43 protein-coding genes (2 of these 43 cut by a window edge) are annotated in these 57671 nt (G+C 60.0%); 17 read left to right on the top strand and 26 right to left on the bottom strand.

Annotation, left to right across the window (positions count from 1 at the left end):
- Positions 1-905 carry the 3' portion of a C17 cyclopropane fatty acid synthase CfaB gene (cfaB, locus tag BM132_RS19035; RefSeq protein ID WP_092399559.1) on the top strand. The gene continues 283 nt to the left of window position 1, outside the view, so the window shows 905 of its 1188 coding nt (coding positions 284-1188); the start codon falls outside the window, past its left edge; it ends in the stop codon at positions 903-905.
- 15 nt (positions 906-920) lie between these two features.
- On the opposite strand, the gene cls is transcribed toward cfaB, so the two are convergent.
- Positions 921-2360, bottom strand: coding sequence for a cardiolipin synthase (gene cls / locus BM132_RS19030; RefSeq protein WP_092457806.1), 1440 nt, complete (start codon positions 2358-2360; stop codon positions 921-923).
- Between the two features lie 141 nt (positions 2361-2501).
- On the opposite strand from cls, the gene BM132_RS19025 reads away from it, so the two are divergent.
- Positions 2502-3023 carry a DUF3617 domain-containing protein gene (locus tag BM132_RS19025; protein ID WP_092457803.1) on the top strand — a complete coding sequence of 174 codons (522 nt, stop codon included), beginning with the start codon at positions 2502-2504 and terminating at the stop codon, positions 3021-3023.
- A gap of 105 nt (positions 3024-3128) precedes the next feature.
- On the opposite strand, the gene BM132_RS19020 is transcribed toward BM132_RS19025, so the two are convergent.
- From BM132_RS19020 to BM132_RS19000, 5 genes are all read right to left on the bottom strand, one after another.
- Positions 3129-4004, bottom strand: coding sequence for a metal ABC transporter substrate-binding protein (locus tag BM132_RS19020; RefSeq protein ID WP_092457800.1), 876 nt, complete (start codon positions 4002-4004; stop codon positions 3129-3131).
- An 11-nt stretch (positions 4005-4015) separates the two neighbouring features.
- Positions 4016-4882, bottom strand: a complete 867-nt coding sequence (locus BM132_RS19015; RefSeq protein WP_092457797.1) for a metal ABC transporter permease — start codon at positions 4880-4882, stop codon at positions 4016-4018.
- A complete protein-coding gene (locus tag BM132_RS19010) occupies positions 4882-5550 on the bottom strand; it encodes a metal ABC transporter ATP-binding protein (RefSeq protein WP_092399549.1) in 669 nt (222 codons plus the stop codon). Before BM132_RS19010 ends, BM132_RS19015 begins: the two co-directional genes overlap by 1 nt.
- Entirely contained in the window at positions 5547-6443 is an 897-nt protein-coding gene (gene folE2, locus BM132_RS19005) for a GTP cyclohydrolase FolE2 (RefSeq protein ID WP_092457794.1), read from the bottom strand. The genes BM132_RS19010 and folE2 overlap by 4 nt, the downstream gene beginning before the upstream one ends.
- Positions 6444-6568: 125 nt before the next feature.
- On the bottom strand, positions 6569-6961 hold the full coding sequence (locus BM132_RS19000; protein WP_092457791.1) for a glutamine synthetase: 393 nt from the start codon (positions 6959-6961) through the stop codon (positions 6569-6571).
- Between the two features lie 160 nt (positions 6962-7121).
- Between BM132_RS19000 and zigA the strand changes: the two genes are divergently transcribed.
- Positions 7122-8330, top strand: coding sequence for a zinc metallochaperone GTPase ZigA (gene zigA, locus BM132_RS18995; protein WP_092457788.1), 1209 nt, complete (start codon positions 7122-7124; stop codon positions 8328-8330).
- Positions 8330-8980 carry a DUF1826 domain-containing protein gene (locus tag BM132_RS18990; protein ID WP_092457785.1) on the top strand — a complete coding sequence of 217 codons (651 nt, stop codon included), beginning with the start codon at positions 8330-8332 and terminating at the stop codon, positions 8978-8980. Before zigA ends, BM132_RS18990 begins: the two co-directional genes overlap by 1 nt.
- Here BM132_RS18990 and BM132_RS18985 read toward each other — a convergent pair.
- Positions 8977-9330 (bottom strand): NADH:ubiquinone oxidoreductase, encoded by a 354-nt coding sequence (locus BM132_RS18985; RefSeq protein WP_092399539.1) that lies wholly within the window; start codon positions 9328-9330, stop codon positions 8977-8979. The genes BM132_RS18990 and BM132_RS18985 overlap by 4 nt on opposite strands.
- A gap of 27 nt (positions 9331-9357) precedes the next feature.
- Between BM132_RS18985 and BM132_RS18980 the strand changes: the two genes are divergently transcribed.
- Positions 9358-10323, top strand: coding sequence for a CobW family GTP-binding protein (locus BM132_RS18980; RefSeq protein ID WP_092457782.1), 966 nt, complete (start codon positions 9358-9360; stop codon positions 10321-10323).
- A 12-nt stretch (positions 10324-10335) separates the two neighbouring features.
- Here the strand turns inward: BM132_RS18980 and BM132_RS18975 are convergent, their stop codons facing one another.
- Positions 10336-10758 (bottom strand): DUF3301 domain-containing protein, encoded by a 423-nt coding sequence (locus tag BM132_RS18975; RefSeq protein ID WP_047226690.1) that lies wholly within the window; start codon positions 10756-10758, stop codon positions 10336-10338.
- 119 nt (positions 10759-10877) lie between these two features.
- On the opposite strand from BM132_RS18975, the gene pdxY reads away from it, so the two are divergent.
- On the top strand, positions 10878-11750 hold the full coding sequence (gene pdxY, locus BM132_RS18970; protein WP_092399535.1) for a pyridoxal kinase PdxY: 873 nt from the start codon (positions 10878-10880) through the stop codon (positions 11748-11750).
- Between the two features lie 39 nt (positions 11751-11789).
- On the opposite strand, the gene BM132_RS18965 is transcribed toward pdxY, so the two are convergent.
- The gene (locus tag BM132_RS18965) at positions 11790-12275 is read right to left on the bottom strand and encodes an acyl-CoA thioesterase (protein WP_047226692.1); all 486 of its coding nucleotides are present in this window, start codon (positions 12273-12275) and stop codon (positions 11790-11792) included.
- A gap of 255 nt (positions 12276-12530) precedes the next feature.
- On the opposite strand from BM132_RS18965, the gene BM132_RS18960 reads away from it, so the two are divergent.
- Entirely contained in the window at positions 12531-14294 is a 1764-nt protein-coding gene (locus BM132_RS18960) for a cation:proton antiporter (protein WP_092457779.1), read from the top strand.
- A 22-nt stretch (positions 14295-14316) separates the two neighbouring features.
- On the opposite strand, the gene BM132_RS18955 is transcribed toward BM132_RS18960, so the two are convergent.
- From BM132_RS18955 to uvrD, 3 genes are all read right to left on the bottom strand, one after another.
- Entirely contained in the window at positions 14317-14724 is a 408-nt protein-coding gene (locus BM132_RS18955) for an SMI1/KNR4 family protein (RefSeq protein ID WP_092457776.1), read from the bottom strand.
- Positions 14725-14862: 138 nt separating this feature from the next.
- Entirely contained in the window at positions 14863-15738 is an 876-nt protein-coding gene (locus BM132_RS18950; protein ID WP_092457773.1) for a Tim44 domain-containing protein, read from the bottom strand.
- Between the two features lie 311 nt (positions 15739-16049).
- Complete coding sequence (gene uvrD, locus BM132_RS18945) at positions 16050-18233, bottom strand: DNA helicase II (RefSeq protein ID WP_092399529.1); 2184 nt, start codon at positions 18231-18233, stop codon at positions 16050-16052.
- A 261-nt stretch (positions 18234-18494) separates the two neighbouring features.
- Between uvrD and BM132_RS18940 the strand changes: the two genes are divergently transcribed.
- The 3 genes from BM132_RS18940 to BM132_RS18930 all read left to right on the top strand — a co-directional run bounded on the left by BM132_RS18940 (position 18495) and on the right by BM132_RS18930 (position 22816).
- Positions 18495-21368 carry a putative bifunctional diguanylate cyclase/phosphodiesterase gene (locus BM132_RS18940; protein WP_092457770.1) on the top strand — a complete coding sequence of 958 codons (2874 nt, stop codon included), beginning with the start codon at positions 18495-18497 and terminating at the stop codon, positions 21366-21368.
- 140 nt (positions 21369-21508) lie between these two features.
- Positions 21509-22375 (top strand): transcriptional regulator HexR, encoded by an 867-nt coding sequence (gene hexR, locus BM132_RS18935; RefSeq protein WP_003187110.1) that lies wholly within the window; start codon positions 21509-21511, stop codon positions 22373-22375.
- A 231-nt stretch (positions 22376-22606) separates the two neighbouring features.
- Positions 22607-22816, top strand: a complete 210-nt coding sequence (locus BM132_RS18930) for a PA3496 family putative envelope integrity protein (RefSeq protein ID WP_092457767.1) — start codon at positions 22607-22609, stop codon at positions 22814-22816.
- On the opposite strand, the gene BM132_RS18925 is transcribed toward BM132_RS18930, so the two are convergent.
- The gene (locus tag BM132_RS18925; protein ID WP_092399523.1) at positions 22758-23720 is read right to left on the bottom strand and encodes a LysR family transcriptional regulator; all 963 of its coding nucleotides are present in this window, start codon (positions 23718-23720) and stop codon (positions 22758-22760) included. The two genes, BM132_RS18930 and BM132_RS18925, sit on opposite strands and share 59 nt — an antisense overlap.
- Positions 23721-23908: 188 nt before the next feature.
- Here BM132_RS18925 and BM132_RS18920 point away from each other — a divergent pair, with 188 nt between their 5' ends.
- Both BM132_RS18920 and oadA read left to right on the top strand, forming a co-directional pair.
- On the top strand, positions 23909-25324 hold the full coding sequence (locus tag BM132_RS18920) for an acetyl-CoA carboxylase biotin carboxylase subunit (protein WP_092399521.1): 1416 nt from the start codon (positions 23909-23911) through the stop codon (positions 25322-25324).
- 12 nt (positions 25325-25336) lie between these two features.
- The gene (oadA, locus tag BM132_RS18915; RefSeq protein ID WP_092399519.1) at positions 25337-27145 is read left to right on the top strand and encodes a sodium-extruding oxaloacetate decarboxylase subunit alpha; all 1809 of its coding nucleotides are present in this window, start codon (positions 25337-25339) and stop codon (positions 27143-27145) included.
- 63 nt (positions 27146-27208) lie between these two features.
- Here the strand turns inward: oadA and BM132_RS18910 are convergent, their stop codons facing one another.
- The 3 genes from BM132_RS18910 to BM132_RS18900 form a co-directional block, all read right to left on the bottom strand.
- Positions 27209-29050: an autotransporter outer membrane beta-barrel domain-containing protein gene (locus BM132_RS18910; RefSeq protein ID WP_256244283.1), complete on the bottom strand. Its 1842-nt coding sequence runs from the start codon at positions 29048-29050 to the stop codon at positions 27209-27211.
- A gap of 528 nt (positions 29051-29578) precedes the next feature.
- Positions 29579-30415, bottom strand: a complete 837-nt coding sequence (locus BM132_RS18905) for an amino acid ABC transporter permease (protein ID WP_092457761.1) — start codon at positions 30413-30415, stop codon at positions 29579-29581.
- A complete protein-coding gene (locus tag BM132_RS18900) occupies positions 30412-31233 on the bottom strand; it encodes an ABC transporter substrate-binding protein (protein WP_092457758.1) in 822 nt (273 codons plus the stop codon). The genes BM132_RS18905 and BM132_RS18900 overlap by 4 nt, the downstream gene beginning before the upstream one ends.
- A gap of 113 nt (positions 31234-31346) precedes the next feature.
- On the opposite strand from BM132_RS18900, the gene BM132_RS18895 reads away from it, so the two are divergent.
- Both BM132_RS18895 and BM132_RS18890 read left to right on the top strand, forming a co-directional pair.
- Positions 31347-32246, top strand: coding sequence for a homocysteine S-methyltransferase family protein (locus tag BM132_RS18895; RefSeq protein ID WP_092457755.1), 900 nt, complete (start codon positions 31347-31349; stop codon positions 32244-32246).
- Between the two features lie 391 nt (positions 32247-32637).
- Complete coding sequence (locus BM132_RS18890; RefSeq protein ID WP_256244281.1) at positions 32638-37674, top strand: OTU domain-containing protein; 5037 nt, start codon at positions 32638-32640, stop codon at positions 37672-37674.
- 196 nt (positions 37675-37870) lie between these two features.
- Here BM132_RS18890 and BM132_RS18885 read toward each other — a convergent pair whose 3' ends face one another.
- Genes BM132_RS18885 through BM132_RS18875 form a run of 3 tightly spaced genes read right to left on the bottom strand, consistent with a single transcriptional unit; the run spans position 37871 to position 39643 of the window.
- Complete coding sequence (locus tag BM132_RS18885) at positions 37871-38542, bottom strand: GNAT family N-acetyltransferase (RefSeq protein ID WP_092457752.1); 672 nt, start codon at positions 38540-38542, stop codon at positions 37871-37873.
- A gap of 10 nt (positions 38543-38552) precedes the next feature.
- Positions 38553-38999 (bottom strand): GNAT family N-acetyltransferase, encoded by a 447-nt coding sequence (locus tag BM132_RS18880; RefSeq protein ID WP_092457749.1) that lies wholly within the window; start codon positions 38997-38999, stop codon positions 38553-38555.
- Positions 39000-39001: 2 nt separating this feature from the next.
- On the bottom strand, positions 39002-39643 hold the full coding sequence (locus BM132_RS18875) for an FMN-binding negative transcriptional regulator (protein WP_092457746.1): 642 nt from the start codon (positions 39641-39643) through the stop codon (positions 39002-39004).
- 99 nt (positions 39644-39742) lie between these two features.
- On the opposite strand from BM132_RS18875, the gene BM132_RS18870 reads away from it, so the two are divergent.
- On the top strand, positions 39743-41290 hold the full coding sequence (locus tag BM132_RS18870; RefSeq protein WP_092457742.1) for a MocR-like pyridoxine biosynthesis transcription factor PdxR: 1548 nt from the start codon (positions 39743-39745) through the stop codon (positions 41288-41290).
- A 34-nt stretch (positions 41291-41324) separates the two neighbouring features.
- On the opposite strand, the gene BM132_RS18865 is transcribed toward BM132_RS18870, so the two are convergent.
- The 3 genes from BM132_RS18865 to BM132_RS18855 all read right to left on the bottom strand — a co-directional run bounded on the left by BM132_RS18865 (position 41325) and on the right by BM132_RS18855 (position 48242).
- Positions 41325-45926 (bottom strand): dermonecrotic toxin domain-containing protein, encoded by a 4602-nt coding sequence (locus tag BM132_RS18865; protein ID WP_092457739.1) that lies wholly within the window; start codon positions 45924-45926, stop codon positions 41325-41327.
- Positions 45927-46098: 172 nt separating this feature from the next.
- The gene (locus BM132_RS18860; RefSeq protein WP_092457736.1) at positions 46099-47199 is read right to left on the bottom strand and encodes a polyamine ABC transporter substrate-binding protein; all 1101 of its coding nucleotides are present in this window, start codon (positions 47197-47199) and stop codon (positions 46099-46101) included.
- Between the two features lie 11 nt (positions 47200-47210).
- A complete protein-coding gene (locus tag BM132_RS18855; RefSeq protein ID WP_092457733.1) occupies positions 47211-48242 on the bottom strand; it encodes a histone deacetylase family protein in 1032 nt (343 codons plus the stop codon).
- 308 nt (positions 48243-48550) lie between these two features.
- Between BM132_RS18855 and BM132_RS18850 the strand changes: the two genes are divergently transcribed.
- On the top strand, positions 48551-49069 hold the full coding sequence (locus BM132_RS18850) for an RICIN domain-containing protein (RefSeq protein WP_177218191.1): 519 nt from the start codon (positions 48551-48553) through the stop codon (positions 49067-49069).
- Positions 49070-49603: 534 nt separating this feature from the next.
- Here the strand turns inward: BM132_RS18850 and BM132_RS18845 are convergent.
- Positions 49604-50596, bottom strand: a complete 993-nt coding sequence (locus tag BM132_RS18845; RefSeq protein ID WP_092457727.1) for an AraC family transcriptional regulator — start codon at positions 50594-50596, stop codon at positions 49604-49606.
- A 176-nt stretch (positions 50597-50772) separates the two neighbouring features.
- Here BM132_RS18845 and BM132_RS18840 point away from each other — a divergent pair, with 176 nt between their 5' ends.
- Positions 50773-54198 (top strand): dermonecrotic toxin domain-containing protein, encoded by a 3426-nt coding sequence (locus tag BM132_RS18840; protein ID WP_143092371.1) that lies wholly within the window; start codon positions 50773-50775, stop codon positions 54196-54198.
- Positions 54199-54243: 45 nt separating this feature from the next.
- Here BM132_RS18840 and BM132_RS18835 read toward each other — a convergent pair whose 3' ends face one another.
- The 3 genes from BM132_RS18835 to aspA all read right to left on the bottom strand — a co-directional run.
- On the bottom strand, positions 54244-55248 hold the full coding sequence (locus BM132_RS18835; protein ID WP_092457720.1) for an asparaginase: 1005 nt from the start codon (positions 55246-55248) through the stop codon (positions 54244-54246).
- A gap of 134 nt (positions 55249-55382) precedes the next feature.
- On the bottom strand, positions 55383-56834 hold the full coding sequence (locus BM132_RS18830; RefSeq protein ID WP_092399481.1) for an alanine/glycine:cation symporter family protein: 1452 nt from the start codon (positions 56832-56834) through the stop codon (positions 55383-55385).
- 521 nt (positions 56835-57355) lie between these two features.
- Positions 57356-57671: the 3' end of an aspartate ammonia-lyase gene (aspA, locus tag BM132_RS18825; RefSeq protein ID WP_025216214.1), read on the bottom strand. 1109 nt of this gene lie beyond the right edge of the window; only the last 316 of its 1425 coding nucleotides appear in the window; its start codon lies beyond the right edge, outside the window — the gene reads right to left on this strand; the stop codon is at positions 57356-57358.

Below are 57671 nucleotides of genomic sequence, written 5' to 3'. Positions count from 1 at the left end.
GCTCGGTTCATGACAAGGAAGCCGACGCCAAGGCGATTTCCTACCACTATGACCTTTCCAACGCCTTCTATCAGCTCTGGCTCGATAGCGACATGGCCTATTCCTGTGCTTACTTTGAGACCGGTAGCGAAACCCTTGAGCAGGCTCAACAAGCCAAATTCCGCCATTTGTGCCGCAAGCTGCGCCTGCAACCGGGAGATTACCTGCTGGATGTGGGCTGCGGCTGGGGCGGGTTGGCGCGTTACGCGGCGCGGGAGTTCGGCGCTAGGGTCTTTGGCATTACCCTGAGCAAGGCGCAACTGGCCCTGGCTCGGGAGCGGGTCACGGCTGACGGCCTGGATGGTCAGGTGGAGTTGCAGTTGCTCGACTACCGGGACTTGCCCCAGGACGGTCGCTTCGACAAAGTGGTGAGCGTCGGCATGTTCGAGCACGTTGGCCATGCCAATCTCCAGCAGTACTGCAAAACCCTTTTCGGCGCGGTTCGCGAGGGTGGCTTGGTGATGAACCATGGCATCACCGCCAAGCACACGGACGGTCGCCCGGTCGGACGTGGTGCGGGTGAATTCATTGAGAAGTATGTGTTCCCCAATGGCGAGTTGCCGCACCTGTCGATGATTTCCGCCCAGATCAGCGAAGCGGGGTTGGAGATTGTCGATGTGGAAAGCCTGCGCATGCATTACGCCCGCACGCTCGATCATTGGAGTGAGCGGCTGGAAGACAACCTCGCGGCCGCCGCCAAAGAAGTGCCGGAGCAAGCGCTGCGGATCTGGCGCCTTTATCTGGCCGGATGCGCCTACGCATTCGCCAAGGGCTGGATCAACCTGCACCAGATCCTGGCGGTGAAGACGCACGCCGATGGCAGCCATGAGTTGCCCTGGACTCGCGACGACATCTATACCCCTTGATCAGATGGGTGCCACTTAGAGTATCGGGGAAATAAGCCGGGCGATCCGCATGCCGATCTTCTGCAGGCGGTGGGTCTCCCGGCCTTCCTGTTTGTCTATTTCCAGCGCTTGGGCGAAGTCGTCCTCGAGCATCTGCTCGACCTGAGTGGCGAACGAAATATCCACGGTCAGTAGCATCACCTCGAAGTTGAGCCGGAACGAGCGATTGTCCAGATTGGCACTGCCGATGGCGCTGATTTCACGGTCAATCAGCACGACTTTCTGGTGCAGGAAACCCGGCTCATAACGAAATACCCTCACGCCGGCCCGTACTGCTTCGAACGCGTACAGGCTCGACGCCGCGTAGACGACCTTATGGTCCGGGCGTGATGGCAGCAAGATGCGCACGTCTACCCCGCGCAGTGCCGCCAGGCGCAACGCAGCGAATACCGCTTCATCAGGAATGAAGTACGGCGTGGTGATCCAGACACGCTCGCTAGCCGCATGGATCGCTTCGACAAAAAACAGTGAACAGGTTTCGTAAGCGTCGGCTGGGCCGCTGGCCAGCAATTGGCAGAGCACGCCGTCATCCGGGTATGCGTCCGGCAGGATGAGCGGTGGCAATGAGCGGGACGCCCAGAACCAGTCTTCGGCAAACGACTCTTGCATGCTCGCCACGACGGGCCCGCGTACTTCGACGTGGGTATCGCGCCATGGCGCCAAGGGCGGCTTTTCCCCCATGTACTCATCGCCCACGTTATGTCCGCCGACGAAGCCCAGGACGCCGTCCACCGCGACGATCTTGCGATGGTTGCGAAAATTGACCTGGAATCGGTTGAGCCAGCCGCTACGGGTGGCGAAAGCTTTGACATGGACACCGCCGTCGCGCAACGCCTGGACGTAGCGGTGGGGCAGGGAATGGCTGCCAATGCGGTCATACAGGAGATACACCGCAACGCCTTCGGCGGCTTTCTTCAAGAGCAGCGTTTTCAGACGTTGGCCGAGGCGGTCGTCGTGGATGATGAAAAACTGAATCAGCACCGCTTCTCGGGCTCCCTCAATGGCCTCGAAAATTGCCTCGAATGTGGCGAAGCCATTGATGAGCAAGCGCACCTGGTTGTTCGCCAGGCACGGCGTGCGCCCCAGCTTGGGCATCGCCCGTAATGCGGCGTAGGCTTGAGAGGCGCGGGCGGTGAGAGCTTCTTCGACCCATGGCCGCCAGTTCAGCTCGGAGACGGCTTTGCGCATTTCTTCGTTGGCTTGCCGGCGCGCCTTGATATACCCATCGAACGTGCTCCGGCCGAAAACCAGATAGGGAATCAACGTCAAATAGGGGATAAATACCAACGACAGGGCCCAGGCGATGGAACCCTGAGCGGTGCGTACCGTCAGCACCGCGTGAACGGCGGCGATAGAACCCAAAGTGTGAAGCAATGCGATCAGGTAACCGAAAACATGCGGGCCGAAATAATCCATGGGGCAGCCTTGCTCCTGAAGTCTCAATGCTTAACAGACCATGTTCCACGGCGGATGTCGCTATTTAATTCACGTCTGCCGAGCCTGAACCGAAGCCTGTGGGAGACGTCTAACGGCCACCTGTCCTCTGGAGTGCTTGTGATGAAAGTTTGTCTGCTGGGTTTGGCCCTGACGGTTGGTTTGTCGGTTTCTGTGGCGGCTCAGGCGCAGATGCTTCAACCAGGTTTGTGGGAACTGACTACAAGCAATATGAAGGTCGACAACCAGAATCTGCCAGACCTGCAACTGATTCTTGGCCAACTGCAAAACCAGATAACCCCGGAGCAACGGGCGATGCTGGAAAAGCAGGGCATCACCATGGGCGGAAAGGGCATTCGCGTATGCCTGACCCCGGAACAGGTCCAGACCAATGACATTCCGCTGCAAGACCCGCAATCAGGGTGCAAGCAGCAGATCACCGAGCGGACCGGCAATCAGTGGAAGTTTCGTTTCAGTTGTCCGAAAGCCCAAGGCAATGGGGTCGCGACATTCCAGAGCGATCGGGAATTCACGACGACGGTGAACGGCACGTTCAATGCCACCGGCATCCAGCAGAACGGCAGCCTGGATACCCGCGCCGTATGGTTGGGGCAGGATTGCGGGACGGTCAAGCCGAGGGCTTGAATCCTGCTCTGGCGTACATGATCTGGTTGATCTGTGGCAGCAAGGCGCGTGCGCATCGCGAGCAAGCGCTGCTCCCACAGAAGTTCTTTCAAGAGCGCTTGCAAATCATGGCCGGCTCAACGCTTCGTACAATGTATTGAGGTTGTACTCGAACAACCCGATGAAGGTACTGGCCGGTCCGCTGGCCGCCAGCGCATCGGAGTACAGCGTGCCGCCGATGTGCGCACCGCTTTCAGCCGCTATCTGCTTGAGCAGGCGCGCGTCTTTGATGTTCTCCATGAACACGGCTTTTACTTTCGCTTTGCGTATCTGGGTTATCAGCGCCGCGATATCGGCGGCCGAGGGATCCCGTTCAGTGGACAGCCCCTGTGGCGCGATAAACTCGATGCCATAGGCCTGTCCCATATAGCCGAAGGCATCGTGGGACGTCACGATCCTGTGATTGCCCGGTGGCAAGGCGCCAAGCTTGGCCTTGGCATCGGCGAGCAGCGCGTAGATCTTTTTCAGATAAGCCTGGCTGTTACGTTCGTAGTCGGCCTTATGGGCCGGATCGGCGGTTTCCAGCGCCTTGGTGATGTTCCTGATGTACAGCTCGGCGTTTGCCAGGTTATGCCAGGCATGCGGGTCGGGAACGGTCTCGCCGTCTTCATCCAGTGAACGAGGAATAACGCCGCGGCTGGCGCTGATCACCGCTGCGCTGGTTTCGGTACTGGTGATCAGGCGATCCAGCCAGGGTTCAAAACCCAGGCCATTCTTGATGATCAGTTTGGCCCTGAGCAACGCCTTGGCGTCGTCTGGCGTAGGTTCGTAGGTGTGTGCATCTGCGTCCGGCCCCACCAGGTTGGTGATCTGGATATGCTCGCCGCCGACCTCTTGGGTCATGTCGGCAAGGATGCTGAAGCTGGTCACCACTTGGAGCTTTTCGGCGGCAGACGTCGACAAGGACAGCATCAGACTGAACAGCACGAGCAGAACGCGCATCGGGAAACACCTCATTGGGATGTGAGTAAAGGCGGGCGACGCAGCAAACCGTGCACCGGACCGAACACTACGGACAGCAGATACAGCGCGCCCGCCACCAGTACGATGGCCGGCCCGCTGGGTAGCGAGAAGTGGAATGACAACAGCAGCCCGAGCCACACCGACAGACATCCAAACAGCGCCGCGATTCCCATCAGAACCGGCAAACGGCGGCTCCAGAATCGTGAAGCGGCAGCAGGCAACATCATCAGGCCGACCACCATCAGTGCGCCGATGGCCTGGAAGCCGATGACCAGGTTCAACACGACCAAGGTCAGAAACACGCCATGGGCCAGAGGGCCCAGACGGCTGACGGTTTGCAGGAAAAGAGGGTCCAGGGTGTCCAGCAACAGCGGTCGGTAAATCAGCGCCATGGCGAGCAGGCTGATCCCCGAAACCCAGAGCATGCCGGTAAGTGTCGGGCCATCTACCGCCAGCGCGGAGCCGAACAACAGGTGCAGCAAGTCCAGGCGTTTGCCGGCCATACCGAGAATCAACACACCGGCGGCCAGGGAAATGGGATAAATCGCCGCAAGGCTGGCGTCTTCCCGCAGACCGGTGCGACGGGTAATCCAGGCCGCCAGCCCGGCCATGCTCAAGCCTGCACCGAGTCCACCCAGCGTCAGGGCTGGCAGGCTCAGCCCAGCGAACCAGAAACCCAGTGCTGCTCCGGGCAAGATGCCGTGAGCGACGGCATCGCCTATCAAGCTCATGCGTCGCAGAATCAAAAACACGCCAAGCGGTGCCGTGCTGCACGCCAATACCAGGCCACCCAGCAGTGCCCGGCGCATGAAGACAAATTCCTGAAAGGGTTGCCAGAGATGGGTGGCCGCGAGCATCAGGCCACCTGCGTGAAGGGTTGTTGGGTAATCAAATCGACACTGCGGCCCAGCGTGCAGCCGGCCTGGCTGACCCGTAATGTGTGAGGAATATGTTGGCGCACCGCGGCGAGATCATGACACACCACCACCAGGGTACGGCCTTCGGCATGCCAGCCGTGAATGTGCTTCCACAATAGCGCCTGGCCTTGTTCGTCGAGGGCGGCGTGGGGTTCGTCGAGCAACAGCAGAGGCGCTTCGGCCAGACTCAAACGGGCGAGAAGGGCGCGTTGCAGCTCGCCTCCCGACAACGCCATCAACGAGCGATGCTCCAGGCCATCCAAAGCCCAGTCTTGCAGTACGGCTTTCAATCGATGGCGGCGCATCGCCGGCGTGTGTCTGCTACCCCAGGATCCCGCCGCCACCAGCTCTTGCAAGTTGATTGGAAATTGCCGGTCCAGATGTTGCTGTTGCGCCAGAAACGAGACGCTGCCGCGACGTGGAACATCCAGTTCGACTTTCCCGGATAGAGGTTTTTGCAGGCCCGCCAGCACTTTCAGCAGGCTGCTTTTGCCCGCACCGTTGGCACCGACGATGGCCGTCAGGCTTCCCGCCGGCCGTTCTATGTTCAGCGGTGGTGTGAGGGGGTGGCCCGGGGCGCCCCAGCGCAATGACTGGCAACGAATCACAGTGCCTCCCTGACCCAACGGCTTTGTGCCACAGCGTCATGGGCATGCAGACTTTCGGCGTGCACCACTCGCACATTGAGGCTGGCGATATCGGGGGATCGCCGCAACGCCATGCTCAGCCGCCGCGCGGCGTCTTCACAGAACATCAAGTTTTGACCGTTGGCGAGCGCGAAGGCTTGCTCATCGGCCCGTTTCACTGCGGTTTGTACAGCCGTGCCGAGGGCCGCTTCAGCTTCGTTAATGATGGACAGCAGCGGCAGCTCGTCGACGCCCGGGTTCAGCCGCAGATTCAAGGTGGCCGTGCTGCGCTGACTGTGCGGCGTGGCGACGATGCCTTTTGATGAGCCAAGCCAAGCCAGGACGCTGGCGTGCTCGAGTGCCTTATTGGCAAAGTCGTCTACAAATTGCTGCTGGATTAACTGACGAGCGAGCGCGGCCGAGCAAGGGCAGGTGGACGAATAGGCAATCTGAATGTTCAGTTCCACGTGGAACACATCATTTTTCAGGTGGGCTTCGATGTTGATCGGATAGCGCTTCCAGCCAGCCAGTGGGCTGACGAGCGCTGGGCGCTTGAACAGTAGATCGGTGCGAACGCTCAGCGAGGCGGCGGCGGATAGGCCTGTGTGACTGTCGAGGAATTGCTGGAGGATTTGGCGTAACAGCATGGGAGACAGCGCCGCGTCTTCGAGCAGCTCGAGCGCCAGATACAATCGTGACATATGGATGCCACGGGCTTCACCGTCGTCAAGGCTGACACCGGCATCAGCGATCGCGTTGAGATGTTGACCGTCGATCAATACGGGTACCGCGATGCCGCACATGCCTACCCAATCGAGGGGCAGGGACTGGCGCGAAGCCTGCGCAGCAATGTCCGGCAGAGTTAACGCATTCATATTCAACGTCCGTCATAGGCACACAATAGATGTTATACTATAACAATGTACGCGACGAACACTATTCATGAACGCAGTTTCATTTTACTCAGCGGGATGGCTCACGAACCGTTCCACGTGAAACATCAGCGGGGTGCGTCCTGGCAACCGCTTATGCGTCCGCATAGGAATTTCCCAGTGCTTCCACCCGAGCTCGAGAAACGATTGATTGTCGTCCAGCCTACGCGCCGGCTGTATCCCACCCAGCTCTCTCCGTCAGAAGCTATTCCGGTAAAGAACGTCAGTTGGCCGTAACGGCTAGTGGTTTGGGCCCAATAGCGCCGGCCAGTCACTTCAAATCCGCGCAGATAAAGGGTGTTTCCGGCCGTCATGACACTGTAGGCATTGCCTTGCCCATCCACACAGGCCAGTAAATTCGCGCTGCGAGTGCAGTTTGCCAACACAGGACTTTGGGCTGAGACATCCAGCGCCAACAGCAGCATCGGGCTTGCGAATACGAATTTCAGAAAATTGCGCATGTTTTTACTTCAGATCGGTTGAACAGCGATGCTGGTTAAATGTTGTTGTTATACTATAACATTAAAAAAGCTTAGACCTTGAACCGAACCCAAGCCTGAAGAAAGAGCCGCGACATGCGTTCAAGCGCGTCAGCGCGGCCCGCCCGATGAGGATATACCTGTGCCCAATCGTCTTCCCGTCACCGTGCTGTCCGGATTTCTCGGCGCCGGTAAAAGCACACTGCTCAATTACGTCCTGCGCAATCGCGACAACCTGCGCGTCGCTGTGATCGTCAACGATATGAGCGAGATCAACATCGATGGCAGCGAAGTCCAGCGAGATGTCACCCTAAGCCGGTCTGAAGAGAAACTGGTGGAGATGAGTAACGGCTGCATTTGCTGCACGTTGCGTGAAGACCTGCTGGAAGAAGTCGGCCAGCTCGCCAGGGAAGGCCGCTTCGACTATCTGCTGATCGAGTCCACGGGGATTTCCGAACCCTTGCCGGTGGCGGAAACCTTTACTTTTCGCGATGAACAGGGCCGCAGCCTGGCCGATGTGGCACGGCTCGACACGATGGTGACGGTGGTCGATGGCGTAAATTTCCTGCTGGATTTCCACGCTGCCGAAAGCCTCGCTTCACGAGGCGAAACCCTGGGGGAGGAGGACGAGCGTTCCATTACTGATCTGTTGATTGAGCAGATCGAGTTCGCCGATGTGATTCTGATCAGCAAAATCGACTTGATCGGCCGTCACGAACGGGAGGAGTTGATCGCGATTCTGGAACGGCTCAACGCCCAGGCGCAGATCATTCCCATGGTCATGGGCCAAGTACCGCTGGAAAAGATCCTCGACACAGGCCTTTTCGACTTCGAGCGCGCGGCCCAAGCACCGGGCTGGCTACAGGAACTGCGCGGTGAGCACGTGCCCGAAACCGAAGAATACGGTATCGCTTCGGCAGCTTACCGGGCGCGCCGGCCATTTCATCCCCAGCGTTTTTTCAGCTTTATCGACCGTTCGTGGACCAATGGCAAGCTTCTGCGCTCCAAGGGCTTCTTCTGGTTGGCCAGCAAACATGAGGAAGCGGGCAGTTGGTCCCAGGCCGGCGGCTTGATGCGACATGGATTCGCCGGGCGCTGGTGGCGGTTCGTGCCGAAAAGCCAATGGCCGCAAGATGAGGAAAGTACCGCTGCCATCCTGAAAAACTGGCTTCCCGCCACCGGTGATTGCCGGCAGGAGCTGGTATTCATCGGCCAGAATATCGACTTCACGCAACTGACTGCCGAGCTGGACGCTTGCCTGCTCAGTGACGCGGAAATGGCCCTGGGTGTCGACAGTTGGCGCTTGCTGCCGGACCCGTTCGGCCCCTGGCATGACGAGGCCGCAGCGTGATGCTGGCGCCCAGTGCGAAGCGGGAAGTGCAGGTACGCCAGGTTCAGGGCGACACCCCGCGGATCCTGACGCAAATTCTGGACGACGATGCCAACCTGGCGGTCTGGCAACGTCAACTGCCGGTGCACATCAGCGATTTTGCGGCCATGGTGCTTTCCATGGGTCAGCCTTTGGCCGAATCGCGGGTGCTCGACCTGCCGCAGGAGGACGCGCAACCGGCACTGGATGGTCTCGCCGCAGGCTTTGGCGATCTGCAGGGCTATGAAGGCTTCATCAGCGATGTCTCCTGGCTGATCAGTGCGTTTACCTGCCTGCTGGGCGCCAGACGTGTCGGCCTGCGCCTGCGAACGCTGGACAAGGCCATGTGCCCGCGTTTTCACGTCGACCATGTGCCGGTACGGCTGATCACCACGTACGCCGGCGTGGGTAGCCAGTGGCTAAAGGAGGGTGTGATGGATCGTCGATGTCTGGGGCAATCTGAAGCTGAACCGGTTGACCCGCATGCGGTTCAGCAGCTTGCCTGTGGCGATGTGGCGCTGCTCAAAGGCGAGAAGTGGCATGGAAACGAGGGCATGGGCCTGATCCATCGCTCGCCGCAGCTGGCGCCGGGGGAGCGTCGATTGATCCTTACTCTGGACTGGCTCGCTTAAGGTTTGAGCCAGTTGCCCTGACTCTGTCCTTCACAGAACGGCTGCAGATAGGCCGCATCGCTGGCCACGCCGTAATAGTGAATATCCTGGCGGTAGGGCATATTGGCGACCTGGGCATTGCTGCAGATGCCAAACGCGCCGCCAGGGCATTGATCGACGTACTGCACCTCGACTTTTTGTCCGGCAAGGTTTGGCTGGCAGAAGCCGTCGGCGAACAGTTTCTGTGGAATATTGCGGTTCTGCTGGCAGACTTTCACATCGAGCCGTTCTGCCTGGCTATGCACGACACAAGCCTGGGCCAGCGCCTGGCTCGACGTCAGCGCCAATAAAAAACAGCCGATCAACCGCATGTTCACCTCCATCGAAAGCCGCCGATTATGTTGCAGAACATTCCCACCCACGTCATCGCAGGCCCTTTGGGTGCTGGCAAGACCAGCCTGATCAAGCAATTGCTGGCGCAGCGCCCGGCGAATGAGCGCTGGGCGGTGCTGATCAACGAGTTTGGTCAAATCGGCCTGGACGCGGCGTTGCTGACCCAGACTGCCGATGGTATCGCACTGGGCGAAGTGGCCGGGGGCTGTTTGTGTTGCGTCAACGGCGCGCCATTTCAGATCGGCCTCGCTCGTTTACTGCGCAAGGCGCGCCCGGATCGACTGTTTATCGAGCCCTCCGGCCTGGGCCATCCGGCGCAGTTGATGCGGCAACTGAACGAAGCGCCATGGCTCGGCGTGCTGGCGGTTCAGCCTTGCGTGTTGGTGCTTGATGCCCGAGCGATGGCGGATGGCACGCCGTTGCTCGACGCCCAACGGCAAACTCTGGCCGATGCAGGGTTGGTGGTGCTGAACAAATCCGAGCACCTGAGCGAAACCGAACGCCTGGGCATCACTGCGCAACTGCCGGAGATTGCCTTGTACTGGACCCGACAGGCAGCCTTGCCGATCGAGCGACTGCCAGGTCTTGCAGCTCGGGGAAGTGGGGCTGTGGATGACGTGAGTCTGCCCAAGGAGGTGGGACAGATGCCGGCCGTCTGGACCGACCCGACATCGCCCATCTGCCTGTATCAGCAACAGGAAGGCGGCTGGAGTATTGGCTGGCGTTGGCATCCGAGTCAGCGACTGGACACGGCGACGCTGACGCGCTGGCTGCAAGGTTGCGGCTGGAAACGGGCGAAGATGGTTATCCACAGCGCCGATGGCTGGGTTTCAGCCAATGCGCTGGAGGGCGCGACGCTGCGGTGGCAGGCGAGCGAGTGGCGCCAGGACTCACGAATCGAATTGATTTTTGATGGACCTCAAGACGCGGCGGCGCTGCAAGCCGGTCTGGCGAACTGTCGGTGCCCGTGAGTCAGCCTTGCTTCAAGGCTTCCACTTGTTGTGTTCCTGGCGCCACTGACTCAACTCGATGACTTCGGCCCTGGGTCTGGTCTGGACCGGTTCGATCGGTGTCGGCGCTGACTCTTCGAACGGCATTGGGTAGGGCGCCAGCTCGATTTGCGCGCTGTGGGCCCCGAACTGGGTAATAGTGCCCGAATGGCGCGATTCACCCGTGACGGTGAATTCGAAGTTATAGATACGGGCCAGGCGCCGGCGTCCGCTGGCGTCTTTGACGAACCCAATCTTTTTCAGCGCCACGTTGCCATCCAGCAGCTCGATCTTGAGGTTGGCGCAATGTTGCATGACCCTCGCCAACGCTCGTTCGCGCAAACCATGGTTGTGCCACAGCCAGGCGCCGGCGGTAGCCAGCAGCATCAGCACGAAAATATTTCCAAGGGTCAGCATGAACGAAGTGCTCCTACAAGTTGCTGTCAGCTTAACTGTGTCCCCGGTCTGTCGTACAGGCTGCGTTTAGTCGCATACTGCGCGGCTTGAATTTCATTCGTTTTACGGAAACATCCCGCATGAAACGTACCCCTCATCTGCTTGCCATCCAGTCTCACGTGGTCTTCGGCCACGCCGGTAACAGCGCTTCAGTCTTTCCTATGCAGCGGGTTGGGGTGAATGTCTGGCCGCTCAACACCGTGCAATTTTCCAATCACACTCAGTACGGACAGTGGACCGGCGACGTGCTTGCCTCTGATCAGATACCGGCATTGGTAGAGGGGATCGCGGCGATCGGCGAGCTAGGCAATTGTGACGCGGTGTTGTCCGGTTACCTGGGCAGCGCCGCCCAAGGACAGGCGATTCTGGCGGGCGTGACCCGAATCAAGGCGTGCAATCCCAAGGTAATTTATTTGTGTGATCCGGTCATGGGGCATCCGGAGAAGGGTTGCATCGTGGCGCCCGAGGTGAGCGATTTTCTTCTGGAACAAGCTGCCAGTGTGGCGGACATCATGTGCCCGAACCAGCTGGAGCTGGACAGCTTTTCGGGACGCAAGGCGCAGTCGCTGCTGGACTGCGTGGCCATGGCTCGCGTGCTCCTGGCCCGCGGACCCAAAGCGATACTCGTCAAACATCTGGCCTATCCGGGTAAGCCCGAGGACAGCTTCGAAATGTTGCTCGTGACCGCTGATGGAAGCTGGCATCTGCGCCGTCCTTTGTTGGCTTTCCCTCGCCAGCCGGTGGGGGTGGGTGACTTGACCTCGGGACTGTTCCTGGCGCGGGTGTTGCTGGGTGACAGCCTGGTGGCGGCGCTTGAATTTACGGCCGCAGCCGTGCACGAAGTCCTGCTGGAAACCCAGGCGTGCGCCAGTTACGAGTTGGAACTGGTACGCGCCCAGGACCGGATCACCCATCCGAGGGTAAGGTTCGAAGCTGTACCAATCAGCCTCTGATCAACGCCAATCCCTGTGGGCGCGAGCCGGGCGGATCTGTTAAGGCCCGTCGGCCTTGATTTCCTGATACCGCCTCTCCAGCTCCTGGCGAATCTGCCGACGCTGCTGGGCTTGTTCGTAACGGCGTTTTTCTTCGCTGTTCTGCGGTTGCAATGGCGGGACAGCGGCGGGTTTGCGCTGGTCGTCCACCGCGACCATGGTGAAGAAGCAGCTGTTGGTGTGGCGCACCGAGCGTTCACGAATGTTCTCGGTCACGACTTTGATGCCCACTTCCATCGAGGTGTTCCCGGTGTAATTCACCGACGCCAGAAACGTCACCAATTCACCGACATGAATCGGCTCGCGGAAAATCACCTGGTCAACCGACAGCGTCACTACATAGCGCCCGGCGTAGCGGCTGGCACAGGCGTAGGCGACTTCGTCGAGGTACTTGAGCAGGGTGCCGCCATGGACATTGCCAGAGAAGTTGGCCATATCGGGGGTCATCAGCACCGTCATCGACAGCTGGGCGTTTCCGGGTTCCATAACGTACTCACGGTTCAAGGCAGCAATTTCGGGAGTGCACCTCTGCGGGTGCTGGAAGGTTTTCAAACTACCAGTATCGGGACGCTGCGCCTGTGGCAGCCGTCACGCCCCGGTGGATCTGTTTCCATATATTGCACTGTCTTTTTGTCGGAAGTCGCGGTGGTACCCTTCAAAAGCCCCTTGCGAGGGTATTTCCTACAATGGAAACGGGCTTATCCAGCTCTGTGATAGGTCATTTGAACAGGGAGCCCCACCATGCATGCCATCAGTTTTATTCAAGACCTGGCGATCATCATGATGGCAGCGGGGCTGGTCACAGTACTCTTTCATCGTTTCAAACAACCGGTGGTGCTGGGTTACATCGTTGCTGGCTTCATCATTGGTCCGCATACCCCGCCTTTCGGTTTTATCCACGACGAAGAGACGATCAAGACCCTGGCCGAGTTGGGGGTCATCTTCCTCATGTTTTATCTGGGCCTGGAGTTCAGCCTGCGCAAGCTGTTCAAGGTGGGTGCCACGGCGTTCATCGCGGCGTTCCTCGAAATTGTGTTGATGATCTGGATCGGCTACGAAATCGGCCGCTGGTTCGATTGGAACACCATGGACTCGTTGTTCCTCGGGGCAATCCTGGCCATCTCTTCGACCACCATCATCGTCAAAGCCCTCAATGACCTGAAGATGAAGAACGAGCGCTTTGCGCAGTTGATCTTCGGGGTCCTGATCGTCGAAGACATCCTGGGCATCGGCATTATCGCCTTGCTGTCGAGCATCGCTGTCAGCGGGACGGTCAGCTCCGGCGAAGTGTTCTCCACGGTCGGCAAATTGTCGTTATTCATGATTGTCGCCCTGGTGATCGGCATTTTGCTGGTGCCCAGGCTGCTGGCTTACGTGGCGAAGTTCGACAGCGACGAGATGTTGCTGATCACCGTGCTGGGCCTGTGTTTCGGCTTTTGTCTACTGGTGGTAAAGCTGGAATACAGCATGGTGCTGGGAGCGTTTCTGATCGGCGCGATCATGGCCGAGTCGCGGCAGTTGCTGAAAATCGAGCGGCTGGTGGAGCCGGTGCGCGACCTGTTCAGCGCGATTTTCTTCGTCGCCATCGGGCTGATGCTCGATCCGGTCATATTGCTCCAATACGCTTGGCCGATTGCCGTGATTACCGCCGCAGTGGTGCTGGGCAAGGTGCTGTCCTGCGGCCTCGGTGCTTTTATTGCCGGCAACGACGGGCGGACCTCGCTGCGAGTCGGGATGGGCCTTTCGCAGATTGGCGAATTTTCCTTCATCATCGCATCGCTGGGAATGACCTTGCAGGTCACCAGCGATTTCCTTTATCCGGTCGCGGTGGCGGTTTCGGTACTGACCACTCTGCTGACCCCTTACCTGATCCGGGCCGCCGACCCTTTATCGGTCAGGCTGGCTGCCGTTATGCCACAACGGCTGTCGAGGGTACTGGGAATGTATGGCGAGTGGCTTCGCAGCATTCAACCCCAAGGGGAAGGGGCGCTGTTGGCCGCCATGATCCGGCGGATTTTGCTGCAGGTGGGCATCAACCTGGCGCTGGTCATCGCGATTTTCCTCGCCGGTGGCTACTTTGCCGAACAGATGTCGGCCTATCTGCAAGCCTGGATCAGCGACCCGAGTTGGCAGAAGGCGCTGATCTGGGGCGGGGCGTTGTTGTTGTCGCTGCCATTTTTGATCGCCGCGTATCGCAAGCTCAAGGCGTTGTCGATGCTGCTGGCGGAAATGGGCGTGAAGCCGGAGATGGCCGGCCGTCACACCCAGCGCGTGCGTCGAGTGATCGCAGAAGTGATCCCGATCCTCTCGCTGCTGATGATTTTCCTGCTCTTGGCAGCCTTGTCGGCCAGTATTCTACCGACCAACAAGTTGCTGGTACTGATCGCGGTGGTGGCCACGGCCGTGGCGGCATTGCTCTGGCGCTGGTTCGTCCGTCTGCATACGCGGATGCAGGTGGCCTTGCTGGAGACCCTGGACAATCACAAGGAATCGTCCGGGCATTGACCGACGGCGGGCGTGCGGCGGATCAGCTTTCCAGCCAGACGTCCCGGGCCCAGTGCCAGACGGATTCCCAGGTTTCTTCGGCAATCAGCTCTTCTTCGGCCTGCCACAGCACCACGGTCCCGTCTTCTTCGACGCAGTAATAGTCGTCGCCGTCCTGGCAGATCGGGATCAGGCTACGGTCGACACCGGCATCCCAGGCATTGGCGGCCACATCTGGCAGATAGGTATGGGACTGCGGATCGGTGACGGTCACCGGTTCCAGGCTGCCGTAGACAACATCGCTGACCGTCAGCAAAAATTCTCTGAATACGAAGGGAATATCGATGAACAGCTGCTCTTCGATCTCCACCAGCAAGTCATCGTCAGGCAGCTCCAGTGGAACCGGCACGGGTTCGTTGGCTTCACGCAATTGTTCGATGATTTCTTCCACGTCCGGGATCCTCTTTCTCGATGGCGCGGTTTATATGGAGCGGTTTATACAGTAGCCCGCTATAGATGCAACCGCGAAATAGAAAACCCCGGCCTGAGCCGGGGTTCTTTTATTTCAACATGCAAAACGCGCAGAGGTTCAACCGTTCTGGCGGATACCGGCCACCAGCCAAGGCTGGTCATCGCCCAGGGCACGTTCCATGTTCCAGCTTTCGCTGAACGCTTCGCCCTTGTCGAAGCGCGAGTCCTTCGACACACCGCTGAAGGTCAGGGTGGCGATGGTCTTGTCGGCGCGATCATCAACACCGTCCAGCTGTACTTGCAGATTGTCGATGTAGGTCGACTGGAAGCCATCGCCCAGTTCGGTCCGCTCGCGCTTGAGGAATTCCAGCAGTTGCGGGGTCACGAACTCAGAGATCTTGTCCATTTCGTTCGCATCCCAATGTTGCTGCAGGGACATGAAATGGTTGCGCGCAGCTTCGATGAAGCGCTCTTCGTTGAACCAGGCTGGCGCGTTGATCACCGGACGAGCAGCCACGGGTGCTGCCGAACCACCGAAGATCGAACCACTGGCCGGTTGCTGGTTGAACACCTCACGTTGCATCGGCGCATGACCGGCCGGAGCCAGTTGCTCCTGCTGCTTGCGACGACGGGCCGCAATGAAGCGGAAGACCAGGAAGGCGATGACCGCCATGATCAGGATGTCGAAGATCTGCATGCCCTGGAAGCCGTCGCCCATGAACATGGAGGCGAGCAGGCCACCGGCGGCGATGCCGGCCAGGGGGCCGAGCCAGCGCGAAGCACCGCTGGCCTTGGTGGCGGCGCCAGCCGCACCGGCCGCGCCCGCAGTAGCTGCGGTAGAGCCGGCCGCAGAGGACGGCGCCATCTGGCTGGTCTGGTGGGTCGGGGCAGCGCCCGAGCTTTTACCACCGCCAAAGCGCTTGGCGGCATTGGCGTCGATGGCCATCGTCAGGCCGATGCACAACGCCATGGCGATGCTAAGAAAACGTTTCATATAAGGGCATTCCCATTTGTGGATAGCACGCGCGCCATGTTGCACAGGTGAACTGTTGCTGGCTAGCGGCAGAGTGTTTCGGGCTTTTGCGTGACAGGTGAGGTTCAGCTTCAGTCGCGCAAGAGGGTCTGTTCGCTTTGGGCTGTAGGAAAAGGAAATAAGTTCGGTCGGAAGCTAATGTGGGATGGGGAGAGATACCTGTGTGAGCAAGGCTTGCCTGCGATAGCGATCGGTCTGACGCATCTGTTCGAATGTGCCACCGCCTCGCGGGCAAGCCTTGCTCCCACAGCAAGGTGCTTCTTACGAAATCTCTAGATCGCTTCCAACTTGGCATACCCCAGCATCAGCCACTTGCTGCCTTCGCTGAAGTTCACCTGAACCCGGGCCTGGGCGCCGGCGCCTTCGAAGTTGAGGATCACGCCATCGCCGAACACCGAATGACGCACGGTCTGGCCGAGACTGAAGCCGGTTTCCGGGATGTCGCTGCCGCCAAAAAGACTGCTGGTGCTTTGCTGCTGGCCGCCGCCGAACGGACGGCTGACGCTGTTGGACAGCCGCACCTCCTGAATCAGGCCTTTGGGCACTTCACGTACGAAGCGCGACACCTTGTTGTAGGTTTCGCTGCCGTACAGGCGCCGGGTCTCGGCGTACGTCAGCACCAGGTTCTGCATGGCGCGGGTGATGCCAACGTAGGCCAGGCGCCGCTCTTCTTCCAGGCGTCCCGGCTCTTCCAGGCTCATCTTGTGCGGGAACAGGCCCTCTTCCATTCCCACCAGGAAAACGTAGGGGAATTCCAGGCCCTTGGCACTGTGCAGGGTCATCAACTGGATGCTGTCTTCATGCTCGTCGGCCTGGGTGTCGCCGGCCTCCAGAGAAGCGTGGCCCAGGAAGGCAGACAGTGGCGATAGCTCCTCGTCCTCCTCGGTGTTCTCGAAGTTTCGGGCGGCGCTGACCAGTTCCTCGAGGTTTTCCACCCGGGCCTGGCCTTTCTCGCCCTTTTCCGCTTCGTGGTAGGCGATCAGGCCGGACTGCTCGATAACGGTCTGGGTCATCAAATGCAGCGGCATGTCCGTGCACTTGGTGGCCAGATCTTCGATCAGGTCCATGAACGCCTTCAGCGCACCGGCGGCGCGGCCGGTCATGCCTTTGTTGGTAACCAGCTGGCGCATGGCTTCCCACATGGACACATGGCTGTGGCGCGCGTGGTCGCGAATCGCTTCGACGGTTTTCTCGCCAATGCCCCGGGTCGGGACGTTGATCACCCGCTCCAGGGCCGCGTCATTGCCGCGTCCTTCGAGCAGGCGCAGATAGGCCATGGCGTTCTTGATTTCGGCGCGCTCGAAGAAGCGCTGGCCGCCATAGATGCGGTACGGGATACGTTCGCGCAACAGGGCTTCTTCCAATACCCGGGACTGGGCGTTGGAGCGATACAGGATGGCGATGTCGCTGCGGGCCAGGCCGGTTTTCAGCGCGCTCTCGATGGTTTCCACCACGTAGCGGGCTTCATCGTGTTCGTTGAAGGCGGCATAGAGGTTGATCGCTTCGCCTTCGCCGCCGTCGGTCCACAGCTCTTTACCCAGGCGCCCGGTATTGTTGGCGATCAGGGCGTTGGCGGCCTTGAGGATGCCGGCGGTGGAGCGGTAGTTCTGTTCCAGGCGGATCACTTGGGCGTCAGGAAAGTCCGCCGAGTATTGATGAATATTCTCGATTTTGGCGCCGCGCCAGCCGTAGATCGACTGATCGTCATCACCCACCACCATCAGGCTGTCGCCGCCCTTGGCCAGCAGGCGCAACCACGCGTACTGCACGGCGTTGGTGTCCTGGAACTCGTCCACCAGCACATGCCGGAAGCGCTTCTGATAGTGCGCCAGCAGGCCTGGATGATCGCGCCACAGGTCCAGTGCGCGCAGAAGCAGTTCGGAGAAGTCGATCACACCAGCGCGCTGGCACGCCGCCTCGTAGGCTTCATAGATGCTGCGCATGGTCGCCAGGAACAGATCGCCGCTGGCCTGGATGTGTTGCGGGCGCAGGCCTTCGTCTTTCTGGCCGTTGATGAACCACTGGGCCTGACGAGCCGGCCAGCGCTGTTCATCCAGGCCCAGCTCACGGATCACCCGCTTGACCAGCCGCTGCTGGTCGTCGCTGTCGAGAATCTGGAACGTCTGGCTCAGGCCGGCTTCCTGCCAATGCGCCCGCAACAAGCGGTGCGCCAGGCCGTGGAAGGTGCCGACCCACATGCCGGCCGGGTTGATGCCCATCAGTTGCTCGATGCGATGGCGCATCTCGGCAGCGGCCTTGTTGGTGAACGTCACCGACAGGATCGAATGGGGCGAGGCGTTCTCGACCTGGATCAACCAGGCGATACGGTGCACCAGCACCCGGGTTTTACCGGAGCCGGCACCGGCCAGGACTAACTGACGACCTACGGAGGCCGCTACGGCCTGGCGTTGGGCATCGTTGAGGGAGTTCAGCAGAAGGGAGAGATCATCGCGCATCGGGGCATTCTAGGGTGCGGCGGCAGCCCGGGCAAACCGAGCTTTGCGCCAGCCGATAAAAGACCGGTCGGTGATGACCGGTTGGTCATGGGCCACAAGCATTGGCGGGACTCGCTTGAAGGGCCCGCGACCCAATGAAATAGCGACTTTTTCAGCATTTTTATGAGCTTGGACAGTGTGGGATGGCCGCTGCCTTGTGTATGCTCGCTGAATGTTTCGGGTTCTCCATGCTCCGCTGAATAAGAACAAGAACAAGTGCCTATGACCCTAAATTCCGATCTGGCGGGCCCCTGTGTGGAACCACGGATCATCTGCAAGCAGTACGCCACGGAAATGGCGGTCGAACGCACAAGGCTGTTGTATCAGGGTTCGCTGCTGCCCACGCTGTTCATGCTGGTCAACGGTCTGGTTTGCGCCGCGTTGATGTGGGGGCCTTCGCGTCATTTTCAGGTCAGCGTCTGGCTGGTCTGGTTGCTCTCGCTGGTAGCGCTGCGGGTCATTCAGGTGGCGGCCTTCGATTCGGCGATACCCAGCCGCCAAGCACACCCGGTCTGGTTGCGAATGTTTTTGCTCGGCTCGGCAATGACCGGGCTGACATTGGCCGGAGCGGGTATTGCACTGGTACCGGCCGACAGCTTCCAGCAACAAGCCTGGGTATTCGGCCTGATAGGCGCAGCTACCCTGTCGGCCAGCGTTGCCTATGCCGTGAGCCTTCCGGCATTTTTGTCCTTTACCTTGCCGTGCCTATTGCCGGCCATCGGCTATCTATTTTGGGGCGGTGATGAACAGCAGCGCGGATGGGGCTGGCTCGGGCTGGTCGTGCTGGTCTCGCTCAGCGTGGTCGCCTGGCAGGTCAACCGGTTGATACAAAGTGGCATGCTGCGAAGGTTCCAGAATCAGGCGCTGATCGAGCATTTGCAGCAGGCGCAAGCCCGTAGCGCACAGCTCAACGAGGCGCTTGGACGGGAAGTCGAACAACGCCGTTGCGCCGAGGAAAAACTGCGGTCGGCTCAGGTAGGACTGGAGGCGCGCGTGGTACAGCGCAGTCTCGAGCTGGAGGCGACCAGCCAGGCCCTGAGCAAGAGCGAAGCGCGTCTTGACCTGGCGCTCAAAGCCAGTGAGTTGGGGCTGTGGGACTGGAACCTGCAAACCGACGAAGTCCATCACACCCAGCTCAAGGAGCTGTTCGGTCTGGAGCCCGAGTACATCACAGCGATGCTCAGCCACCTGACCCCGCGCCTGCATCCTCAAGACGTGCCTGCCCTCAAACGCGCCCTCATTGAGCACCTCAAAGGCCGTAGCGAGGACTACCAGATCGAATACCGCGTACGTCACGGCGACGGCCATTGGGTCTGGATCGAAGACCGCGGTCGGGCCGTGGAGCGCAGCCCGAGTGGCCGAGTGCTGCGCATGGTCGGCACCCGGCGAGACATCAGCACCCGTAAAGAGCTCGAGCAACAGCGCCAGTTGGCGGCCACGGTTTTCGAGGCCGCCAGCGAAGGCATTGTGATTTTTGACCCGCATTACGCGCTGCTGGCCGCCAACCAGGCCTTCACGCGGGTCACAGGTTTTAATATCGATGACATGCTCGGGCGCAATGTGGTCGATCTGCCATGCAGTCGTGATGCCCGTCGGCACTACCCGGTCATTCGCCAGGCGCTCAAGCAGCACGGCACCTGGCAAGGTGAGCTGGTGGAGGCCCGGGCCAATGGCGAACTGTATCCGCAGTGGCTGCAACTGAACGTGGTGCGCGATGCTCGGGGAAATGTCAGCCATATCGTGGGCTTCTTCGCCGATCTTTCAGCCAGGCGTGAGTCCGAAGAGCGAATGCGCTACCTGACCCATTACGACGAACTCACTGGGCTGGCGAACCGCTCGCTGTTTCGCGAGCGCCTGCACGAAGCCCACCAACGGGTGCGCCAGGGCGGACGACGCAGCCTGGCATTGCTGCATATCGACCTGGACCGTTTCAAGCTCCTCAACGATAGCCTCGGCCATGATGTTGCTGACCAGCTGTTGCAGAAGATGGCCCGCCGCCTGATCAATGCATTGCCCGAAGCGGACACCATCGCCCGCTTATCCGGCGATGAGTTCGGGGTGCTGTTCGATGCCTACGGCAACCTTTCCAGCCTGGCGCGGGTGGCGACTCGCCTGTCCGCCAAGCTGCGTCTGCCGCTGACCATCGAGGGCCATGAACTGGTGGTCAGTGCCTCGATCGGCATCAGCATGTTGCCCGACAACGCGCGGGAGATTTCCACGCTGGTCAGTCAGGCGAACATGGCCATGCAACATGCCAAGCATTTGGGCGGCAACAATTTCCAGTTCTATACCGACAGCCTTCAGGCCAGCACGCTGGAGCGGCTGCAACTGGAGAACCAGCTGCGTAAAGCCCTGGAAGAGCAGCAGTTGAAGGTTTTTTATCAACCCAAATTGTGCCTGGCGACAGGCCGCCTGAACGCCGCCGAGGCATTGGTGCGCTGGGATCATCCGCTCATGGGCCGAGTCCCGCCGGGAGACTTCATCAGCCTGGCCGAAGAGACCGGGCTGATCGGGCCGATCGGCGAGTTCGTGTTGCGCCAGGCCTGTTGGCAGGCGTGCCAATGGCAGCGTGAGGGCCTGGCGCCGATCAGGGTGTCGGTCAACCTGTCGGTGCATCAGTTGCGCCAGGGCAAGCTGGTCAGCCTGGTTCGGCAAGTGCTGGAGGAAACCGGTCTGGCGCCGCAATACCTGGAACTGGAGCTGACTGAAAGCCAATTGCTCGACAGCGTTGAGCACATCATCGCGACGTTCCAGCAACTGCGCGACCTCGGCGTCAAGCTGGCGATCGATGACTTTGGTACCGGCTATTCGTCTCTGAGTTATCTCAAACGCATCCCTGTGGATTACGTGAAAATCGATCAGGCGTTCATTCGTGGGCTGACGGAGGGTAGCGAAGACGCGGCCATTACCCGGGCAATCATTGCAATGGCCCATGGGTTGTCGCTCAAAGTGGTGGCCGAAGGCGTCGAGCGGCCAGAGCAACTCGAATTTCTGAAAGCCGAACAGTGTGATGAGGTTCAGGGCTATCTCATCAGCCGGCCGGTTGAAGCCCAAGGGCTGGCCGCGCTGTTATGGGCCAACCGGGATGATTGCTAGCCCGCCGCTGCTACATGGCGCGCATGCGGCATGAAACCGGGAGATTGAGTTACGGATTGGGCGGGCAAAAAGCCGATTCTTGTAGTATAACTACAAGCTTGCTACATCCCGGCTTCTGCCAATAACAAGAGTCCAGTCCCTTGAACCTGTTGCAACACATCGCCCAGTCACGCCATCTGCTGCGCAAGTCGGAGCTGAAAGTCGCCGATCACGTATTGCTTGATCCTGCGGCCGTGATGCACAGCTCCATGGCTGATCTTGCCCATAGCGTCGGCATCAGCGAACCGACCATTGTGCGTTTCTGCCGAGCCATCGGTTGTTCGGGTTTTCAGGACCTGAAACTCAAGCTGGCGCAAAGCCTGGCCGCGGGTGCGAGCTTCGGCCAGTTTGCGATCCATGAGGACGACTCGGTCGCGGACTACAGCCTGAAAATCTTCGACACGACCCTGCATACGCTGATGGAGGTTCGCGAGAAGCTTGACCCGGTGGCGTTGCAAAAAGCCGTCACGGCCATGTCCCAGGCCCAGCGTGTCGAGTTTTATGGTTTCGGTGCTTCGGGTGCGGTGGCGGCCGATGCCCAGCACAAGTTCTTCCGGCTACTGCTGACGGCAGCGGCTTATTCCGACCCGCACATGCAGGCGATGTCGGCGGTCACGTTGAAACCCACCGATGTGGCGATCTGCATTTCCCAGTCGGGGCGCTCCAAAGACTTGTTGATCACTGCCAACCTGGTGCGCGAAAGCGGCGCCTCGCTGATCACTTTGTGCCCGAGCCAGACGCCACTGGCCGAGCTCTCGACGGTGAACCTGGCCATCGACGTGCATGAAGACACCGAGATCTACACGCCGTTGACCTCGCGCATTGCCCACCTGGTGGTGATCGACGTATTGGCGATGGGTGTCGCCATGGCGCGCGGCCCGAGCCTGGTCAACCATCTCAAGAGCGTGAAGCGCAGCCTTCGCAGCCTGCGGCTGTCGCCCAAGTCGGTGAAGGCGCTGGATGACTAATTGGGTCTCTCCGATTCTTTGTCGAGGAGGCTTTTGTGGCGAGGGGATTTATCCCCGCTGGGGCGCGCAGCGGCCCCGTTTTTTGCGGTTGCTGCGCAACCGATCGGGGATAAATCCCCTCGCCACAAAACGGCATTTGCCCGAATTCATCGTTCTGTAACGCTCGCGCCGCCAAACCGTCATCCCGCGCCTTCATCGTAAAGCTCCCGTATACGTCTTGGGAGTCTCGACATGACCCAGTCCTACGAAGAACGCAGCGCCGTCAAAACCCGTCGTCAGCAGGAAGACCAGCGCCGCATGGCGTTCCGTCGTGCCATCGAAGACCGCTGTGAGCAGCGCCAGCTGCTGGCCGAAATCAGCGAGTTTCCGGACGCTGTAGAATTCAACTATTGGCAGGCAACACCGGCGGTTTCCCGTCGAAACGACCAACCAGGCCAATGATCTGGGCGCGCTCGCCGCGAACGAACGCCAGGAAGGCGTGAGCCACCGGTGACAGGCGCTTAGCCCTGGCCTGCACCAGGCACCAGCTGCGGTAAAGCGGCAATTCCTCCACCGGCAACTCGATGAGTGCGCCGGACACCAGCTCCCGGCTTACGGCGTGGCGCGTCAGCAGCGCCACGCCCAGCCCCGCCAGTACGCATTCGCGTTGGGCCTCCGCCGACGCCACTTCCAGTGTCTGGGTGAAATGCACCCGTTTCTCCTTGAAATATTCCTCGCAGGCCAACCGCGTGCCTGACCCCGGCTCGCGCAACAACAGCGTGTAAGGCTCAAGGTCTTGCAGGCGCAACGGGCCCATGTGGCACAGCGGATGGTCGGGGGGCGCCACAGCGACGATTGGGTTGTTGAGAAATGGCAGGAATTCCAGGCCCATGTCCTGAGGCACCATGGACATGATCACCAGATCGTCCCGGTTGTCCGAGAGCCTGCGGATCACTTGGCCGCGGTTGACCACCGTGAGGTTGAGGTTGACCTCCGGGTGCTGGCGCTTGAAAGCGGCGAACAGGTGCGGCACGAAGTACTTGGCACTGGATTCCACCGCCAGCTTCAGTTGGCCTTGCAGCGAGCCCTGCATGTCCGACAGCTGCATGTCGAGGTTTTCCAGGCGCCCGAAGATGTCCCGGCTGGCGCGTTGAAGGGCTTCGGCGGCTTCGGTCATGTAGAGTTTTTTGCCAACGTACTCGAACAGCGGCTGGCCGATCAGCTCCTCAAGTGATCGAATCTGTAGGCTAACGGCCGGTTGTGTGAGAGACATTTCGTCGGCTGCGCGGCTGTAGGACCTCAGGTCGCACACCTCGTTGAAAATCTGCAGTTGACGCAATGTCATACGCATCAATGACTTACGCATTTTCTATAGGCTCTGCGCCGGGGCGGATGAATCAACTATAAGTCTTTGCTTATGCACGACCCAATAAATATTCATTTTTGTTAATCAACAGCCAGGACTAGTGTGGTGCTGCGACCGATTGTTACATCTGGTCACGCGTCGACCTGAAGCTCCAGGTCGTGGTACCACCGGCTCAAGGGAACCTCCAATTGATAACAAAGATCCTGATCGCCAACCGTGGTGAGATTGCCGTCCGCATCGTGCGCGCTTGCGCCGAGATGGGCATTCGCTCGGTCGCGGTCTATTCCGACGCGGACCGCCATGCGTTGCATGTCAAACGTGCGGACGAGGCCCACAGCATCGGCGCCGATCCGCTGGCCGGCTATCTCAACCCGCGCAAACTGGTGAACCTGGCCGTGGAAACCGGTTGCGATGCGTTGCACCCCGGTTACGGCTTTCTCTCGGAAAACGCCGAGCTGGCGGACATCTGCGCCGAGCGCGGGATCAAATTCATCGGCCCGTCGGCTGAAGTCATTCGCCGCATGGGCGACAAGACCGAAGCGCGTCGCAGCATGATCAAGGCCGGCGTACCGGTCACGCCGGGCACCGAAGGCAACGTAGCGGGCATCGAAGAGGCCCTGACCGAAGGCGACCGCATTGGTTACCCGGTAATGCTCAAGGCTACGTCCGGCGGTGGCGGTCGGGGTATCCGTCGCTGCAACAGCCGCGAAGAACTCGAACAGGCTTTCCCTCGGGTCATTTCCGAAGCGACCAAGGCCTTCGGTTCGGCGGAAGTGTTCCTGGAAAAATGCATCGTTAATCCCAAGCACATCGAAGCGCAGATCCTGGGTGACAGCTTTGGCAACGTGGTGCATCTGTTCGAGCGTGATTGCTCGATCCAGCGCCGCAACCAGAAACTGATCGAGATCGCCCCCAGCCCGCAACTGACGCCTGAGCAGCGCGCCTACATTGGTGACCTGTCGGTGCGCGCCGCCAAGGCCGTGGGCTACGAAAATGCCGGCACCGTGGAGTTCCTGCTCGCCGAGGGCGAGGTGTACTTCATGGAGATGAACACCCGGGTGCAGGTGGAACACACCATCACCGAAGAAATCACCGGCATCGACATTGTTCGCGAACAGATCCGCATCGCCTCCGGGCTTCCGTTGTCGGTCAAGCAGGAAGACATTCATCACCGTGGCTTCGCGCTGCAGTTCCGGATCAACGCCGAAGACCCGAAAAACAACTTCCTGCCCAGTTTCGGCAAGATCACCCGCTACTACGCCCCCGGCGGCCCGGGCGTGCGCACCGATACAGCGATCTATACCGGCTACACCATTCCGCCTTTCTACGATTCGATGTGCCTGAAGCTGGTGGTCTGGGCGCTGACCTGGGAAGAAGCCATGGACCGTGGCCTGCGGGCCTTGGACGACATGCGCCTGCAGGGGGTCAAGACCACCGCGGCGTATTACCAGGAAATCCTGCGCAATCCGGAATTCCGTAGTGGCCAGTTCAATACCAGCTTCGTTGAAAGCCATCCTGAGCTGACCAACTACTCGATCAAGCGCAAACCCGAAGAGCTGGCCTTGGCCATCGCCGCCGCCATTGCCGCCCACGCAGGCCTGTAAGGAAGTATGACCATGTCCAAGAAGATCTTTGTTACCGACACAATCCTGCGCGACGCCCACCAATCGCTGCTTGCTACGCGCATGCGCACCGAAGACATGCTGCCGATCTGCGACAAGCTCGACAAAGTCGGCTATTGGTCGCTGGAAGTCTGGGGCGGCGCAACATTCGACGCTTGCGTGCGTTTCCTGAAGGAAGACCCGTGGGAGCGCTTGCGCCAACTGCGCGCGGCGCTGCCCAACACTCGTTTGCAAATGCTGTTGCGCGGCCAGAATTTGCTGGGCTATCGCCATTACAGCGATGACGTGGTCAAGGCGTTCGTCGCCAAGGCTGCGGTCAACGGCATCGATGTGTTCCGTATTTTCGATGCGATGAACGACGTGCGTAACCTGCGGGTCGCCATCGAGGCGGTGAAGGCCTCTGGCAAGCACGCCCAGGGCACCATCGCCTATACCACTAGCCCGGTGCACACCATTGAGGCGTTCGTCGCCCAGGCCAAGCAAATGGAAGCCATGGGTTGCGACTCGGTGGCGATCAAGGACATGGCCGGTTTGCTGACCCCGTACGCCACTGGTGAGCTGGTGAAGGCATTGAAGACCGAGCAGTCGTTGCCGGTATTCATCCATTCCCATGACACCGCTGGCCTGGCCGCGATGTGCCAGCTCAAGGCGATCGAAAACGGCGCCGATCACATCGACACCGCGATCTCCAGCTTCGCCTGGGGCACCAGCCATCCAGGCACCGAGTCGATGGTCGCGGCCCTTAAGGGCAGCGAGTTCGACACCGGCCTGAACCTGGAATTGCTGCAGGAAATCGGCCTGTATTTCTATGCGGTGCGCAAAAAATACCACCAGTTCGAAAGCGAGTTCACGGCGGTGGACACCCGCGTCCAAGTCAATCAGGTACCGGGCGGGATGATTTCCAACCTGGCCAACCAGCTCAAAGAGCAGGGCGCGTTGAACCGCATGAACGAGGTGCTGGCAGAGATCCCGCGAGTGCGCGAAGACCTTGGCTTCCCGCCCCTGGTGACCCCGACCTCGCAGATCGTCGGCACCCAGGCGTTTTTCAACGTGCTGGCCGGTGAGCGCTACAAGACCATCACCAACGAAGTGAAGCTCTATTTGCAGGGTGGCTACGGCAAGGCTCCGGGTTCGGTGAATGAGAAGCTGCGCCGCCAGGCCATCGGCAGCGAAGACGTGATCGATGTGCGTCCGGCCGACCTGCTCAAGCCGGAAATGACCAAGCTGCGTGGCGAAATCGGCGCACTGGCCAAATCCGAAGAAGACGTACTGACTTACGCCATGTTCCCGGACATCGGGCGCAAGTTCCTCGAAGAACGCGAAGCCGGCACCCTGACCCCGGAAGTGCTGTTGCCAATTCCTGAGGCCGGCAGTGTGAGCTCGGCGGGCGGGGAAGGCGTGCCGACCGAGTTCGTCATCGACGTTCACGGCGAAACCTACCGCGTCGACATCACCGGAGTGGGCGTCAAGGCTGAAGGCAAGCGTCACTTCTACCTGTCCATCGACGGCATGCCCGAAGAGGTCGTGTTCGAGCCGCTCAATGAGTTTGTCAGCGGCGGCAGCAGCAAGCGCAAACAAGCCACTGCGCCGGGCCATGTCAGCACCACCATGCCAGGCAACATCGTCGATGTGCTGGTCAAGGAGGGCGATGTGGTGAAGGCCGGCCAAGCGGTGCTGATCACCGAAGCCATGAAAATGGAGACCGAAGTACAGGCGGCCATCGCCGGCAAGGTCTCCGCCATTCATGTCGCCAAGGGCGACCGAGTCAATCCGGGCGAGATCCTGATCGAGATCGAAGGCTGAGCTAACAGCTTCGATACAACCGTTTAACCTCGGGGGGGCATGTGCTCCCCTTTTTTTTGCTTGTCAGAACATCATTCGCCATTGGCCCGTCAGCGCCCCGTTGCGGTTGTCCTGACCGGTTTCACCCTTGTAACTCACCCCCAGGGTATGCCGAGGCGAAACGGCCAGGTCCAGCCCTGTTTCGAAAAGCAGACTGTCACGGTCCAGTTCGTCGCCTTCGACGGTATATGACTTGCCTGCGCCGGCCAGGCCCTGGCGGGAAGTGCCTCGGGTCTCGCCGTAGAGATGTTTCCAACCGAGGCTCAAGCGCGGCGTCAGTCGCATGCCTTGGTCAAGAGAGAAGGACCGGGCGAGGTGCAGGCCCAGATTGCTGTGGAAATAGTCCTGGGTCTGGCCGTTGAACTGCAACGCCGCGTCGCCACCTTTCTCTGAATAGCGATCGCGTCGGTAGCGTTGGTAGCCAAGGTCGATGTAAGGCTCGACATCGAAATGACCGATGTTCAGGTTGTAACCGAGCTGGCCAAAGACCTGCTGCGTATGGGCATCGTAGCGACCTTTGAGGCGATCCCTGAAACCGTTGAAGACCACATGGCGCTTGGTGCTGCCGTCATGATTGGCGTAAACGGCGCCCACGCGCAGGGCCCATGGCCCGTCCTGGCGCAAGGCATAGGCGCCCAGGTGCCAACTGTCGAGCCGACCATCGAACTGCTGGCTGTCCAGCCGGGTTTGCGTCTTGCTGCCGATCACGCCCAGGCGCCAATCCGGGCTGATGGCCCAGTCGGTTCCCAGCATCACACCGCTGGTCGAGTGTTTCAGCGCATAGCTGCCCAACTGTTTGCCGATACTGCCGCTGTTACCGATGGCCTGGACCCAGACTTGACCGTCAGCATGCACGCTCCCCGGGTTTTTCTGGCCCATGGCCGAGAGCATTGCGCTGCTGATCGGCGCCATGCTGCTCAAGGTGGCGTTGCCCAGATCCGCAGTGTTATAGCCACTCAGTTGGTCGATGGCGCTGGCGGCGGTCAGCATATCGCTGCCGAGCAAGGCGTTGATGGCAGCGTTGGGTTTTGCGACTGGCTGGGTAGTTTGCAATTGGCCGGTGGGTTTGGGGGCGGCGCTGGTGATTTTTGGTGGCTCGGCGGGTTTGATTGCTGGGGCTTCGATCCCTGGTCGGGCTCCAGCTGCCTGTGTAACGGTGGGCACATCCATGGGGGCGGGCGCTGGTGGTTTGACCGGTTGCCGCTCTTCGATATGGGCCGCAAATTCTCGCCCGTTTTCGGAACTTGCTGCTTCCTCGATTGGCACATCGTTGCGGGCGTAAGTCAGGTTGACTTGCGTATCGGTGGGAGTCAGCGTCGCCGTCATGAATGCCAGCTTACTGGAGACCGTGCCGAACGCTCCTTCAATCTTCCCCGCGCGGATGACCGTGTGCTCACGCGTCTCAATGTATTCGCCCGGCACGCCGGCGACGGTCAGCGTCGCGTTGTTCAGGAGCGCGGTGCCTTCAACGTTGATCGTGGAGCTACCGCCCTCTGCATTAACCCCGTAGATCAGTTCGGCAGTCTCTGCCAACGACAAATCCTTAGTAACGGAGGGTGCGCCTGTTTCGGGGCCGACTTCCAACTGGCCCGCGATACTCAAGAAATCCACAGTGCCATTGCCGCTGAAGCGGGCCTTCTCGTGTACGTAAATCTGCCCATTGACCACGCCGGAGTTCGTCATGCTGGCACCTGGCTCGACAGTCACGTGATTGGCGACCATGCCCTGGTTATCCAGCTTGCCGAGAACCCCTACCTGCCCCCCGATTTGGCCAGTATTGAGCAACGTGGTGTCTGGCTCGATCACTCCCCAGCCTGTGAAACTCCCGGTGTGTTGCCATTCGCCTTGCGTAACCTGCAATGCCATGAAATTTCGGGTTTCAGCCAATATCGGATGCTTGGCGGCGTCTAGTTGCAGGACGTTTTTTCCACCGCCGCCATCAATGATCCCGGGGAATTTTGCGTTTGCGCTGATGATGACCAAGTCATTTTTGCCAGTCCATCTCGCGTCGCCTTTACGGGGGGAGATGGCATTCTGCCGCTTGGTGTCCCTAGCTTCGGCGAAGGCTCTGAGGTGCTCTTGTTGCTCGGCGGTCGTGAGGATATCGGCGGGTGGCTGGGCCCTCGAAACATCAGCGCAACCGAGGACCAAGGCAACTGCCAGGGCAAGGTGTTGGGGTGGGTGTAAAGGTTGGATAGACATCGAGTGCGGTCTCGTTTGAAAGGAGTCCGCACTTTAAAAATTCCACCCTTGATCACGATGCCAGCTACCGCCTCGCCTTGGGCAAGACACAGCAGATGAAATCTGTAGGCTGGTCGAGTTGCGATCCAGACATCGTCGCGTTGGCTTCCATGGCCTGAAGCGATGCCCTACAAGATCCTCGGAACCGTTCTGTCAGCTGCGCTTGAGATACGCCTTCCCATAATGCCGTTCCATCCGCGTCTGGATCAGCTCCAACGCGATGGACATCAACCAGTAAATGATCGCCGCCGTGGTGAGCATTTCGATGTAGCGGTAGCTGGAGCGACCATAGGATTGGGCCAGGAACATCACTTCCCAAACACCCATCACCGAGATCAGGGACGAGTCCTTGAGCATGGAGATGAATTGGTTGGTGGTCGGTGGAATGATGGTGCGCATGGCCTGGGGCAGGGTGACGCGCCAGAAGATCACGGTTTCGCCCATGCCCAGCGCAAGGGAGGCTTCGCGCTGGCCGTGGGGGACGCCAAGGATCCCGGCGCGGAAGATTTCGCTCAGGTAGGCGCCGTAGTTCAGCGACAGGGCGATGATCCCGGCGGCAATCGCGCCCGGGACCAGTCCCAGTTGTGGCAGGCCCAGGTAGATCAGCAGGATCTGGATCAGCAGCGGTGTGCCGCGAAAGAACGACGCGTAGAAACTGGCAATGCCGAACGCCACCGCGCTGCTGGACAGCCGCGCCAGGGCGGTGATGAAGCCCAGCAAGGACGAAGCGACGATCGAGCACAGGCAGAGAAACAGCGTCAGCGCCGCGCCCTGCAGAAAGCCGTTGGGTGCCAAGTGCACGCCCAGCAGGTTCGGCAGTTTGTCCAGGATGATGGTGAATTTCAGGTCGAAGCTCAGGAAAAAACTCGCGAACAACACCAGCATGGCCGCCCAGGTCAGGTACAACCGTGTGCGAAAACCGAAGATCTTTTTCAGGCGCGACTCGGCCACCGGTTGCGGTGGCCGAGAAGGGGATGGAAAGGAAGTCATTGGCTGATGTCGGCGCCGATCCATTTTTGCGAAAGCTTGCTCAAGGTGCCGTCCTGTTTCAACTGGGCGAAAACCTCACGTACCTTGCTGTTCCACTCAACGTCGCCTTTTTCGATGGCCACTGAGTTCGGTTCGGAATAGAGCGGCTCGCCCGCCAGCTTGAAACGCTTGTCTTCGGTCAGCCGCGGCTGGGCGGTCACCAGGTTGGTCAGCACCGCGTCCAGCCGCACGCCGGCACCTAGGCCCAGATCCTGGAAAGCCACGTTGTCGGTGTCGTACGGGGCGATCTGCACGTTTTCGAAGGGGTAGCTCAGTTGAGTGTCCTCGGCGCCTTCGATCACCAGGTTCTTGTTCAGGTAACTCTCGTAGCTGGAGGCGCTGGTGAGGCCGACTTTCTTACCGCTCAGGTCCTTGGCGCCATGGATGCTGTCGTCCTTGGCGTTGACCACGATCACCGCGGGCGAGGCGTAATACTGAACCGGGAAGTCGAACACCTCGGCGCGGGCTTTACTTGGCGTCATGGAGCAGATGCAGATGTCATAGCGCCCACTCCAGCGCCCGGCGGCGATCACGTCCCAGGAGGGGGTTTCCAGGCGCAGCTTCACACCCAGTTTTTCAGCGACCGCTTTGGCGACATCCACGTCAAAACCGTCGAGCTGGTTCTGATCATTGAGGAATGAGAAGGGCGGATAACTTTCCATCAGCACGCCGACCAGTTCTTTTTTCTGCTCGATGCGATCCAGCGTGGCGCCAGCGAGCGCTTGCGACGAAACGGCCAATAGAGTCAGGCCGAGGGCCAGCAGCGGTTGAAATTTCACGAGAGATCCCTGGCTGAAAAATAAGTTGTGGTTGAGCGATGGGTGCGTATTAAATAGTTATAAGAACAACTCCGGTAGTGAGTTATTTTCATAAGCTTATGAGTGAATCGCATATGGGCGCAGCAACGATAGTCATCCTCGATGGCGGCATGGGCCGCGAATTGCAACGCCGGGGCGCGCCGTTTCGGCAGCCCGAATGGTCGGCGCTGGCCTTGAGCGAAGCACCCCAGGCGGTAGAAGCGGTGCACGCGGCCTATATCGCTAGCGGCGCCAATGTAATTACCAGCAACAGCTACGCCGTGGTGCCGTTTCACATCGGAGAGGAGCGCTTCGCAGCAGAGGGCCAGGCATTGGCGGCGCTGGCGGGGGAGTTGGCGCAGCGAGCGGTACAGGCCTCAGGCAAATCGGTACGGATTGCCGGGTCGCTGCCGCCGTTGTTCGGTTCCTATCGACCCGATTTGTTCGATGCTTCCCGTGCCAATGAATTGCTGGCGCCGCTGGTGACAGGCCTGGCGCCTCATGTTGACCTGTGGCTGGCCGAAACCCAAAGCTCGACGGTCGAAGCGCGGGCGATCCACACCGGGCTGCCGAAGGACGGCAAGCCGTTCTGGCTGTCATTCACCCTGAAAGACGAAGACACCGATGAAGTGCCGCGCCTGCGTTCCGGTGAGCCGGTGGTGGACGCGGCGGCAGTGGCCGCCGAGCTCGGCGTCGAGACGCTGCTGTTCAATTGCAGCCAACCAGAAGTGATCGGCGCGGCAATCGATGCCGCGCGGGACACCTTCGAGCGCCTGGGAGTGAAGATCCACATTGGAGCCTACGCCAACGCCTTTCCTCCTCAACCGAAGGAAGCGACGGCCAACGACGGGTTGGACCCGCTGCGCGACGACCTTGATCCGCCCGGTTATCTGCAGTGGGCGGCCGATTGGCAGAAGCGCGGCGCCAGTCACCTGGGCGGTTGCTGCGGCATCGGGCCGGAGCACATCGCGGTGTTGGCGCAAAAGTTGGTCTGATCCCTTCAAGCAGACATGGCGGCTTACATTTCCCCGCCGCCACAATACATATGTATGTCATCGCGGGTCGGACGAGGCGATAGGTTCCTGGTTCCTTAACTACAACCGGGACCTATCCTTGAAACCCATCAGCCTGTTACCCAACGGTATTCGATTTCAGCCGCATAAATTCGCCGATCAATGGCTCGGTCAATGGGGCCTTACCGGCGACGCGCAGGTTCAGGTCACTTATCAGGAGGTCGAGACTGTCGATTCGGCCGCCGAACGCAAAACCGCATCGGTTCCGTTGCGGGACGCCGTCACACAAGGCTTTCTGAGGGCCCATCAAAGCCGGGCTTCCTCCTCCGTCTTGTCCCCGCGAGAGGGCTGGGTTTATCCCCACCGAAGTCAGATGTCTCTGGACTTTTCGTCACTGCGGGCCAACGGTAAAGCGCTCTCGCAAGATGTCCTGCAGCAATTGCGAGCCGGCATCGCGCCCGGTTACCAGGGCATCGGACAACCCGTCATCACCGAGGTGGATGCCGAGGGTAATCTGCTCGGCGTCCGTGAAAAGGAGCAACTGCGCCAACTGGGGTTTCTGGATGCCAATCAGGTGCAACTGGCCCGGTTGTTCGCCGCGCTTCCAACGTTCGACACAGTGCTCAAAAGCCTGCTGGTGGGCCGGATCAAGGCCAGTATCGCCCAAGGGAGACTCCATGCCTGGGTGCTCGAGCACATGGAACCGGATCACTGCTATGTGAATCATTTTGCCGTCGACTCGATGGGCAAGCGTTCGTTGACCTCCTCCCAGCGTTTCACCGACGTCATGCTGGGCTGCCTGGCAACGGATACGCCGCCCACCTACACCGTCGGCAGTGTGGGATTCTTTACCCGCCCGGATGCGGTGGAAGAAGCTGACAGCCTGTTTGTCAGCCCGTTGGACCGCAAGACCGCAGCGACCATGGAGTCGGTCTTCTATATCGCCCCACCCATTGCCAACGAAAGCCTCAAGCGCCAGTTCCTCGATGACCTTGTCGCGTTTGGCACGAACAAAAGCGTAGCGCGCGCGCTCGATATGCCCAGCCCATCCACGGCAGAAACGGCGCTGGCGTATTTTCTGGGTCGGCGCTTCCTGTATCTGTTCGATCTGTACAAGGCGGATCGGGATCCGGCCATTGCACTGACCCAGGATGAGCGGAACCTGCGCAACGACGAAGACCGCCTGTTGGACATCATCACAACCCATCCCCGCATGTCGGACAGGAACCGCCTGTTGCGGGCACCCATTCCCCATGCCTATGCCGTCATGCTCGACATGGGGGCCGCGACGCCACGCAAGTGGCCGGCAGCCATGGTCATCAAACGGGCCGATCAGTCTTTTCTGTTCCTGTATTCGCTGGAAGGGGGGATACAGAAATTCCGCTCCTTCCAGGAACTGGTGCAAAAGACAAACCCTGTCTTTGAGGGGCTGGAACGCAAAATCCGGGATATTTCCACCGAGTTGTCCGGGCACGTCTTCGAAACAGCGGCAGATGACCTGCTGCGTTTGCAAAGCGCGGCGTTGGAGGCGTTTCTGAACGCCCCGGCAAACGAAACGCTCGCCTTGCCCGCCTTCGCCCTGGGCGTCGACGACGCGCTTGAGCTTCCGATGTTGTCCCTTGCCGGGCCTTTGGCTGTCCGCCAGGAGGCACTGGTGGAAAACAATCGCCCCGACTTCTTCAAAGCGGCGAATGCTTCCCAGAGAGCCCATTACCGCAGCCTGGAGCTGCGGGTGCTGGAAGCCGCCTATACGCTGGCAGACAGCGATATCAAGACCTTGCTGCAGTTCACTCGCCAGAAGATCAGGCAGTACCTGCAGGCCACCGTGCACCCGGACATAGATCCCGATCCGGACCAGTCCATGGTCACATTCTTCTATGGAAAAAGGGCCAACCCGAGGCAGTCCCGTGTCACCAGCCTGACCCAGTTGCTATTGGATAACCTGCGACCGTCCCAGTACCCGAATGCCATGAGGGAAGTGCTGAGTGTCTACATCATCGATCCCGACGGGGAGCGGATCCGGAACCCGGCCAACGGTTATTTCCTCACGATGAGCGGGCGCGAACTTGCCAGGATGGTCACGAGCATCGATGCCGGTGGAAGTTATGAAGCCATGCTCAGGGAGGAAATGAATAAACCTGCCTACAAAAAGGCTTGGCAGACAGCGTATCTGGCCAATCTGAAATTCAAAGGGTATGAGGCCTCGCTCCAGGGCGACACCGTGTTCAAGGCCATGGTGGTCGATAAGGCCTTCAACCCACCGAAATCGACGAAGAAGCTCGTCCTCTGGCTGGACGCTGTCCTGCGCTCACCGTCGACAGAGGGCCGTACCCCGGTCATGGGGCGCAGGGTGCATGTGTACGGTCTGTTATTGGGCGGAAGCATGGCCGCCGGCGGTCGGCACGCCCATATGGGCAATGCGAACAGCATCAATGGTGCGCTGGTGTTTTCCGACCAGGAAGGGCCCGATATCAAGGGCACCGTGGGCGTTTATTTGCCCGACAGCCCCGAGGGCGAGGATTTCCATGAGTTCGCCGACCTGAGCGACGGCATTGCCGAGCTGTTGCCACGGGAGGATTGGCAGGCGTATTTCCGTTCGCGTATCTCCACGAACGACCCGGCGCAGATAAAGCGGACCCTGGGTCAACAGGGCGGTCGTCCGCTGATTCGCGGTTCGTTGATCAGCGGTGATCTGTTTGAGACTCTCCACCGGGCACACGTCAACTTTCACAGTGCCCATGCCGATCACCGCTCCAACAGTAACCGCAATGTTCGTCATCAAACTTATGGCAGGCTCGGGCAGATGGTGATCGAGATCGTCATGGAACTGGCCGGTATGTTCCTGGCGCCGGGTTTTCAGATGCTCAAGAGCGCCGTTAAAACGGGCTTGTTGATCTACAGGACCGGGGCTATTCCGCTGAACCTGAAAACCCTGGCGCTGGTACACACCGTGGCCAACCATGGCGGCTGGCGCCTTACCCGAGGCGTGGGGGTACCCACTCGGAGTCAATCCTTTTTTCGCGCGGTGACGGCTCAGCAGAGTCAGGATGAAGCACTGACCGGACTGCCGTTGGACGCGGCGATTTATGGCCGTTATGCCGTGACGGATACATCGGTAATACGCGGGCTGACAGCGGATGCGCGGGGTTTTTATCGCGCGACTGTCAGCAATACGACCACCGGCAGCGTGACGTCCCGCCCTGTGTATGTGCGACAACCCGAGGGGACAGTGTTTCGGGTGCATGACCACACGAGGCTGGACGCGACCGAGGCCATTCTGGTCGACCCGTTAACGGGATTGGACATCCGCTCCACTGGCGTGATGAGAAGCACCGTGGCGCGAATGTCCGATGGGCAGTGGCGCGCCGTGGGGTTTGGCCGCGGAGGCGGTAAACGGCCGGGGGATCTGAGTCCCCAGCCAGGGCCGTCAAAACCCAAGAGACCGGCCCTGTCGTCTGCGGCTCTGTCCTCGCAGGTTCGTACGCCAGGCACCTGGAACAATCAGCTGATGGACCTGATTCCGTCGATCATGACGCGTCTGGAAAGTTGGCCGCAGAACCGGAGCCTGCTAATCATCAATGAACAGGATCCTGAACATGTCTGGTCGTTGCGCTTTACGCCTGGGCAAGACGAAACCATCTATCCCCTGAGCAGCCATCCAGACAGGACCGACACCGATGTCGTCCTCAATCGCACGACCCAGCATCATTACAACCTGGTGCTGGGCGAGGAGACCGTGGCGATCCCTGGCGACGGTGATTGTTTCTTCAATGCTGTTACCCGTGGGCTTAATGAAGGACAGGCCCAGCAAACGTTCTCGATGCAGGGTTTGCGCAATGAAGTGGCTGATTATATCGACCGGCATCCGCATATCGGGCAATACGTGGCGTCGCCACCGACCAGGATTCAACAGGCACTTTTTGAGAATGCGCCCTCGCTGGACAACCTGTTGGGCCAGGCGGCAATGCTTGATCTGTCGCGGATCGTCTATGGCGCACCCAACCCGCATCGCCTGTTCCAGCCAACGTTGCGTTACCTGGACCTGCAAGCAAACAGTTCGGTGCGAACGGCGATCACCGCAAACCCGGCCTCCAGATTGCCGCCGGAAATCCTCCAGCAAGTCGGGCGCATATTGTCGCAGCGGCCGCCGGCGAAATTGGCGGCCAGCGTTTATGCGCCATATTCCGGGGAAGAGCGACAAACCATGCAGCAACTGTTCGAGGACCTCTTGGTGGGGCCCGTTGAGCCTGCACTGATCCAGAAGTTGCTTGATGACAAGTTCCTGCTAATGACCCCTGACGTGGCCCATATCCTGCTGGAGTACGGCGTGACCGCAAGGCAACTGGTCAATCACCATCCCAATAACAGTTCGGCTTATATCTTGTATGACGAAGCGCTGCACGGTCATCTGGACGAAGACCAGCTTGAAGCCTTGCTCGATGGGGCCTACCTGGTCGATAGCGACGATCTGGCTGATGCCAAGAGTCTGTTGGTGGCCGATTCTGGCAAGTCCGTCAGTGATACTTCGGAGCTGTTCGATCATTTCATTTACACGGACAGGGCCGATAGGACTGTCAACTTGTTCAAGACCGCTCTCGGGCGTTTTCCCGTCTTGCTGAGACGGGCGAATTTTCTGTTCAGGTCGCCGATCATCGCGCATAACCTGGGCGGTTTGTTGCGGGTGGGCGAAGTGGCCCGGTGGCTACGTAACCCGGCCTTGTCCGATAGGCGTTTCCAGCTTCTTGCGGAGTATGCGAGCACCCGCTACAGCGAATTGCAGCGCACCGAAAGCATCGATGTCGACTGGATGCAGTTGTTCGACGACCGGAACCTGCAAAATATCGTCACGCATCAAGACGAGTTGGCGGATTTCCTGGTGTTCCTGGGGGGCGCCTGGGGGAACATCATGGACAACGACATACCGGCTGTCGCCAAGCTGTTCAGCTTTGCGGGGCAGCCTCCCTCCAACGACAGGGTCGCGTCGTTATTCGATGTTCCGAATCTCTGGGGCTCTTTGCAGAAGCTGCGCAAGGATTACGCCAGCCAGATTTGGGCCGACCTGATTGGGCCGCACTTCAGCGACGCCACCATCCGGCTCGCACTGGCCCGACCTGGGGCGCTGAATTCCGAGATGCACCTTGCCCTTGCCCTGAGAAGCAGCCTTGCCCCGGACGAATTCCGCGCCAACCAGATCATGCAGCGCTTGCTCTCCATCGGCCAACGTCGGGCCCAGCAGTACCTCTACAACTTCGACTTCCCGACCAATCGCCTGGGCCATAGTCGTCTGGACTTTGCGATGTACGTGGAAAGCCATCTGACCATTCCGGACTGGGCCTGGCAGTATGCAAGGCACGGCGTCACCCCGGACTCACTCAAGAAGATTGGCGAGGTGAAGCCTAAACCCGAGTAACACCGCGAATCCCCTGTGGGAGCAAGCTTGCTCGCGAATGCGGTGGGTCAGTTGGCAATAATGTTGACTGTAACGCCGTCTTCGCGAGCAAGCCCGCTCCCACACTGAATCTGGGGTGAGCGCTGGTTCTGTGGACACTGAAGAACCCCTGTGGGAGCGAGCCTGCTCGCGATAGCTGACGGTCAGGCGAAACAACCTATGAGCGACACTCCACCAACCCAAGCACCTGTCCACCCTCGCGCTGATTCTCCTCACTCAGCCACCGCTCGAATCCCACCCGGATCGCCGGCCATTCCGAGTCCAGCATCGAGTACCACGCAGTGTCGCGGTTCTGTCCCTTGACCACCATGTGTTGGCGGAACACCCCTTCAAAGGTGAAGCCCAGCCGCTCGGCGGCGTATTTGGAGCGAGCGTTGGCGTTGTTGCATTTCCATTCGAGACGCCGATAACCCAGGGCGAAAGATTCCCTGGCCAGCAGATAAACCGCCTCGGTGCTTTTCGGCGAGCGCTGCATCGGCGCACCGAAGGTTACATGGCCGATCTCGATGCGACCTTGTGCTGGCACGATCGACATCAAGCTGAGAATTCCCTGCACCTCGCCGCTGGCGCGGTCGATCACACTGAAGAAATACGGATCGGTATTGGCTGCATGATTGGCCAGCCACGCATCGAAAGCGTCGCGATCCTTGAACGGGCCGTAGGGCAAATAATCCCAGAGCTTGGGATCCGCTCCGGGCCCTTCGAGGGCTTGCCACAGGCCATCGGCATGACGCCCCGGATCGAGTTTCTCCAGGCGGATGAAACGCCCTTCGATCAACTGCGCAGACGGCGCTGGGACGCCTTTCCAGTCGGCGGGTGAAATCGGCATGCTGTGCTCCTTACAGGGCTTTGCGAAATTGAATGAAGCCTGGGCGTTCGGCGATGCGCTCGTAGAGTTGGATCGCGGTTGCGTTGGTTTCGTGGGTCAGCCAATGCACCTTGCAGCAACCATCGGCCTTGGCGGTGGTGTAGACGAATTCGATGAGCTGGCGCCCGACGCCGCTGCCACGGCTGTGCTCCGTGACGAGCAAGTCTTGCAGGTAGCAGGAGTTTTCGATGCTCCAGTTCGAACGGTGATAGATGAAATGCACCAGGCCTACTGCGGTGTCGCCGTCCCAGGCGAGGGCGCCGTGGGTCGGCTCTTGATCATCGAGCAGGCGTTGCCAGGTGCTTTGGCTCACGGTCTGCGGCAGTTCGGTGTTGTAGAAGCGCAGGTAGGCCTGCCACAGCGGCAGCCAGGCGGCGTGATCGTCAGCGGTGACGAGGCGGATCTGGGGTTGGCTCATATTCACTCCTTGGACAATGGATCAGGCATCAGGCGCGCGAGCATCTGGTCTTGGGGGACGGGGCTGGCGGCGAGACCATTGCGCACCCCGCTGACGTCCGCCGGGCTGCGGTTCTGGCTGAGCTTGCGCTTGCCTTCCAGGCGCTGGATAGGCAGGACGAAGCCGACGATGGCCCTGAGCATGCTGTCGATGTACTCGGCTGGCGCGTCGTCGATTGTCCACGGCTGGGCGCGGCCGCTTTCGTGGCGGTCGGTGAGGGCGCCGACCAGGTTGCGCAAACGATGGGGGTCGCTGAACACCTCGGCCGTGCCATAGGCATGCACGGCCAGGTAGTTCCAGGTCGGCACGACTTTGCCGTGTTCGGCCTTGCTGGGGTAGAAACCGGGGCTGACGTAGGCATCGGCCCCGGCGAAGACCACCAAGGCTTCGGCGCCGGCTTCCAGGTCGCGCCATTGCGGATTGGCCCGGGCCATGTGCCCGTAAAGGCTGCCATTGGGGCCCTGTTGCGTGTCCAGCAACAGCGGCAAGTGACTGGCCTGCAAGCCGTGTTCACCGTGCGTGATCAATACGGCCAGACGGCAATCATTCATCATGCCGTGCAGCTGGGGCAGGTCTTCGACGGCAAAGGCTTTGGGGTTGTACATGATGATTTTCCTTGGCGAATGCGAGCATCCTAGGCAGGCTATTGGTCTGTTGTAAGAGCCACTTATGGTCAATTGGATAGGTCCATTACGAGGACTGTCATGAACAACCCTGTGCCGCCCCTGTCTTTCAATCCCGCCGGTATCGAGCTGGATCGCCGCCAGGGGCTGAGTCGCCAGCTCTATCAGGCTTTGCGTTCACGAGTGCTGGACGGCCGCCTGGCCAGCGGCACGCGGCTGCCGGCCAGCCGGGACCTGGCAGCGGCTTTGTCGATTTCACGCAACAGTGTGGTGCGAGCCTATGACCAGCTCTATGCCGAGGGTTTCATCGAAGGGCGGGTCGGTGACGGTACTTATGTGGCAAGACTGTCGTCGACGGCCCTGCCTTTGAAAAACATATCCACAAAAGTATCCACAGGGTTTTCAACAGGCTTATCCACTGGTTTATCCACAGATTGGCTCGATTTGCCTGTGGGTCCATCCAGTAAAGTTATCCACAGTGGGGCATTGAAACGGGTCGAAAAGAACCATTTACCTCAACCACCCCTCGGCCCGCCAAGGGCCTTTCGGGTCGGTGTTCCGGCGTTCGACCTGTTTCCTTTCGAGGTTTGGGCCAAGCTGAATGCGGCTTTCTGGCGCAAGCCGGATCTGCAACAGCTGTGTTATGGCGACGCGCAAGGTGACGCGCGCCTGCGCGGCCTGATCGCCGCTTACCTGCGCAGCTCCCGCGGCCTGCACTGCACGGCTGAACAAATTGTGATCACCAGTGGTGCACAGCAGGGCATTAGCCTTTGTGCACAGCTGCTGGTGGATCCGGGTGATGTCGTGGCGGTGGAGAATCCTGGCTACCGCGCCGCTGGGCATGCGTTTGCCGTGGCCGGTGCCGAGGTGAAAGGCGTGCCGGTCGACAGCGATGGCCTTGATTGCACGGCGCTCGGTGCGTTGAGCCACTGCCGACTGGCCTACGTCACGCCGTCCCATCAATACCCGACCGGAGTGGTCATGAGCCTCGCGCGCCGGTTGGAGCTGCTGGCCTGGGCCGAGCGCAATAACGGTTGGATCGTCGAGGATGACTACGATGGCGAGTATCGCTACAGCGGTGCGCCACTGGCGCCTCTGGCTGCACTGGATCGCCAAGGGCGAGTCCTTTATGTGGGGACGTTCGGCAAAGTCGCATTTCCGGCCTTGCGCCTGGGCTATCTCGTGTTGCCATCCGGCCTGGTAGATGCCTTCGCCCAACGTCGCGCGGTGGATGTACGTCACTCTGAAGTCAGCACCCAGGCGGTCATGGCCGAGTTCATGGCCGCCGGGCATTTCCAGCGGCACATCAGGCGCATGCGGCGGGCCGCACTGGCCCGACGCGACGCGCTGCTGGCCGGGTGGCCGAAGTCGTTGAACGGCGTCGGCGCCATGCCCACGGTCGTCGCCGGATTGCACGTCACGGTGCCGGTGGACAACATCGAGCGCGAGCGCGAGCTGATCGCCCGGGCCACCGAAGCCGGCGTCGAGGTCAATGGCTTGAGCAGCTACTGGTTGCCTGCCACTACCCCGACGCAGGTACGGGCGGGGCTGGTGCTGGGGTTCGCGGCGGTCCCGCCAGCGACGATCGATGCCGCGCTGGCGCGTCTGGCGAAGGCCTGGCCGACATGAGTGCCGGGCGTCGATAGACGCCTGGCTTTGTCCGTCACGACAGTCGTTTTGGAAAGAACACCTCCCTGGCCTGGTCCACGGCGATTTCGCTGCGGTAAAGATCGATCAGTTGCCGCTGGGTCAATTCCTTGGTCGAGTCGGCGGCCCGGCCCAGGCTGACTTGTTCCGGTGTTTTCAAACGCGCCGAAAGATAAGCATGGGCAGGCGCCCAGTCAGTGGAATAACGGAAGTCGGCGAACCACAGCGTTTTGTTCTCTTTCAGGTCCTTGATCTCGTACCGGTCCAGATAGCCATAAACAGGACCTCTGAGGCGTTGCCGGTTCTTTTGCCGAGTGATGGAAATCTGGTTCCGGCTTTTAAGCCATATCAAGCCACTCATGGTCGGTGGCCGTTGTTTGATGACCTTGAGGATGCCTTCGAACCCTTCCTCATAAAGGGTCTTGGACGCCTGCTTGAGTGTTTTGCGGGTGGACTCGGCCAACTGCCGGTCCTGGGCCGACACACCCACCGTTTCGTTAGAGGCGTTGTCCAGCGCCTTGGTGATCGCCACGGCGACTTTCTCCATGCGGCCAGCGTGTGCATTCAGAATCATCCCGATGCCGGTGGGTGATCGACTGGGTTTGTTGGCGTATTCCTGGATTTGCGTCTTGAACGCTGCCAGCCCGTCAATCAGGGCCTTACCCTTGGTGATGCTGGTTGCCAACGCAGGAACGGGCGCCGGCGCTTCGGCGATGACGTGAGGCACCCACTCACCGGTTTCCTTGCGATGAAACGTGGCAATGATTTTTTCTGAAAGCGGGTTTTTCACATCGACCCAGCCCGTCTCTTCCTTGGTTTTCGAGAGCCGGGGTTCGCCACTGACCAGACCCCAGAAACGCGCCCTGATGAACTTTTTCCGAGGCCGGGGGCGCTGCTCGTACGGGTTGCCGAGGCTGCGCCGGTTGCTTCGCTCATCGAGGGCCCAGGCCAGGTGACGGACTGCGCGTTTCTTGATCTGGCCAATCTGCTTTATCAGTCGATTGAGTTCTGCCGGGCGCACACTGGCCTTATATTCATCGCCCAGGTATTCGAGATGTTCTTCGATGGCGGTGAACTGTTCCGTCAGGCTGCCGAATGCATCGATCTGTTCGTCCAGCCTGATCACACTTCGCTCCTCGATGGCGTCGTGCAGGCTTTGGAACGCAACCGTGATGTTATCGACCACTTGGTTGAGATCTGCCCACCCCTCAGGCACGGTGTGGATGCTGTCGAGCGACAGGCAAAGGTGGCGATACATGTCCAACTGGATCAGGCGGATCGCATCGCTTTTGTAGGCCGGCATTTTCCCGCGGTGCTGGCGCAGGAATTCAAAGCCTTCGCGCCCCTGCTTCTTGAGTCGGTAGAAGCGGGTTTCCATGTAATCCAGGCGCTCGATCATGTCGTCACCGACCCGGATCATGGCATCGGCAGCATCGACGTGTTGCTGCTCGACTTCCTCGATCGTCGAAGTGGCCATGTCCAGGGCTTCTCTCAGGGCGGGGGTGAAGCGAGCCTTCAGCGCGTCTATTTCCTCGAACGTAAAATTGATCTGCGCGTTCAAGTAGCCGAGTCGGACTTGAGGCGCGTCGGGCCTTGATTGAAAGACCGGCCATTCGGTCAGGATCTTCAACGCTTCTTCGTAGCTTTCCCGTTGGGTCTTCAACGTACTCAAATAGACGATGCGTTTGAGCTCCTTGGCAGAGCCGGACGCCTTACCCAGCTCCTTGGCATCCATAGTCAGCAACTTCTGGCCTTCGATTTTCTTTTCTTCGAAGCGAGTCAACTGCGCCAGCAGCTGAATGCCACGGCGCCTGGCATTGGCGATGACCTCCTGCCGGGCACCTTTCGATCCGCTACCGCGCAGACGCAGGCGCGTGTCGACATGCCATTCGCCGTGGGCATGGCGCATCAGTGCCGGCCCTGGGTGGGAGGGGTCTTTTTCGTCGACGATGGACACATGGTCCCCTTCCACCTTTACCTTGAACCACTTGTCGGCCATTTTGGCGAACCAGTCATCGCCCTGTTGGTAGAGGCCCTTGAGCGGGCCCTCGCTCTTGAGCTGTTCGGCGTGCTCGGGCTTGTTGACGCTCAAGGGCCTGAGCAGCTTGGCATGCTCGCCGGACTTGCCCGCCAAGGCGCCACTGGAATGAATGGTGTCGTAGTGCTCGGCGGGCAGTCTGGTGTCCTTGGGCGGTATGAATTGCTCGATGATGGGCGCAGGCTTGGTCAGTTTTTCCTGCTCGGGCACGACCTGGGGGGCTTCTGTCAGGCGGCTATCAGTATTCTCCCGGGCGCGCTCGATGGCGTGTGCGGTAATCGCCATGGCCATGTTCAGCAAGAGGTCGACAAACGCTTCCCACGTGGCCTGGCTGTCGGCTTCTTCGTCGCCTTGTGTCATCGTTTCAACGTCGTCGAGGATTTGCCAAAGCCAGATGGCGGTGCCTACCGCAGCCCCGAGGTAGGGCAGGGCCAGGTTGAAAATCAACCAACTGGCCTGTTTGAAGGTTTCCCAGCGGTTCTCGCTATTGGACACAGACTGACGGTCGGCGAGGGCGGTCAGGGCCTCGGCATTGGACCTGAACAACCGCGGCAGAAAATCCGCCCCCAGAGTCTGGTTGCTCAAGCTGACGGGGGCGCTGTTGGTCCACGAAGAGAAGGGGTCGGTGGCGAATTCGACGATCATCCAGGGCGAGGGGATCGGCCCGGAAAAGAGGTATCGGCTGTAGTTCTCGCGTACTCCGTCGGGCAGCCAGGCCAGCACCGATTGACGCAAGGAGGGAGTCTGCCGGATGGCGTAGATCAGATTGCTCGGCGTCGGATACTGGCACAGCTGCGGTTCCAGCAGCGGGCGATAGAGCACGCAGGGGCCTGCATCGAAATCCTGCGGACCGATCACGAACATGTTGGTCACGACGTCTCCCGCAGTGCCTTGGGACTGGCCGGAGACGAAAGCCAGCTCGCGCATGACGATTGTCTGCCCGTCGACCTTGCGCTCGGCTTCGTCGGTCTCCATCACGGCGGCGATGTAACGGTAGCCGCGCTCGTCGATGTTGCAATCGCCGCGAATCTTGCTCTCCAGCGCCAGCATGGGTAACTGGATGCGTAGCTGAGCAGTGTAGAGATTTTCCCGGCGGGTCGATTCGACGGTATCGCCCAGTAGCTTGCTCTTGACCAGTTCGGGATAAACGCGACCGACGTCGACCTTGGTCACCAGATTTTCGACGTAGTCGACCGTCATCCATCCGGGCAGCTTGTCGCCGTCGAGAGATCTGACCACTTTGTCGCCAAGGGGCAGCGCAATCAGGTTCTGTAGCGCCAGGTCGACGAGGTTGAGCCGCGTGATCTCGATTTTGCCGGGAACAACGAAGGTGCCCCAGACGACGGGGCTGCGGATTTGCAGTTCGATCCGTTGCGGGTCGAGCGTCGCGGCGTCGGCATGCTCCGATTGCATCTGCTGTTTCAAAGCGTTCAGCGCATAGTGTTTGATGGGGGGAATATCGTCCAGGTAGGTCTTGCCGGCATGGGAGCTGCTCAGCGCGGACAGGTTCTTCATGTGTTGGGCGAACAGGATCTGGTCGGACGTCGATGCTTGCTGGAGCCAGTCCGGCATCTGCTTCTCGTACCAGGCCGCATCAGGACCGGTGTCGGTCTGTGTTCCACTGAGCGCGGGCTGCTCGCTGTCGTCGGCCATGAACCCTTTCAGGATCTCGGGAGAGCCCAGGATCTGTACCTGGGTGGCAATCAAGCCGCAGGCCTTGTGATCGAAAATGTTGCCTTCGGGCTCAAAGAAGCGCCACTGGATCTTCTTGCCCTCCACGTTGCCCAGATGATCAGGCAAGGTCTGCTCCAATGCTTGCAGTGAGTCGAACTTCTCGTAGCTGCGACGTAGCGAGTAGGCGAGGATGGTCTGTTTTTTGTCGACGGTTCCGATCAGCACCACCAGGGAGTTGTCGATCATGCGTGTCAACTTGTCGCCATCCACCTCATCGATGTCGATCAGGTACGCATGGGTGCCATAAGGGTCGTTGGCCTTGCGGTCCTGCAGGTCGGGGTACAGGAACAGTTGCCTGGCCATGGCACAGTCGGAGTCCGTCCAGCCCTTGACCTGCTTAACGTCCCAGAGTCTGTGCAGCAGGCTGGAGAGCTCATGCCAGCGCGGCGGCGCGGTGCCGATCGTGGCGTTCCAGTACACCAGTTGCTGTTCCTGGCAGGCGGACACCATGACGGGCGCGAGTTCATTGATCAGGCTGCCGATCTGAGCGATGCGCACCGGCAGGTGCACCTCGGGGGTCGTCAGTGGCAGGTGGGTCAGAAAGTGAAAGCCCTCTATCAGCAGCGTCGCATAGTCCTCATTCATCCGTGCCGCCAGCATGTTGCTGAGTGTCTGGTAACGCGTGGGCCGCTCAACGATCTGGCCGTCGACGATTTCCCAATTCGGCTCACCGACCACAGTATTGTTCGGGTCCAGATGCAAATGGGGATAGAGCTTCTTGAGCGCGTTGTGCAGAAGGGCGGCGGCTACCTCCGGCGAGGTCGGGCCGGCGAGCAACTGGTTGAGCACCGCGTCGCCAAGGCTGGCGTCGGGTGCGGCGGGTTTAGGGGTTAAGGGTTGGGTCATCTGAGTCTCCCTGTCTCGCGATACATGGCATGCCCAAAGCCGAACGCTTCGGGAACGCCATGCTAGGGCGCGGCAGAACAGAGACGGTGGTAACTATGTATAGGGCGCAGTGTCAGCCCGGGTGAGAGGCCACCTTATCCCGGGCCAGACAAACTCCTTGCTACAGGCTGAGCTACTGGCCGGACTTGATCCGGGTCCAGGCCCGTGTCCGCGCCCGCTCGGCGTCCCTGGGCAAAGGTTGCAAAGTGTAAAGCGTGGTCATGGCCGCTTCGGTCGGGTACAGGTTGGGGTTGTTGCGAATCGCCGGGTCGACCATTTCCGTGGCGTCCCTGTTCGGGTTCGGATAGCCGACGAAATCGCTCACCGGTGCGATCACCTTCGGTTGCAGCAGGTAATTGATAAAGGCGTAAGCGTCGTCCGGGTTGGCTGCCCCTTTGGGGATGGCGAGCATGTCAAACCAGATCGGCGCGCCTTCCTTGGGCAGGCGCATGTCCACTGTCACGCCGTTCTTGGCCTCCTTGGCGCGGTTGGCCGCCTGGGAAAAGCTGCCGGAGTAGCCGACCGCCACGCAGATATCGCCGTTGGCGATGTCGGCCATGTACTTGGACGAGTGGAAATAAGTGATGTGCGGGCGGATCTTCATCATCAGCGCTTCGGCCTTGGCATAGTCCGCCGGCTTCTTGCTGTTGGGGTCCAGGCCCAGGTGCTGCAGGGCCAGAGGCAGGATTTCCGAAGGTGAGTCGAGCAGCGCCACGCCGCACTGCTTGAGCTTGCTGATGTTCTCTTCCTTGAAGATCAGGTCCCAGCTGTCCACCGGAGCGTTGTCACCGAGGGCGGCTTTGATTTTGTCCGGGTTGAAGCCGATCAGGATGGTGCCGTACATGTAGGGCACGGCGAATTTGTTGCCTGGGTCGTTGGCTTCGATCAGCTTCATCAGCTTGGGATCGAGGTGGTTCCAGTTTGGCAGTTTGCTGCGGTCCAGGGGCTGGAACACGCCGGCTTCGATCTGCTTGGCCAGGAACACGTTGGACGGCACCACCACGTCGTAGCCAGAATTGCCGGTCAGCAGCTTGGCTTCCAGCGCTTCATTGGTGTCGAAGATGTCGTAGACCAGTTTGACCTGGCTGTTTTGCGCCTTGAAGTCGTCCAGGGCCTTGGGCGTGATGTAGTCGAACCAATTGTAGACACGCAGGGTCCGCTCCTCGGCCTGGACGGCACCGCAAAGCAGCATGGCGCACAGGGCTGGCGCCATCGAACGCTTGAGTCTGATCATGCTTGTGTTCCTCATGGGGCGCTTTGGAAACCTTCGAGAACGTTGACGGCATTGATGCCGATTTCGGCCACCGCGTAGCCGCCTTCCATCACAAATAGCGTCGGCTTGCCGAGCGCGGCGATGCGTTTGCCCATCGCCAGGTAATCCGGGCTGTCGAGCTTGAACTGCGAAATCGGATCGTCCTTGAAGGTGTCTACGCCCAGGGATACGACGATGACATCGGCGTCGTAACCCCGGATTTGCCCGCAGGCCTGCTCCAGTGCCGCGCTCCAGGTGTCCCAGCCTGAGCCGGCTGGCAAAGGGTAGTTGAAATTGAAGCCCTCGCCATCGCCCTCGCCATGCTCGTCGGCATAGCCCAGGAAGAATGGAAACTCCGCCTCTGGGTGACCGTGGATCGAGGTGAACAGCACGTCGCTGCGCTCATAGAAAATCGATTGGGTGCCGTTGCCGTGGTGGTAATCCACATCCAGGATCGCGACCTTCTGATGGCCCTGGTCGAGAAAGGCCTGGGCGGCGATGGCAGCGTTGTTCAGGTAGCAATAGCCGCCCATCAAGTCACTGGCAGCGTGGTGCCCTGGTGGGCGACACAGCGCAAAGGCACTGCGGGCGCCGCGCTGGATTTCGGCCTGGGCGGTGAGAGCGACCTGCGCTGCGCTGTAGGCCGCTTGCCAAGTGCCGGCGGTGATCGGCGCGCCGCCGTCGAAGCTGTAATAACCGAGTTGGCCGTGCAAGCTGGTCGGGATGACCGTGCGCAGGGTCCGTGCCGGCCAGGTGTAGGGCAACAAATCGCCGTCGCGGTTGAACTTGGCCCAGCGGTCCCAGGCACCTTTGAAAAATTCCAGGTACGCCGCACTGTGGATGCGCTGGATCGGCCCCAAGCCAAAGTCCTGCGGCGCCTCCACCGGCCCCAGTGCGCGCGCCTTGACCCGCTCCAGCACGTGATCGGCCCGGGAGGGCATTTCGAAGCAGGGCATCAATTGCCCGTCCATCAACTCGCAGCGTCCGTGGTGCAGGTGGTGATCGTCTGAGTAGATCGTCAGCATTGTTGTTCTCCGCAGGGCTGATTCGGTTGCTCACAGTCTTGCGGCGCGCGGCGTTTCGGAGAACGGCAGGAGAGGCCAAAAGGGGATTGAAATGGCCAAAAGGTTTGACCGTAAATCGCCCCTTGGTGCCTCAACTCACCGGCTTTCAGCATTGATAGATTATTAATTAAAAACACGCTTTATATGTTAAGGCGCTACTTGTTATTCAAAAATCATATATAAAACTGTCATTTCTGACAGTGCTCAAGTTTAAAAATTTTATCTAGCATATTTGGCAATGGCCATCAGGTAACATGAATGGAGCCCGCATGAAGAGCAAAAGCATACCCCACGTCGATAAAACACCTGAACAGACAAAAGGAGCCCCTGGGCCTTCCATCATAATCCAACCAGGAATCTATAAAATATATTCATTTTTAAGCAACTACAAAATAGTTGACATGGCCCTAAAGGAAGATAGTAAAGGCAGGCACGAAGTTAAATTGTATGACGACAGTGCTGAACCGGAATCCACATGGCACATTAAGTATAGTGGCAACGGAGAGCATTGGATTGCCAATGGACGATACCAAACAAGAGTCGTCGAGGCCTACGAGGGAAATGTAATTACCTCCCCCTTGCACGGTAGCATGGGGCCGGAATTTTATTGGATATTCAAGGATGCAGGATCCGGAGGTTTTTTCTATATCCAAAACAAACGCTACGGCACAGTAATGGATGTAAGGGGGGCGCAAACAGCGAACAATACCAATATTATCGACTACGCTTATGGTGGAGCAGAAAATCAAAGATTTAGATTATGGAGAATAGGGGATAGTCCTGGCTGACACCATACACATGAAACAGGTATGTAGATCTGCTAGGCCCTGTACGAAAACCTTCGAAACCCCTTCCAGTTTGTGAATGCCAGAATCAGTAAAGTTAGCGACCATCAAAGGCAGGGGCTCCGATGGCCAAACGATACAAACTCTCTGATGAGTCCCGTTGGTGGAAAGGAGATTGGAATAGAAAAAGGCATATCGAATTGATATGCCTTTTTCTTTGCCCTGGTTGCTAGCGCGGGTCGACGTTATCCAGCACACGGCTGGCCAGCAGTGAACTCAGGGCGCAAGAATGCGTGGCTGGTTGGAAGCTTGGCTGAGGGAGGATTAACAGGGCTCGTGGCTGCCCGGGAATTTGTGGTGAGGATGCTTGCTCCCGTTCGGCTCTGTAGGAGCTGGCGAAGCCTGCGATCTTTTGATCTTTCGCTTGAGGCTCAAGGGTCTGGGGAAGATCGCAGCCTCGCTTCGCTCGACAGCTCCTACAGGCGTAGCCCAGCGGGAGCAAGCACGGGGTTGGGTGTTGTACACGAAAGCTGCGATTCAAGATCTGAACTGACTCGGCGCCACGCCACTCCAGCGTACAAACGCATGGCGAAAACTGGCCGTTTCGCTGAAACCGAGCATTTCAGCAATCCGATAGATCGGCAATTGGTCCTCACACAGCATCTGCTTGGCCCGTTCGAAGCGCAGTTCGTCGAGCAATTCCTGATAGCTGCAGCCCATACTTTTGAGGTGACGGCGCAAGGTGCGCGACGAGCAGTTCATCTGTTCTGCCAGGCCTTCCAGGCCGGGTGCGGCATTCAATTGTGCACTGAGCAACTGGCGAATCCGTCCCAGCCAGGCCTGGCGGCCGGTGAACTCGGTGTTCTGCCGACGGCAACGTTCGGCCATGGCGTGGTGGGTGATGGGGTCAGCCAGTGGCAGCGGTTGTTCCAGCCAGTGGCGGTCGAAGGCGAAGGCGTTATCGACGCTGTCAAAACGCACCGGGCAGTCGAAGAGCGCTGCGTAGCGCGCCTGGTAATCGGGCGCCGAATGTTCGAAGCGCGTCGCGCGCAGGGGCAGCGTCTGGCCGAGCAGGTCGTTGCAGATGACTTTTAGCGACACCATACAGAACTCGGCGTTGAACACCGCCAGGGCCGGGTTCTCCCGATAATCGCTGGCGCTGAGCCAGACCGTTTCATGGCCTTCTTCCAGGTGCAGCTCGAAGAGTGTTCCCAATAGCGCCGGATAGCGCAGTGCCAAACGCAAAGCGTCACCCAAAGTGGCACTGCTGAGCAGGGCATAACCCAGCATTCCGTAGGACGACACGTGCATGCGCAAGCCCAGTTCCAGGCCGATATCGCGCTTGAGGGCCACGGCATTGGCGCAAACCTGCATCTCCTGATTGGTGGTGATGCACGTATCGGCCCGGTTCAGGTCCGCCGCACTGATGCCGCTACCGGCCAGCAACACCTCACTGGGCAGACCTTCGCGCTTGAAGGTGTTGAGCACCAGGGAGACAGCGTTGAGGGTGGTGAGGTGGGAGTGCAGCATGTTCGTTTCCAGCCTTGGGGAGGCTGGATATCGAGCAAGTTGTATGCCGGGAAAAGCGATAACCCGATACCGCACACCCCCCCAACGGGCTGCTTACGCTCGCAGGTAACGGTCGCGGCTCGCTTCTTTAGGCGGGCTGAAGACTTCCACTCATTGCCTGCCAATGGAAAAAAGCCATGTCGACTTCGAGCCCCACCCCTTCGATGACAAGCTCGCCACGCCCCCTGCGAACCGATGATGAGATCACCTCATGGGCCCTGAACGTGCACCTGCTGTTCGCGTCACGCCCGTCGCTGAAGGACGTCGCACGGACGACGCTTCAAGCGCTCCTCAATGAACGTTACCCAACGTTGGCACCAGCCGCCGCAACCGCCGTGATCCTTGAACCTCAATGGCGCATGGACGGCGGGCAATCGCACAAGGTCGGGTACGACACCCATGGATTGGCCGACCTGTTGCTCGAGCGCTGCAGGGGCGTGGGGGCAAGGACGTTCAGCCAGGGCAGCTTTCTTGCGAAATTCCCTGGCGCAGAGACGCCCCAGGGCGAAAAGGTCCCCTTGGATGAACTCCAGCAAATGCTCGATGAAGGGGCCTCCATGCTGCTTGAGGGCTATCAACAGCACTTGGTGGATTTCTGGAGCACAGACGCTCCCAGCGTCTGGCGACAACTGTCCGATCTGTTCAAGGCGCAGTTGCAACAGGCCACTTCGGCGCTCGTAGGCGAGGAGCTCGCCACCGTCCAGGCCGTCCTCGACTACCCGGAGCCGGCTCGGCGACAACGAGCCCTGGGGCAGGGCACCACCCGAGCCTACGTCACGTTTGTCTACGAGGGCGACAGCAACGTTCCTCATCCGGGGGATGTGCTGGTGCTGGCCATGTCGCGCCGTCTGGGTGAGCGAGAAATCGCTTTGCTCTACACATTGGCTGGCGGGATCGAGGTGTTCGGCTCGGTGGCGGCAATGGAAGCGTCCTGGTTTGGTGCGCGCCCGGCGGACGATTCGAAGCTGAGAAACTACACCCCCGAGCAGGACATCTTCGACGCCTTGACCCTCTGTCTCCTGGAGCGTCAGTTGCAACTGCTCGCCAGGATCAAACCCTCGGCTTATCCCGACACGGCCAGTCTTGAACGCGAAGTGGCGCTGGTTTCCGGTCCCGGCACGCTGCTGGGGGCCTTTCGCTCGGGGCATGAGGCCAGGCTGTCGAAACTGCAGCAGGTGCTTCCATCCTGGCTGAGGAATGCACCGTTGGCGGATCGCGGCGCCTACAGTCGTTTGTTGCTATCGCTGGCGGCGCAGCATCGAAGGTCCGTGTCATTCATGGCGGGTATTTCGAACATCCTTGAGTTCGCTGACCAGGCCTTGAAGGAAAAGATGCTGGAGGATGACCCCTCGCGCACGGATATCTCGGTGAACGAAATTGAAGTGACGTTATCCCGGTCGAGCAATTCCCCGTTCGAGATCATCGATCCGCCGTTTCCGCCCCCTCGCAGTGCAATTCAAACCCGGACTTTCCCCGAGATGGCGATCAGAAATCTCGGAGCTTTTCCCTGGGTCCCTTCGAAGATTACCTACCGAGGGGGCGAACCACCCGCCTGGATGACCTATGAGTATCTGCGGGACCTGACCTCGCGAGCCGACATCGGCCAGCACTATCCCGAACTGCTGCAGCGCAAGTTACTGAATGATCCCCTGGATGCGGCCCGCAGGCAGCAACATTTCGCTGATCGCCTCGCCATCCTGCTGCCATTGCAGGCATTGGAACTGAAGATCAAAAAGAACCTTAACGATATGGCTTATCACTTTGTCGTGGCGGTGTTGCGACCGACCCTGTCGGCCGGTTTCGCTGCCGGGCACAAACCGGTCATCAGGCCCCTGGCTTTCCTGACCGATGCCCAGGCAACGCCCAATGTGGTCGCCGACATGTTTGTGATCGGCCCTGAGGATGTCAGCCTGGGGCCTCATGTGCTTTACAGGCCTGCTTCGTCAACGCCCCTGATGGAATTTGCCTCGCGAGCCGCTCTTTTCGATGCCATCAAGCAGGCCGGAGCGTTACAGGACAGCGTGCTTGCCGGGCTTGAACCTTCTGCCCGTCGGGTCTATGCCAACGGCGGTTTCCAGGAGCCGCACATCGGCCGGGTGCTGCTTTCGGATGCCACCGCTCCCCGGACTCCGGAACCTGCGTTGCTCGGCCGCGAGCCGTTACAAGGCGATATCGTCGGTGCGTTGTACAAAGCCTGTGCCCAGGCCTTGATCGAACAGGCCAAACGGGCTTCGGTGTCCGACTCGCAGGCGCGCTGGGACAGGTTCATGCAGTTTGGCTGGGTAGCGTTCAACCTGTTGCTGCCGCTGCTGGATGGTCCGGTAATGATGATCGGCTTCCTGGCCCAGCTCACGGAGCAGCTTGATGAGTTCGTTGACAGCGAGGGGGTGGAAGACAGCGGGGAAGCCTTGGCCGCGGCGCTGATGGGCCTGGCGTTGGTACTGGTACAGGGAGGGGCGCGCCTGGGAGCGATCAGCCGACTGGAGGCGCGGGCAATGTTCGAGCATGAGGCTCCGGTTGTCTTGCCGGGCAATGCGATCATCAAAGAGCCGGCGTTACCTGCGTCCGCTAGCCCTTACGGGGCGAAAGCGCGGCTGGTCTATGGTTGGTCGAGCCCTCGTACCCATTTTTCCGCCCCTGAGCTGGCCCGCCTCGATACTTTCCAACTGGCGGCTCCTTCCACGTTGCAAGGTCGGGTGGTTTCGGGTGAATACCAGGGGCTCTATCAACGGGGCAGCCTGTGGTTTGCCCAGGTCGAAGGCAAGTGGTATCGAGTGTCACGCCGCCTTGAGGGGGTGGTGATCATCGACGCCGCCCATCCGGCGCGGACCGGTCCCTGGCTTGAACATGATGGGCAAGGTCGCTGGAGCCTGGGACACCGCCCGCGATTGCTCGGTGGTGCGGGTGGGTTGAGTATCCGTGCCGCAAAAAAACTCAAGAGCCTGGAGAAGAAGGGGCGCGATCTGCTGGGCACACTTGATCAACAAATGTCTGACGTCGGTTGGTTGTCCAGAAGTGAGCGTCCGCCTATCGACGTAGAGGAGCTCATCGTAGGCAAGGCAACCGGGTTCGATCGCTGTGCCGAGGAGATCGAGCAGTTGACGCAAGCGCTGGGTGACCAGGCTCCGCGAACGTTGATCAAGGAGCTGAGGGCCGGTGCCAGGCGTCTGCGGGAGTTGGGGCGAACCACCCGCATCGTGATGACCAAGGCGAAGCTGCCCAACGTTGGCGCGGTGGAGTATTTGTTACAGGAGCAGGAGATCAGCATCCGCAAGGCCGGTGGCCGGGTGGATATTTCAGACAATAAAGGCAACGACTTCCTGCAGGTCTACGAGATTCGCGAGAGGCGCAACAACCGCGTGCTGTGGTTCGCGCACTTCCATTATCTGAAACAGGATGCAGCGGCGGATGCCTTTACCAAGGCTCACCTGAAGACATTCGAGCAGGGCGGGCGGGGGCTTGAGTTCCAGAAAGCCCAGCAGAAGGCCGGCCAGGCGGTTGAGAGAATCTGGCGTGCCGACATTGGCAGCGCCGCCGCCAAGGCGTTATTCCTCTCGGTGTAGCAGTGTGAGGCGCGAGGAGATTCGCGCCTCAGCGGTTTGCAGGGCTCAGCTCAGCTCGCCGCATAGGTCCAGCTCAACCAGCCGGCGGACGTCCTCCACGGCCAGCCCGGCGCCGATCAACGCCTGCAGCTTGCCGAACGCCGCCTCGCGGGTCATGCCGCCACCGGACAGCACGCCAACGCCTCGCAAGCGGCTGCCGGCTTCGTACACGTCCAGTTCCACGCCGCCTTCATGGCATTGAGTCACCGCCACCACTACCACGCCGCTGTCCCGCGCCCGCTCCAGGCTGGCGAGGAAGGCCGGGTTGTCGCTTGGCCCGGTGCCGCTGCCGTAGCACTCCAGCACCAGGCCCTGGATACCACTGCCGAGCAGGCCATCGAGGATATCGGCGCTGATGCCGGGAAACAGCGGCAGCGCCGCGATGTTCGCCAGTTGCTTGGGCTGGTCGTAATTCAGCTGTGCCGGCAGCGAAGTTGCCTTGATACCACCGCCCTGACGCTCCAGGCGTTTGAACGGATGACGGCCGAAGCTGCGCACCTTGGCGCAGCGGGTCGGGGCCAACAGCTCGCCATGGAAATACAAATGCACCCCCGGCGCGAGCCCCTGGCCGAGGGCGACCAGCGCGCCACTGAGGTTTTCCCAGGCGTCGCTGTCGGTCACGCCGGCGGGCAACATGGAGCCGGTGAAACATACCCGGGCATGCAGGCCCAGCAGTTGGAAGCTCATCGCCGCTGCACTGTAGGCCAGCGTATCGGTGCCGTGCAGGATCAACACGCTGTCGCAGCCCTGCACATCCACGGCATCGACCACTGCTTCGCGCAGTTGCTGCCAGTAGGCCGGGGTCATGTTGGCGCTGTCGATCAGCGGCGACATTTCCCGGAAACGCCATTGCGGGATGACGAGTTCGGGCTGGCTGTGCAGGTAATCGCGCATCCGTGCTTCGAAACCGGATGCCGGAGCCAGGCCATGGGCGCTGGCTTGCATGCCGATGGTGCCGCCGGTGTAGAGCACCATGACGTGCTGGGCGGCAGGGTAGGTCGAGAAATTCATGGGTGTTCTCCGAGGACGAAAACGGCAGCTCATCGGGCTGCCACAACATAAGGCCGAGCATGACGCCGACCTCAGGCTGTGTCACGCCGGGCGCAGAAAAAGTGCGCCCGGTTTTCTCCAATCAGCCTGCCGAATCAGGGTTGCGCAGCGGCCACGCCTGCCGGAGCCTTTCCAGGCGCGGCTACCGGTGCCGAAGGGTTCGCTGGCCAGGCCTTGCGGTCCAGATCCAGGTCGGGGAACTTGCTGGAGTCGAAAACCGGAACCTTGATGCCGGCCGAACGCTGGTCATCGTAGTCGCGCAGGATACGCATGCCGACCTTGAACAGCAGGAACAGCGCGATCAGGTTCACGAACGCCAGCAGGGTCATGGTGATGTCGGCGAAGGCAAACACGGTGCCGAGGTTCTCGATGGCACCCCAGAAGATCAGCACCAGTACCAGGGTGCGGTAGCCGATCAGCACCTTGCGGTTTTCGCCGACCATGAAGCGCAGGTTGTTTTCGCCCAGATAGTAGTTGTAGAGGATCGAGGTGAACACGAACAACGACAGCGCCACGGAGATGAATATCCGTCCCCAGTCACCGACCACGGCGGCGAGGGAGTTTTGGGTCAGGGCAATACCGTCACCTTCGAAGCCCGGGGTGTAGAAGCCCGACAGCAGGATCAGCAGTGCGGTGCAGGTGCAGATCAAGAAGGTGTCGAGGAACACGCTGAATGCTTGAATCACACCCTGAGCCACCGGGTGCTCGACCGAGGCCACGGCGGCGACGTTTGGCGCACTGCCCAGGCCCGCTTCGTTGGCGAACACGCCACGTTTGACGCCCATGACAATGGCGCTGCCGATCAGGCCGCCAAAGGCCTGGTCAAGGCCGAAGGCGCTTTTGACGATGGTGGTCAGCATGGCCGGCACCTGATCGAACTGCAGCACGATCACGTAGAGGGTTACACCGATGTACGCCAGGGTTTTGACTGGCACCAGCAGGTCAGCGACTTTGGCGATGCGCTTGATCCCACCGATGAACACCAGGCCCAACAGCACTGCCAGGCCAATGCCTGTGTAGGTGGTGTCGAAACCGAAAGCGTTGTTCAGCGAGTGAGTCACGGCATGGGCTTGCAGGCCGTTGAAGGCGAAACCGAAGGTGATCAGCAGCAGGAACGCCATGATCATGCCCAACCAGCGCTTCTGCAGACCGTGCTGGATGTAATAGGACGGGCCGCCACGGAACTGGCCTTCGGCGTCACAGCGCTTGTAGAGCTGGCCGAGGGAACATTCGAAGAAGCTGCTGGACATGCCGACCAGCGCGGTCACCCACATCCAGAACACAGCGCCGGGCCCGCCGAGGGTGACGGCGATGCCGACACCGGCGATGTTGCCTGCGCCGACACGACCGGCCAGGCTGAGCATCAAGGCCTGGAAGGAACTGAGCTGACCAGCGCTGCTTTTGAGGCTGTCGCGGAATACCGCAAACATGTGAAGGAAATGACGGAACTGGACGAAGCGCGAGCGGATCGTGAAGTAGCTGCCAAGCCCGACAATGAGCACGATCAGCACTTTCCCTGAGAGGAAGTCGTTGATGACTTCTAGCATGAGTATTCCTCGCTGTTTTTTGTTTAAGCGAATGCTGGCCATTTGGAAACATCCTGTTACATCGGTCGGCGCGCGGCACGACAGGTGAGGCGATGTTTCGTCCTGGTCCATTTCGCGGGTTGTTATTAGTTCGGTTTTCGCATGTGTTGGGGGTCTCGTTTCTGACGACCGCTCACGCGAAGAGGGGCGGCACTATACCTACCAGTGCGGCGCCCGTCTGCACGATTGTGGTGCGTGCGACGAAACGGACCTTTGAATCACCTGGCTTTTTTATGACCAGGGTTGTGGGGAGGCTGCTTCTCTGTGGGAGCGGGCTTGCTCGCGAAAGCGGCGGCCCATCCGGTAGGGGGGCAAGCTGACGCACCACCTTCGCGAGCAAGCCCGCTCCCACACAGTTCAGCTTCCAGACTTCTTTGCAGCCTCGAGTCAGTTAAAAAAAAGGGCCTGGGGAACAAGTCCCCAAGCCCTCAAAAGGTGAGAGGTGTCTAGTCCCTCGACCTGGTGAGCAGTCATCGTCTCGATCACGCCTTCAGCGGGACCAGACGCGGAGCAATCATGTTTTCCGGGCGCAGGATGTCGTCGAGCATGGCGTCGTCGAGCAAGCCTTCTTCGCGCACCAGTTCCAGCACCCCGCGGCCGCTTTCCAGCGCAACACGGGCGATACGGGTGGCATTCTCATAGCCGATGTACGGGTTCAGGGCGGTGACCAGACCGATCGAGTGCTCGACCAGTTCGCGGCAGCGCGCTTCGTTGGCGGTGATGCCGACGATGCAGTGTTCGCGCAGCATGTCCATGGCCCGTTGCAGCAGGCGGATCGAGTCGAAGATTTTGAAAGCG

It is taken from the genome of Pseudomonas sp. NFACC45 (genome assembly GCF_900113505.1).
Taxonomy (GTDB): Bacteria; Pseudomonadota; Gammaproteobacteria; order Pseudomonadales; family Pseudomonadaceae; genus Aquipseudomonas; species Aquipseudomonas tehranensis.
This window is presented reverse-complemented; position numbering and strand designations above follow the sequence as displayed.

What these genes read in the sequence shown, in the direction of transcription:
- BM132_RS18870 (WP_092457742.1), top strand. Translation starts at nt 39,743, where the DNA reads ATGAACAACCCTGTGCCGCCCCTGTCTTTCAATCCCGCCGGTATCGAG.
- BM132_RS18895 (WP_092457755.1), top strand. Translation starts at nt 31,347, where the DNA reads ATGGGCGCAGCAACGATAGTCATCCTCGATGGCGGCATGGGCCGCGAA.
- BM132_RS18910 (WP_256244283.1), bottom strand. Translation starts at nt 29,050, where the DNA reads ATGGCATTGCAGGTTACGCAAGGCGAATGGCAACACACCGGGAGTTTC.
- folE2 (WP_092457794.1), bottom strand. Translation starts at nt 6,443, where the DNA reads ATGAATGCGTTAACTCTGCCGGACATTGCTGCGCAGGCTTCGCGCCAG.
- BM132_RS18950 (WP_092457773.1), bottom strand. Translation starts at nt 15,738, where the DNA reads ATGAAACGTTTTCTTAGCATCGCCATGGCGTTGTGCATCGGCCTGACG.
- BM132_RS18965 (WP_047226692.1), bottom strand. Translation starts at nt 12,275, where the DNA reads ATGGAACCCGGAAACGCCCAGCTGTCGATGACGGTGCTGATGACCCCC.
- BM132_RS18875 (WP_092457746.1), bottom strand. Translation starts at nt 39,643, where the DNA reads ATGTACAACCCCAAAGCCTTTGCCGTCGAAGACCTGCCCCAGCTGCAC.
- BM132_RS18930 (WP_092457767.1), top strand. Translation starts at nt 22,607, where the DNA reads ATGACCCAGTCCTACGAAGAACGCAGCGCCGTCAAAACCCGTCGTCAG.
- BM132_RS18865 (WP_092457739.1), bottom strand. Translation starts at nt 45,926, where the DNA reads ATGACCCAACCCTTAACCCCTAAACCCGCCGCACCCGACGCCAGCCTT.
- BM132_RS18905 (WP_092457761.1), bottom strand. Translation starts at nt 30,415, where the DNA reads ATGACTTCCTTTCCATCCCCTTCTCGGCCACCGCAACCGGTGGCCGAG.
- BM132_RS19015 (WP_092457797.1), bottom strand. Translation starts at nt 4,882, where the DNA reads ATGCTCGCGGCCACCCATCTCTGGCAACCCTTTCAGGAATTTGTCTTC.
- BM132_RS18860 (WP_092457736.1), bottom strand. Translation starts at nt 47,199, where the DNA reads ATGATCAGACTCAAGCGTTCGATGGCGCCAGCCCTGTGCGCCATGCTG.
- cls (WP_092457806.1), bottom strand. Translation starts at nt 2,360, where the DNA reads ATGGATTATTTCGGCCCGCATGTTTTCGGTTACCTGATCGCATTGCTT.
- BM132_RS19025 (WP_092457803.1), top strand. Translation starts at nt 2,502, where the DNA reads ATGAAAGTTTGTCTGCTGGGTTTGGCCCTGACGGTTGGTTTGTCGGTT.
- BM132_RS18960 (WP_092457779.1), top strand. Translation starts at nt 12,531, where the DNA reads ATGCATGCCATCAGTTTTATTCAAGACCTGGCGATCATCATGATGGCA.
- BM132_RS18845 (WP_092457727.1), bottom strand. Translation starts at nt 50,596, where the DNA reads ATGCTGCACTCCCACCTCACCACCCTCAACGCTGTCTCCCTGGTGCTC.
- BM132_RS19000 (WP_092457791.1), bottom strand. Translation starts at nt 6,961, where the DNA reads ATGCGCAATTTTCTGAAATTCGTATTCGCAAGCCCGATGCTGCTGTTG.
- BM132_RS18980 (WP_092457782.1), top strand. Translation starts at nt 9,358, where the DNA reads ATGTTGCAGAACATTCCCACCCACGTCATCGCAGGCCCTTTGGGTGCT.
- oadA (WP_092399519.1), top strand. Translation starts at nt 25,337, where the DNA reads ATGTCCAAGAAGATCTTTGTTACCGACACAATCCTGCGCGACGCCCAC.
- BM132_RS18850 (WP_177218191.1), top strand. Translation starts at nt 48,551, where the DNA reads ATGAAGAGCAAAAGCATACCCCACGTCGATAAAACACCTGAACAGACA.
- BM132_RS18855 (WP_092457733.1), bottom strand. Translation starts at nt 48,242, where the DNA reads ATGCTGACGATCTACTCAGACGATCACCACCTGCACCACGGACGCTGC.
- BM132_RS19020 (WP_092457800.1), bottom strand. Translation starts at nt 4,004, where the DNA reads ATGCGCGTTCTGCTCGTGCTGTTCAGTCTGATGCTGTCCTTGTCGACG.
- BM132_RS18890 (WP_256244281.1), top strand. Translation starts at nt 32,638, where the DNA reads ATGTCTCTGGACTTTTCGTCACTGCGGGCCAACGGTAAAGCGCTCTCG.
- BM132_RS18885 (WP_092457752.1), bottom strand. Translation starts at nt 38,542, where the DNA reads ATGCCGATTTCACCCGCCGACTGGAAAGGCGTCCCAGCGCCGTCTGCG.
- BM132_RS18925 (WP_092399523.1), bottom strand. Translation starts at nt 23,720, where the DNA reads ATGCGTAAGTCATTGATGCGTATGACATTGCGTCAACTGCAGATTTTC.
- BM132_RS18940 (WP_092457770.1), top strand. Translation starts at nt 18,495, where the DNA reads ATGACCCTAAATTCCGATCTGGCGGGCCCCTGTGTGGAACCACGGATC.
- BM132_RS18840 (WP_143092371.1), top strand. Translation starts at nt 50,773, where the DNA reads ATGTCGACTTCGAGCCCCACCCCTTCGATGACAAGCTCGCCACGCCCC.
- BM132_RS18985 (WP_092399539.1), bottom strand. Translation starts at nt 9,330, where the DNA reads ATGCGGTTGATCGGCTGTTTTTTATTGGCGCTGACGTCGAGCCAGGCG.
- BM132_RS18880 (WP_092457749.1), bottom strand. Translation starts at nt 38,999, where the DNA reads ATGAGCCAACCCCAGATCCGCCTCGTCACCGCTGACGATCACGCCGCC.
- uvrD (WP_092399529.1), bottom strand. Translation starts at nt 18,233, where the DNA reads ATGCGCGATGATCTCTCCCTTCTGCTGAACTCCCTCAACGATGCCCAA.
- BM132_RS18990 (WP_092457785.1), top strand. Translation starts at nt 8,330, where the DNA reads ATGCTGGCGCCCAGTGCGAAGCGGGAAGTGCAGGTACGCCAGGTTCAG.
- pdxY (WP_092399535.1), top strand. Translation starts at nt 10,878, where the DNA reads ATGAAACGTACCCCTCATCTGCTTGCCATCCAGTCTCACGTGGTCTTC.
- BM132_RS18975 (WP_047226690.1), bottom strand. Translation starts at nt 10,758, where the DNA reads ATGCTGACCCTTGGAAATATTTTCGTGCTGATGCTGCTGGCTACCGCC.
- BM132_RS18835 (WP_092457720.1), bottom strand. Translation starts at nt 55,248, where the DNA reads ATGAATTTCTCGACCTACCCTGCCGCCCAGCACGTCATGGTGCTCTAC.
- BM132_RS18830 (WP_092399481.1), bottom strand. Translation starts at nt 56,834, where the DNA reads ATGCTAGAAGTCATCAACGACTTCCTCTCAGGGAAAGTGCTGATCGTG.